Annotated in this window: 51 protein-coding genes and 1 tRNA gene (2 of these 52 cut by a window edge); 30 read left to right on the top strand and 22 right to left on the bottom strand. The window is 34.0% G+C overall.

Features of this window, described 5'->3' with window-relative positions:
* Together ACFS3A_RS09845 and ACFS3A_RS09850 are read right to left on the bottom strand one after the other, a co-directional pair.
* On the bottom strand, window positions 1–156 hold the beginning of the coding sequence (locus tag ACFS3A_RS09845; protein ID WP_379825229.1) for a LytR/AlgR family response regulator transcription factor. The gene continues 540 nt to the left of window position 1, outside the view; the window shows 156 of its 696 coding nt (coding positions 1–156); its start codon is at window positions 154–156; the stop codon falls past the left edge of the window.
* A gap of 46 nt (window positions 157–202) precedes the next feature.
* Window positions 203–676, bottom strand: coding sequence for a Dps family protein (locus tag ACFS3A_RS09850; RefSeq protein WP_035644102.1), 474 nt, complete (start codon window positions 674–676; stop codon window positions 203–205).
* Window positions 677–969: 293 nt separating this feature from the next.
* Between ACFS3A_RS09850 and rpiA the strand changes: the two genes are divergently transcribed.
* Window positions 970–1,641, top strand: coding sequence for a ribose-5-phosphate isomerase RpiA (rpiA, locus tag ACFS3A_RS09855; RefSeq protein ID WP_379825231.1), 672 nt, complete (start codon window positions 970–972; stop codon window positions 1,639–1,641).
* A gap of 100 nt (window positions 1,642–1,741) precedes the next feature.
* Here rpiA and ACFS3A_RS09860 read toward each other — a convergent pair whose 3' ends face one another.
* Entirely contained in the window at window positions 1,742–2,938 is a 1,197-nt protein-coding gene (locus ACFS3A_RS09860; RefSeq protein ID WP_379825233.1) for an alginate export family protein, read from the bottom strand.
* Window positions 2,939–3,666: 728 nt separating this feature from the next.
* Here ACFS3A_RS09860 and ACFS3A_RS09865 point away from each other — a divergent pair.
* The 3 genes from ACFS3A_RS09865 (at window position 3,667) to ACFS3A_RS09875 (ending at window position 5,942) form a co-directional block, all read left to right on the top strand.
* The gene (locus ACFS3A_RS09865; RefSeq protein WP_379825235.1) at window positions 3,667–4,431 is read left to right on the top strand and encodes an SDR family NAD(P)-dependent oxidoreductase; all 765 of its coding nucleotides are present in this window, start codon (window positions 3,667–3,669) and stop codon (window positions 4,429–4,431) included.
* A 67-nt stretch (window positions 4,432–4,498) separates the two neighbouring features.
* Window positions 4,499–4,933 carry an ester cyclase gene (locus tag ACFS3A_RS09870; RefSeq protein ID WP_379825236.1) on the top strand — a complete coding sequence of 145 codons (435 nt, stop codon included), beginning with the start codon at window positions 4,499–4,501 and terminating at the stop codon, window positions 4,931–4,933.
* A 97-nt stretch (window positions 4,934–5,030) separates the two neighbouring features.
* The gene (locus tag ACFS3A_RS09875) at window positions 5,031–5,942 is read left to right on the top strand and encodes a helix-turn-helix domain-containing protein (RefSeq protein ID WP_289660374.1); all 912 of its coding nucleotides are present in this window, start codon (window positions 5,031–5,033) and stop codon (window positions 5,940–5,942) included.
* A gap of 577 nt (window positions 5,943–6,519) precedes the next feature.
* Here ACFS3A_RS09875 and ACFS3A_RS09880 read toward each other — a convergent pair.
* Window positions 6,520–7,086: a TetR/AcrR family transcriptional regulator gene (locus ACFS3A_RS09880; protein ID WP_379825238.1), complete on the bottom strand. Its 567-nt coding sequence runs from the start codon at window positions 7,084–7,086 to the stop codon at window positions 6,520–6,522.
* Window positions 7,087–7,194: 108 nt separating this feature from the next.
* Here ACFS3A_RS09880 and ACFS3A_RS09885 point away from each other — a divergent pair, with 108 nt between their 5' ends.
* Window positions 7,195–8,199, top strand: coding sequence for a hypothetical protein (locus tag ACFS3A_RS09885; RefSeq protein WP_379825239.1), 1,005 nt, complete (start codon window positions 7,195–7,197; stop codon window positions 8,197–8,199).
* A gap of 29 nt (window positions 8,200–8,228) precedes the next feature.
* Window positions 8,229–8,669 carry a nuclear transport factor 2 family protein gene (locus ACFS3A_RS09890; RefSeq protein WP_289660368.1) on the top strand — a complete coding sequence of 147 codons (441 nt, stop codon included), beginning with the start codon at window positions 8,229–8,231 and terminating at the stop codon, window positions 8,667–8,669.
* 319 nt (window positions 8,670–8,988) lie between these two features.
* On the opposite strand, the gene ACFS3A_RS09895 is transcribed toward ACFS3A_RS09890, so the two are convergent.
* Complete coding sequence (locus ACFS3A_RS09895; protein WP_289660365.1) at window positions 8,989–9,810, bottom strand: helix-turn-helix domain-containing protein; 822 nt, start codon at window positions 9,808–9,810, stop codon at window positions 8,989–8,991.
* Window positions 9,811–9,840: 30 nt separating this feature from the next.
* Entirely contained in the window at window positions 9,841–10,836 is a 996-nt protein-coding gene (locus ACFS3A_RS09900) for an SDR family NAD(P)-dependent oxidoreductase (RefSeq protein ID WP_281233750.1), read from the bottom strand.
* Between the two features lie 865 nt (window positions 10,837–11,701).
* On the opposite strand from ACFS3A_RS09900, the gene ACFS3A_RS09905 reads away from it, so the two are divergent.
* From ACFS3A_RS09905 to ACFS3A_RS09915, 3 genes are all read left to right on the top strand, one after another.
* Window positions 11,702–12,205 (top strand): response regulator, encoded by a 504-nt coding sequence (locus ACFS3A_RS09905; protein ID WP_281233749.1) that lies wholly within the window; start codon window positions 11,702–11,704, stop codon window positions 12,203–12,205.
* A gap of 592 nt (window positions 12,206–12,797) precedes the next feature.
* Entirely contained in the window at window positions 12,798–13,250 is a 453-nt protein-coding gene (locus ACFS3A_RS09910; RefSeq protein WP_281233748.1) for an Hsp20/alpha crystallin family protein, read from the top strand.
* A 67-nt stretch (window positions 13,251–13,317) separates the two neighbouring features.
* A complete protein-coding gene (locus ACFS3A_RS09915) occupies window positions 13,318–14,472 on the top strand; it encodes a cation:proton antiporter (protein ID WP_289660360.1) in 1,155 nt (384 codons plus the stop codon).
* A 609-nt stretch (window positions 14,473–15,081) separates the two neighbouring features.
* On the opposite strand, the gene ACFS3A_RS09920 is transcribed toward ACFS3A_RS09915, so the two are convergent.
* Window positions 15,082–15,495 carry a winged helix-turn-helix transcriptional regulator gene (locus ACFS3A_RS09920; RefSeq protein WP_281233746.1) on the bottom strand — a complete coding sequence of 138 codons (414 nt, stop codon included), beginning with the start codon at window positions 15,493–15,495 and terminating at the stop codon, window positions 15,082–15,084.
* 102 nt (window positions 15,496–15,597) lie between these two features.
* Between ACFS3A_RS09920 and ACFS3A_RS09925 the strand changes: the two genes are divergently transcribed.
* From ACFS3A_RS09925 to ACFS3A_RS09955, 7 genes are all read left to right on the top strand, one after another.
* Window positions 15,598–16,365, top strand: a complete 768-nt coding sequence (locus tag ACFS3A_RS09925) for an SDR family oxidoreductase (protein ID WP_281233745.1) — start codon at window positions 15,598–15,600, stop codon at window positions 16,363–16,365.
* 83 nt (window positions 16,366–16,448) lie between these two features.
* Window positions 16,449–17,066, top strand: coding sequence for a TetR/AcrR family transcriptional regulator (locus ACFS3A_RS09930; protein WP_053471272.1), 618 nt, complete (start codon window positions 16,449–16,451; stop codon window positions 17,064–17,066).
* A gap of 56 nt (window positions 17,067–17,122) precedes the next feature.
* A complete protein-coding gene (locus ACFS3A_RS09935; RefSeq protein ID WP_289660351.1) occupies window positions 17,123–18,454 on the top strand; it encodes a TolC family protein in 1,332 nt (443 codons plus the stop codon).
* Between the two features lie 11 nt (window positions 18,455–18,465).
* Entirely contained in the window at window positions 18,466–19,551 is a 1,086-nt protein-coding gene (locus ACFS3A_RS09940; RefSeq protein WP_289660348.1) for an efflux RND transporter periplasmic adaptor subunit, read from the top strand.
* An 8-nt stretch (window positions 19,552–19,559) separates the two neighbouring features.
* Window positions 19,560–22,610 (top strand): efflux RND transporter permease subunit, encoded by a 3,051-nt coding sequence (locus ACFS3A_RS09945; RefSeq protein ID WP_281233742.1) that lies wholly within the window; start codon window positions 19,560–19,562, stop codon window positions 22,608–22,610.
* An 806-nt stretch (window positions 22,611–23,416) separates the two neighbouring features.
* Window positions 23,417–23,935: an MATE family efflux transporter gene (locus ACFS3A_RS09950; protein ID WP_379825240.1), complete on the top strand. Its 519-nt coding sequence runs from the start codon at window positions 23,417–23,419 to the stop codon at window positions 23,933–23,935.
* Between the two features lie 15 nt (window positions 23,936–23,950).
* Window positions 23,951–24,628, top strand: coding sequence for an MATE family efflux transporter (locus ACFS3A_RS09955; protein WP_379825341.1), 678 nt, complete (start codon window positions 23,951–23,953; stop codon window positions 24,626–24,628).
* Window positions 24,629–24,725: 97 nt separating this feature from the next.
* On the opposite strand, the gene ACFS3A_RS09960 is transcribed toward ACFS3A_RS09955, so the two are convergent.
* Window positions 24,726–25,622: an SDR family oxidoreductase gene (locus tag ACFS3A_RS09960; RefSeq protein ID WP_379825241.1), complete on the bottom strand. Its 897-nt coding sequence runs from the start codon at window positions 25,620–25,622 to the stop codon at window positions 24,726–24,728.
* Between the two features lie 117 nt (window positions 25,623–25,739).
* Here ACFS3A_RS09960 and ACFS3A_RS09965 point away from each other — a divergent pair, with 117 nt between their 5' ends.
* The gene (locus tag ACFS3A_RS09965; RefSeq protein ID WP_095955068.1) at window positions 25,740–26,072 is read left to right on the top strand and encodes a winged helix-turn-helix transcriptional regulator; all 333 of its coding nucleotides are present in this window, start codon (window positions 25,740–25,742) and stop codon (window positions 26,070–26,072) included.
* Between the two features lie 603 nt (window positions 26,073–26,675).
* On the opposite strand, the gene ACFS3A_RS09970 is transcribed toward ACFS3A_RS09965, so the two are convergent.
* The 3 genes from ACFS3A_RS09970 to ACFS3A_RS09980 all read right to left on the bottom strand — a co-directional run bounded on the left by ACFS3A_RS09970 (window position 26,676) and on the right by ACFS3A_RS09980 (window position 28,238).
* The gene (locus tag ACFS3A_RS09970) at window positions 26,676–27,128 is read right to left on the bottom strand and encodes a carboxymuconolactone decarboxylase family protein (protein ID WP_066034741.1); all 453 of its coding nucleotides are present in this window, start codon (window positions 27,126–27,128) and stop codon (window positions 26,676–26,678) included.
* Window positions 27,129–27,196: 68 nt separating this feature from the next.
* Complete coding sequence (locus ACFS3A_RS09975) at window positions 27,197–27,772, bottom strand: Crp/Fnr family transcriptional regulator (protein WP_026729722.1); 576 nt, start codon at window positions 27,770–27,772, stop codon at window positions 27,197–27,199.
* 392 nt (window positions 27,773–28,164) lie between these two features.
* A tRNA-Arg gene (locus ACFS3A_RS09980) sits at window positions 28,165–28,238 on the bottom strand.
* Between the two features lie 114 nt (window positions 28,239–28,352).
* Between ACFS3A_RS09980 and ACFS3A_RS09985 the strand changes: the two genes are divergently transcribed.
* Window positions 28,353–28,865 (top strand): adenine phosphoribosyltransferase, encoded by a 513-nt coding sequence (locus tag ACFS3A_RS09985; RefSeq protein WP_379825242.1) that lies wholly within the window; start codon window positions 28,353–28,355, stop codon window positions 28,863–28,865.
* 1 nt (window position 28,866) lies between these two features.
* Here the strand turns inward: ACFS3A_RS09985 and ACFS3A_RS09990 are convergent, their stop codons facing one another.
* From ACFS3A_RS09990 to ACFS3A_RS10005, 4 genes are read right to left on the bottom strand one after another with little or no spacing between them, the layout of a single operon-like run.
* Window positions 28,867–29,517 carry a response regulator gene (locus tag ACFS3A_RS09990; protein WP_379825244.1) on the bottom strand — a complete coding sequence of 217 codons (651 nt, stop codon included), beginning with the start codon at window positions 29,515–29,517 and terminating at the stop codon, window positions 28,867–28,869.
* Window positions 29,507–30,289, bottom strand: a complete 783-nt coding sequence (locus ACFS3A_RS09995) for a sensor histidine kinase (protein WP_379825245.1) — start codon at window positions 30,287–30,289, stop codon at window positions 29,507–29,509. Before ACFS3A_RS09995 ends, ACFS3A_RS09990 begins: the two co-directional genes overlap by 11 nt.
* Window positions 30,262–30,909, bottom strand: a complete 648-nt coding sequence (locus tag ACFS3A_RS10000; RefSeq protein WP_379825246.1) for a hypothetical protein — start codon at window positions 30,907–30,909, stop codon at window positions 30,262–30,264. The genes ACFS3A_RS09995 and ACFS3A_RS10000 overlap by 28 nt, the downstream gene beginning before the upstream one ends.
* A gap of 7 nt (window positions 30,910–30,916) precedes the next feature.
* Window positions 30,917–31,348: a hypothetical protein gene (locus ACFS3A_RS10005; protein WP_379825248.1), complete on the bottom strand. Its 432-nt coding sequence runs from the start codon at window positions 31,346–31,348 to the stop codon at window positions 30,917–30,919.
* A gap of 260 nt (window positions 31,349–31,608) precedes the next feature.
* On the opposite strand from ACFS3A_RS10005, the gene ACFS3A_RS10010 reads away from it, so the two are divergent.
* The 3 genes from ACFS3A_RS10010 (at window position 31,609) to ACFS3A_RS10020 (ending at window position 36,679) form a co-directional block, all read left to right on the top strand.
* Entirely contained in the window at window positions 31,609–33,624 is a 2,016-nt protein-coding gene (locus tag ACFS3A_RS10010) for a hypothetical protein (RefSeq protein ID WP_379825249.1), read from the top strand.
* 77 nt (window positions 33,625–33,701) lie between these two features.
* Window positions 33,702–35,855 (top strand): hypothetical protein, encoded by a 2,154-nt coding sequence (locus tag ACFS3A_RS10015; RefSeq protein ID WP_379825250.1) that lies wholly within the window; start codon window positions 33,702–33,704, stop codon window positions 35,853–35,855.
* Window positions 35,855–36,679 (top strand): N-acetylmuramidase domain-containing protein, encoded by an 825-nt coding sequence (locus ACFS3A_RS10020; protein ID WP_379825251.1) that lies wholly within the window; start codon window positions 35,855–35,857, stop codon window positions 36,677–36,679. The genes ACFS3A_RS10015 and ACFS3A_RS10020 overlap by 1 nt, the downstream gene beginning before the upstream one ends.
* Before the next feature lie 327 nt (window positions 36,680–37,006).
* Here ACFS3A_RS10020 and pheT read toward each other — a convergent pair whose 3' ends face one another.
* Entirely contained in the window at window positions 37,007–39,427 is a 2,421-nt protein-coding gene (pheT, locus tag ACFS3A_RS10025) for a phenylalanine--tRNA ligase subunit beta (protein ID WP_379825252.1), read from the bottom strand.
* A gap of 274 nt (window positions 39,428–39,701) precedes the next feature.
* Here pheT and ACFS3A_RS10030 point away from each other — a divergent pair, with 274 nt between their 5' ends.
* The 3 genes from ACFS3A_RS10030 to ACFS3A_RS10040 all read left to right on the top strand — a co-directional run bounded on the left by ACFS3A_RS10030 (window position 39,702) and on the right by ACFS3A_RS10040 (window position 42,745).
* Window positions 39,702–41,207 carry an aldehyde dehydrogenase family protein gene (locus ACFS3A_RS10030; RefSeq protein WP_379825254.1) on the top strand — a complete coding sequence of 502 codons (1,506 nt, stop codon included), beginning with the start codon at window positions 39,702–39,704 and terminating at the stop codon, window positions 41,205–41,207.
* Between the two features lie 63 nt (window positions 41,208–41,270).
* Window positions 41,271–42,305, top strand: coding sequence for an alcohol dehydrogenase AdhP (gene adhP / locus ACFS3A_RS10035; protein ID WP_379825255.1), 1,035 nt, complete (start codon window positions 41,271–41,273; stop codon window positions 42,303–42,305).
* Window positions 42,306–42,370: 65 nt separating this feature from the next.
* On the top strand, window positions 42,371–42,745 hold the full coding sequence (locus ACFS3A_RS10040) for a DUF779 domain-containing protein (RefSeq protein WP_379825257.1): 375 nt from the start codon (window positions 42,371–42,373) through the stop codon (window positions 42,743–42,745).
* Between the two features lie 74 nt (window positions 42,746–42,819).
* On the opposite strand, the gene ACFS3A_RS10045 is transcribed toward ACFS3A_RS10040, so the two are convergent.
* The 5 genes from ACFS3A_RS10045 to ACFS3A_RS10065 form a co-directional block, all read right to left on the bottom strand.
* Window positions 42,820–43,743 carry an AraC family transcriptional regulator gene (locus ACFS3A_RS10045; protein WP_379825259.1) on the bottom strand — a complete coding sequence of 308 codons (924 nt, stop codon included), beginning with the start codon at window positions 43,741–43,743 and terminating at the stop codon, window positions 42,820–42,822.
* Window positions 43,744–43,816: 73 nt separating this feature from the next.
* The gene (locus tag ACFS3A_RS10050) at window positions 43,817–44,680 is read right to left on the bottom strand and encodes a bestrophin family protein (protein ID WP_379825260.1); all 864 of its coding nucleotides are present in this window, start codon (window positions 44,678–44,680) and stop codon (window positions 43,817–43,819) included.
* Window positions 44,681–44,900: 220 nt separating this feature from the next.
* Window positions 44,901–46,211, bottom strand: a complete 1,311-nt coding sequence (locus ACFS3A_RS10055) for a TolC family protein (RefSeq protein WP_379825262.1) — start codon at window positions 46,209–46,211, stop codon at window positions 44,901–44,903.
* Window positions 46,212–46,274: 63 nt separating this feature from the next.
* A complete protein-coding gene (locus tag ACFS3A_RS10060; RefSeq protein ID WP_379825263.1) occupies window positions 46,275–49,373 on the bottom strand; it encodes an efflux RND transporter permease subunit in 3,099 nt (1,032 codons plus the stop codon).
* Window positions 49,374–49,461: 88 nt separating this feature from the next.
* On the bottom strand, window positions 49,462–50,520 hold the full coding sequence (locus tag ACFS3A_RS10065) for an efflux RND transporter periplasmic adaptor subunit (RefSeq protein ID WP_379825264.1): 1,059 nt from the start codon (window positions 50,518–50,520) through the stop codon (window positions 49,462–49,464).
* 489 nt (window positions 50,521–51,009) lie between these two features.
* Here ACFS3A_RS10065 and ACFS3A_RS10070 point away from each other — a divergent pair, with 489 nt between their 5' ends.
* The 4 genes from ACFS3A_RS10070 to ACFS3A_RS10085 all read left to right on the top strand — a co-directional run bounded on the left by ACFS3A_RS10070 (window position 51,010) and on the right by ACFS3A_RS10085 (window position 53,553).
* Window positions 51,010–51,609, top strand: a complete 600-nt coding sequence (locus ACFS3A_RS10070) for a TlpA family protein disulfide reductase (RefSeq protein WP_379825265.1) — start codon at window positions 51,010–51,012, stop codon at window positions 51,607–51,609.
* Between the two features lie 32 nt (window positions 51,610–51,641).
* Window positions 51,642–52,496 (top strand): hypothetical protein, encoded by an 855-nt coding sequence (locus ACFS3A_RS10075; RefSeq protein ID WP_379825266.1) that lies wholly within the window; start codon window positions 51,642–51,644, stop codon window positions 52,494–52,496.
* 48 nt (window positions 52,497–52,544) lie between these two features.
* The gene (locus tag ACFS3A_RS10080) at window positions 52,545–52,889 is read left to right on the top strand and encodes a hypothetical protein (protein WP_379825268.1); all 345 of its coding nucleotides are present in this window, start codon (window positions 52,545–52,547) and stop codon (window positions 52,887–52,889) included.
* Window positions 52,890–52,953: 64 nt separating this feature from the next.
* Entirely contained in the window at window positions 52,954–53,553 is a 600-nt protein-coding gene (locus ACFS3A_RS10085; protein ID WP_379825269.1) for a PAS domain-containing protein, read from the top strand.
* 217 nt (window positions 53,554–53,770) lie between these two features.
* Here ACFS3A_RS10085 and recG read toward each other — a convergent pair whose 3' ends face one another.
* Window positions 53,771–55,879, bottom strand: a complete 2,109-nt coding sequence (gene recG / locus ACFS3A_RS10090) for an ATP-dependent DNA helicase RecG (protein WP_379825271.1) — start codon at window positions 55,877–55,879, stop codon at window positions 53,771–53,773.
* Window positions 55,880–56,152: 273 nt separating this feature from the next.
* Here recG and ACFS3A_RS10095 point away from each other — a divergent pair, with 273 nt between their 5' ends.
* Window positions 56,153–56,566, top strand: a complete 414-nt coding sequence (locus ACFS3A_RS10095) for a hypothetical protein (RefSeq protein WP_379825273.1) — start codon at window positions 56,153–56,155, stop codon at window positions 56,564–56,566.
* A gap of 131 nt (window positions 56,567–56,697) precedes the next feature.
* Window positions 56,698–57,671, top strand: partial view of a hypothetical protein gene (locus tag ACFS3A_RS10100; protein WP_379825275.1) — the 5' portion only. Its footprint extends 793 nt past the window's final position; the window shows 974 of its 1,767 coding nt (coding positions 1–974); it begins with the start codon at window positions 56,698–56,700; its stop codon lies off the right edge, out of view.

Below are 57,671 nucleotides of genomic sequence, written 5' to 3' on the forward strand. Positions count from 1 at the left end.
CAAAAAAATTAAATCTACCTGATTTTCCTGTAAATGATGATACGCTTCAATGGCGTTAGAATATTCATTTACAACAGTAAGATTCGGAATTTGTTTTGCCAAATGAGATAAAGTAGTTCTTGCAATATCATTGTCATCAACAATTAACGCTTTCATGGTATTTGGTTTTTGGTTTAGACAAATATACTTATTCCTTGTTATTTTATCTAAAGTAAGAGCGTATCATCCATGCCATTTCTTCATGAATTTCTATTAAGCCGGTAATAAAATCGCTTGATCCGTAATCTTTGTAATCATCAGCAAAAGGAGTGATGTTGCCACGGATAAATTCAATAATACTTTCATGGTCTTTTAATAGATCTTTCATAAAACCTAAACCATCGTTTGTTCTTTCGCTATATTCTGTAAGATGCGTAAGTTCAAGATATGATTTTAAGGTTGCAGGTGCATAGTGGCCAATTTTACGCATACGTTCTGCAACGCTGTCAATGATTTCATCCAACTGTTTGTATTGATTTTCGAAGAAAATGTGATTGGCATGAAAATTATCGCCTGTAACATTCCAGTGTGCATTTCTGGTTTTAGTATAAAGTACAAATTCGTCTGCGAGCAGTTTTGCTAATTCATTAGAAACAGCATCAGTATTTTTTTCTGTAAGGCCAATGGTTGCTTTCATAATTTCAAGTTTTTAAGTTATAAGCAGTAATGCTTTGTTTTCTTATGTAAAGGTCTTTAGAAAACTTCTTTAAAAGGTATGATTTTAGGTAAACAGGCAAAATGAATCGTTGAAATGGAGAAGGTGTCCTTTTAAGTAGTTTTTAGCTTAAAAAACTACAGTGTTTTTTAATGACAAATAAAAAGCATAAATTAATATTAGTGTATTGGATAAGAACAGCATTTATTAAAAAAATAAATTTGTAATAGAATTTACTACTACTTTTAATTGAAGATTAACAAATTTAATAAACCATGAATTTAGAACAAGAAAAAGAGCTAGCGGCAAAAGAAGCGGTTAAATTACTAAGAGATAATATGATTGTGGGATTAGGTACAGGTTCAAGCTCTGTTTATGCAATAAGAGAAATTGCAAAACTTGTCAGCAATGGCCTAAAAATAAAAGCGGTACCAACTTCTAATAAAACTAAAGAACTTGCTGAGGCTTTAAATATTCCTTTGATTGATATTAATTTGATAAATTCAATAGATATCACAATTGATGGAGCAGATGAATTTACCTCTGACTTAATTTTAATCAAAGGCGGTGGGGGTGCATTGCTTAGAGAAAAAATTGTAGCCTCATTAACAAAACAAGAAATTATAATTGCGGATTCATCAAAAGAAGTCAAACAAATAGGGAAATTCAAAGTCCCAATTGAAGTAATTCCATTTGCTTCAAATTATATTTTAAGTCAAATTAAAATATTAAATGGTATTGGAAAAATTAGAATGACAGGAGATAAATCATTTAAAACAGATCAAGACAACCATATTATAGATGCTGATTTTGGCCTCATTTCCAATCCTGTTTCTTTATCTAAAAAGTTAAATGATATTAATGGAATTGTTGGACATGGAATATTTATCGGTCTGACAAGTAAAGTTATAATGGGAAAAGGAGATTCAACCGTAATTTTTGATTAAAGCAGAATTATTCAATTTAATAGTTTTTTTTGTGTGAGCTTCTTTTTTACAAAACTGCCTTAGATTTCTGTAGCACTTTTGGAGGGAACTCCAGTTCTATTTAATTTTTATAATGCTTTAAATTGACAGCGTTAAAAGAATATGAAATCATCAAGTAACTCCAAAAAGCAAGTTTATTTTCATCTTGAATTTTTGGCAGATATTCCATGGCGTCTGTTGATTTATAAAAAGAAAAGGCATAATTAATTTCCAATTCTTTGACTGGCAAGTATTTCAAAGAAAGATCAGTTTCATATCCAAGAAATTTTGTCGTTTTCTGGCCAAAATTATTTAGAACAGGATATTGAGTATAAAAAAGGTGAAAATCAGAACGAAGTGATATTTTATTATTTAAGGGAATTACGGTGAATAGATAAGGATTTATTAAACCTTTTCCGTCAACATCAGTTGGAAAACGGGTAAAGACATTCATATTTCCATTGAACTTCCATGTTACACCGTATAAAACATCAAAATCGCCGGAACTGCCATCTGATATATTAGGTCTGCTGCCACTTATTATTTCAGCGCCTAATCGCCAAGTAGATTTTAATAAGGACAATTTAACTTCAGGTTGAAAATAGTAAGCAAATAATTTTTGACCTTTTGAATTACGTCCAAACTGCAAATATGAATTTAAAGTATAATACCATTCTTTCGTTTTAAATTCTATTCTTCCGCCTGCTGTTGCACGAGTGTACAATTTCCCTGAATTTGTAGTTTCTAAAAAATCAATAGCATTCAATGAATTAAATAAAAATCCATTATTGTTATTGAAGCTGAGATTATTTACCAACAGATATTTATATTTATTCGATGCAACGGGCGAGTAGGTCGGCTCAAATTCAGAATTGTAATTTCTGGTAAATAGAAAGAAAAAATCATTAGAGAAATATTTTGAAGATTTCATTAGCCTTATTCCTTCATGAGCTCTTCCTTGTTGTGCCCAGGGAGCATCAGAGAATAATCTGCCATTATCTAATAAAACACTTTGTCTTCCCAAACGTATATTTATTGATTTAAACTTAGTCTCAAAATACAATTGATAAAAATTAATGCTTCCAACTTTAGAAGCTTTGTTGTTTTTATCCCAAAGATGAATTTCCTGTAAATCGGATTTCATAAGCCATTTTTCTCTAGCATACTTCATAGAAATTCTGTTTCTCTGGGTGATATAAAAGTAAGGATCTATTGAATCGTTAGGAGGAAGGATATAATTTGAAGTAAATTCCCCTCTAGGTCTTATTTCAATATTCATTAGGAACTGCTTGGATAAACTATCTTTTTGCTGTGCACATAATTGAAATACAGATAAAATAATAAAAAGTAATAAGATTTTTTTATTTGCAAGTGTTTTAATTATCATACTTCTTATATCCTATAGAATTAGTATGTAAAAGTAACAATTGTATACATATTTACAATAGTGTAATTAAGTTTGATAAAACTCGTTTACAATCCGTTTTGTTAAATAAATAATAAAAAAAATACAACTTTTTGAGTTGTCTTTTAAGTAAATAGCTATTGTGTATCTGGCATCCTTTAGGTAATCGGTATCATTTGTAAACCATTTACATCGTAATTTCACAAAAAATTAAATTATACAATTATGAGCGATAAATCTTTAATAGTGGTAGCTGGTGCAGGAGGTATCTAGCCTCTGCCTTTCATTGGCTATGAAAATATGGTTTAGATGTCCTGTTGGGGATTGCTTTAAAAATCTATTTTGATTTAAAACTAGTTTAAGCAGCAATCACCTTAGCTTTTTGTGTCACTTTTGAAGACAACTCCATTTGCTAAGGTATTTTTTTAGCAGCATTATGAAAGGGATAAGCTCAACATTATTATTTTGAATGTCGTTTTTAATCACTAAAGCTGCTGACCATTCCATTTTACCACTTTTGGCTACTTAAATTATGGTTTTGGCTAAATTATCTTTCCTGTATCTGGTGAAATTTGCAGCATAATAACACTAAAATAATCATTATGTCATCGCAAAGTAAAATTGCAGTAGTAACAGGAGGGAGCCGCGGTCTTGGAAAAGATATGGCTATAAATCTTGCTAAATACGGATTGGATATAGTTTTAACCTATAACAGTCAAAAAGAAGCAGCAGAAAATGTTGTAAAACAGATTCATGATATCGGACAAAAGGCTGTCGCTATAAAATTAGACGTCTCAGATTTTTCCAGTTTTAATTTGTTTGAAAAAAATCTTAAAGACCAATTAACTAATTATTTCAACTCAGATGGTATTGATTATCTGATCAATAATGCAGGTTTTATTCACTATGCAAATTTTGATGCTATCACTGAAACTCAATTTACAGAAATGGAAAATGTACATCTTAAAGGTCCATTTTTCCTTACTCAAAAATTATTGCCATTATTAAGATCTTACGGAGGAATTGTAAATGTTTCTTCAGGATTAACTCGTTTTGTCACGCCGGGATTTGCAGCTTATGCAGCACTAAAAGGAGCAATGGAGACATTGACAAAATATCAGGCAAAAGAACTTGGTGCAAGAAATATAAGAGTAAATGTTATTGCTCCAGGTGCTGTCGAAACAGATATTATGGGCGGTGCGGTACGTGACAATGCAGAAATGAACCAATACCTGGCTTCGCAGACTGCTCTTGGAAGAGTTGGACTGCCCGAGGATATTGGGGGAGTGGTGGCATTTTTATGCAGTGATGCCGGCGGCTGGATTAATGCGCAGCGAATAGAAATTTCAGGAGGTTCAAATCTATAATTAGACTTAAAAATAGTTAGATCATAGTTGATAAGCTGAATGTTATATACAATTAGAAGAATATAAAATGGAAAAAGAAGATAAAGGAGTAGTCAAAGCTCTTTCGAAACAGGAAATAGATACTATTGAAAGGTTTTATGCAGCATGGAAACTTAAAAAACCAGAAGTATTAGACGAAATCTGCATGCCCGACTGGAAAGATATTCCGCTGGCACCGCAGCAGGAAGATAATCCTAAAGGACTGCAGGCAATTATGAAATTTTTGTTTGAATTGTTTCCTGATATAGAAATTGTAATTCATGAGATATTTGGCAGCCATGAGCGTGCAGCTGTAAGAGCTTCAATGCAATTTACGCATATAAATGAAATTATGGGAATTGCTCCAACCAATAAGAAAGTAACAATAGCGCTGCATGAATTTCATCATTTGAAAAATGGCAAACTTACCCATACCTGGCATTTAGAAGACTGGTTTGGTCTTTTAATGCAGAGCAAACAATAAAAAATCGAATAGCATATTTGTACAATAATTTTTTAAATATACTTTTAAAAGAAATTCATGAGAATTGAGAGTGTCAAAAAACTGTAAATTTGTATCTATGGAAGTAATTAGAATAAAAAGCATCACAGAGTATCATCGCTTTAGAGGGCTTCCTAAGCCGGAACATCCTTTAATAAGTCTGGTCGATTATGCACAGGTAAAATTCCCTAGTGATGAAAAAACGACAAAAATTGTGATGGATTTTTATTCTATTGCTTTAAAACGTGATATTGGAGCCAAACTCTATTATGGCCAGCAGGTTTACGATTTTGACGAAGGTATAATGTCATTTATAGCACCGGGGCAGGTTTTGCGACTCGAGCAAGATCCTGATTCATTACATAAAGGCACGGGCTATTTATTGCAAATTCACCCAGACTTTTTATGGAATTCACCATTAGCAAAAAATGTTAAGAGCTACACGTTTTTTGATTATTCAATTAATGAAGCACTATTTCTTTCTGAAAAAGAGGAAAATATCATTGTAAATATTTTTGAAAATATAAGAGAAGAATACCACATCAACATTGATAGATTTACGCAGGATTTAATAATTGCGCAGATAGAATTATTGCTCAAATATTGCGACAGATATTACAATCGTCAATTTCTTACAAGAAAAATCAGCAGTCATCAAATACTATCAAAAGTTGAAGAATTTTTGAATAATTATTTTGATGATAAAAACCGTGACGAAAGAAGTCTTCTTTCTGTCCAGACCGTTGCTGATAATATGAATGTTTCTTCAGACTATTTAAGCAATTTACTGAAGCTTCATACTGGTCAGAATACACAGCAGCATATTCACAATAAACTCATAGAAAAAGCGAAAGAAAAACTTTCTACTACCAGTTTGTCAATTAGTGAAATTGCGTATGAGCTGGGATTCGAACACCTTCAGAGCTTTAGTAAATTGTTCAAAAACAAAACAAATGAAACACCTTTAAAGTTCAGAACTAAGTTTAATTAATCCTTTTATTTTTAAGTGTTTTTAAAATTCTTTATTTAAATTGAAAAAAAACAAAGCAGTCTTGAAGAATCGGAAAATAAAAAACAAAATAAAAGAAAAAATGATTCAAAATTACCTTGTTAATAGGTCTAAATAAAAAATGGCGCCAATTGTCTTCAATTGGCGCCATTTGGCTTTTGTGACCCAAGCGGGAACGTTGAATGAGAAAGCTTATTAGCGCAACTAGCAAAAACTTTGATAGCCATCCAATAAACTAGAAACGATTTATTTTAAAGTCTTCTAAAATTCTTTTACGATGTAGAAGTCCCTAATCGGCAATGTTATCTGTCAAAGTTTTAGCGATGTGCCATATTCGGACTTCCTGCTCAGGGATATGGTAAGATTTATCAATCACCAAATCAAATAATGCTTTCACGTCTTCGATAAGCAAAGTAATTCATTGATAGACCAAAGTGTAAAGGAGGCAGTTTATTAAATTTCGTGTAAAAAAAATAATAGGAACCGAAATAAAAAGCAATGTCTATTAAAAAATTCTCTATAATTAATTGATAATAGAATTATAAATAATCTTTACAATTTACTTTTCCAAAATTGTGATCAGTTTTACCATCATCTCGATTACTTTTTCCTTAGTCAGAGGAATGACATTATTAACAATGGTGTATCCTTCTACAAAAGGAATAAGAAAACTTACTATTTCTTCAGGCTTACTGCAAAATGCAGAGACCAAATCGATCATCCATAAGCAATAGGTTTTATAGTAGGTTTCCACAGCGTTTTGTAATTCCTTGTTCCTTGATGCTAAAGTCCATATTTCCTGAAACATTAAGGTTTGATGACTGGATATTCCATCAATTAATAACATACTCAAAACCTTTTCTAGAAAAACCTTTTTATCAGGTGTGCTGTCAGCTGCCAAAAGTTTGATAGCCTGAGTCAGTTCTTTCTTGCAGCTTTCAAAGTAAAAGTCCACTGTGGCAATCAAGAGAAGATCTTTATCTTTATAATAGTATTGCAGATTACTTAAAGACAAATTCGCATTTTTCGCTATTTTTCTCATAGAGAGATTTTCTGCACCTTCCTTTATTAGCAGCTCTATTGTTGTCGATAAGATCTGATTTAATCGCTCTTCTTTTTTGTCCATGCTGTAAAATTAAATAAAAAATATTAAAAACATTTTTTTACATAGGTCACTTGACCTATATTTGCATTAGGTCAATCGACCTAAATTTAATTTATAAAATGTTATGATATGGAATTACAAGAAAAAAGAATTCTGATTGTTGGCGGTTACGGGCAGGTAGGAACCAACATCGCACGTTTGATAAGAGACGCTGACGAGACTGTCAAACTTATTCTTGCAGGGAGAAATCCCCAAAAAGGAGAACTACTAGCTAAAGAATTAACCCACGCTGAAACAGCCTATATCGATTTGGAAGAAGGTTTCAATTTAGCTAAATTTCGAGAAATTGACCTTATAATATCAGCTTTGGATGACCATAGCAATATTTTAAGAGAAACGGCTATTTTAAATGGTATTGCCTGTATTACGGTAAGCGAATTGGCTGATCAGATTTCTACTACAGTATTTCTCAGCCTTCATAAAACAATTTCTGCTCCTATAGTTTTCGCAGGGCATTGGCAGGCCGGACTCTTGACATTAGTTGTAAAGCAGTTGGCTTCTGGGTTCAGCAGTATCTCGCATATCACAACTGCCGGACTATACGATGAAAAAGATCCGGTAGGACCATTGGTTGCAGAAGAAGTTAGTGGTTTTGTAGGTAAGGCACTGATCCGTCAGGATGGAAATTGGCAGTATGTGGATTCAAAAAATAATGCAAGACCGATTAACCTGTATGGTGGATCATCGGCTATTGGCCATCCAATGAGTACCCTTGACGTTCCGAGTATCGCAGCTTTTACGAGTGCCCGCAATATTCGGTTTGATTTCATTATTGGGGAATCAATAGGCAGCAGTAATGGTTTGACAGCATCACACGATTTGTATATTGAGATAGAAGGGATCTCATCATCCGGAGAACCGAAGAAAATCAGAACCATTGTTTCCGGTCCTAAAGGGAATTCTCATCTAACTGCGGTAGGCGTCTATATGATCGCAGAGAGGGTTCTTGGCCTGAATGGACAGACTGCGCATAAAACAGGAGGTCTATACCTTCCTGAAACCATAGTTTCATCGGATAATATTATAAGACGTCTGGCAGAATTTGGAATTCAAACTATTGAAGAGAATATCTAATGTTCCTTAACGTTTTACTACAATTTAAAATGAAAAAATCATTAATCATTATCACACTATTTATTGTCAAATCCAATGTTAGTGCCCAAACAAAAAATAATCATTTAAAAAAACAGACAAAAATGACAAATACAACAATCTTACACAAAGCCAATGAATTTGTGAAAAATGGCGATTACGAAAGTTTTTTAGCTTACTGTACCGCAAATACCAAATGGGTTTTCATTGGTGAGCGTATTCTTAATGGAAAAGAAGAAGTGCGTGCTTATATGAAAGAATTCTACTTGGAGCCACCGGTGTTCAGTGTGGAAAAGGCAATCGAAGAAGACAATTTTGTTATGGTGACGGGGGAAATCCGATTAAAAAATAAGGCCGGAAAATATGAACATTTTGATTATTGTGATATCTGGCGGTTCGAATATGGGAAGATAGCAGAGCTCAAAGCATTTGTCATCGAAAAAAAGCCTTAATTAGAAGATACTTTGAGTAAAAAACCTTATCAGTTGTAAAACAAAAATGGCACCATTTGAAGACAATTGGTGCCATTCGGCTTTTATGACCTCGAATGGACAAATTTCAACATTGTTTTTGGATGATTTGAAGAAAATGGCTTATTAATATGTAATTATCTGTATTTCATTGGATTTATGAATTTGATTTGGATGACCCGGTGGGGATTGATGAATTACGTAATAATTTATTTAAAGTAGATAAACTTGCATAGCTTATTACAGCAAATTTGAAAGAAACAGCACTCGTTTTTAGAGAGGCCATTAACCAAACAATCCTTTAAAAATTTTTATTCATTCTTTGCAATTCAGTTGGCGAATAACCAAACTGTTTTTTGAATGCAAATGAAAAATGCGATAAATTTTCAAAACCTGTTTCATAATAAATGTCAACAGGTTTTTTGTTTTTTTCACTAAGCTGATAATGGGCTAGTTCTAATCTTTTTTTGGTTAGCCAGCGTTGCGGTGTAATGTTGAAAGCCTTATGAAAATCACGCTTAAAAGTGGTCAGACTCCGGCCTGTTAAATAGCCAAACTTTTCCAATGGCATATTAAACATAAAGTTCTTCTCCATAAAAGCAATTAAATCAATCTTGTAAGGTTCATCAAAGTTTGCCAGTACAGCATCTATATGCGGGTCAATAGTTCTAAGTATCGAAATTGCCTCAGTAATTTTTAAGGAAGCGATATTTTCGGGAAAATTTTCCTGCATTTCAAAATAAGGAATCAGCGAAGCCAAGCAGCTTTCCAATAAAGGATGTTTATGGAAACTGAAAATTTTTGGTGTCGCCGTTTTTTTTAGCTTTGCATTTTCGTGATCATAAAATTCCCGAAGTCTTTTTGCCGATAAATGCATGGCAACTGCTTTGTGCGGCAAACCATCTTTTGGAATATTAATGATGGCAGCCAATTGATTTCGGGGAATTAAAAAAGTATTTCCAGCACCAAATACAAAAGTTTCATCTGCCTGAATAATTTTCGTTTCCCCCGAAATTAACCACACAAGCAAATGATCATTAAACGCGGCTTCCGTTTTAAACAGCTTGCCGGTATAACTAGAAAGTTTAATCTCTGGGTTTATGTAATTTACCTGATAATCCATAATTGCTTGTGTGGTATAAAGATACAAATATTAATGAAGATCGAATTTTATTCCAGTCATCTCCTCGCTTAATTTCCACAAACGTTTTGCATTTTTTTGATCTAATGAATACGATTTAATACCGCCAATAATTGCATCATTTGAACTCAATGCTGCTATATCTGTATTTTCACAATAAACCCCGCCAATATCATTCAGCAATTTGCTCGTGGCTGCCCAAAGGGTTGTAGATGCACCTTGCGGAATTGTTTTTAATGACGCTGCAACTTCCGGCAGTATATTTCCTTCAGCATCACTGTAACCCAGTTTTTGAAACAAATCAACTGGTGCTTCCCTTGCTAATTCTGTTTCTCCAACAGCGCCCGGACATAAAGAATAACTGCGCACATTATAGGCTTTTGCAAGTGTATCTAATTCAACCGAAAAAAGATTAACTGCTGTTTTTGACTGTCCATATCCCTGTAAAGTTTCATACTCCCGATTTAGAAAATTAGGATCTTCAAAATCAAAATCTGAAAATTGGTGTCCTCCTGAAGAAACATTAACCACCCTTGCGCCATCTGCTTTTTTTAATGCAGGCCATAATCTTGCTGTGATCTGAAACAGCGCCAGATAATTGGTTGCCAGCTGCGATTCATATCCTCGCTTATCCCTGCGGAGCGGCACCCACATAATTCCTGCATTGTTAATGAGCAGATGAAGCGGTTGTCCTGAAAGCAAAAACTTTTCAGCAAAAGCATCTATAGAATCGGGATTCATTAAATCCATTTTTTCTATTTGCACATTTGCAATTCCTTCCAGATTTCTTTTGGCTTTTTCGACATCTCTGGCAGGTACGATCACTGTTGCGCCGGCTCTGGCAAGTGTTTTCACCGTTTCCAGACCAATACCTGTATTTCCGCCCGTAACAATGGCAATTTTTCCCTTAAGATCAATTCCTTTTATAACCTTGTTTGAGGTGGATTTGGCATCAAATCCGGAACCTGTAGCTTTCTGCAATTTTCCCTGATAATTATTCTGTTCCATTTTTTTAATTTAAGTTATTTAACAGGACAAAATTAGAGGATACACGAACACATGACTTTGTTTAAACGTCTCAATATACATTGTTTAAACGTCCGAATTAAAAATCGGCGAGTCATATTAAACTTAAAATAATAATTCTAAAGCCAATCAAACCAGGGGTTTATTTCCAGTAATGTTTTTAATAGTACTACATTTATAGCATTACTATTCAAGCTGATGCTATATCAGTTTAATGATGTTTACAGACAATGAGAAAAGCAAAATCAACCCAATATACAAGTGCTGGAGGAACCAACCATATTTTGCCTCAGTCGAGCAACAACTAGTAATCAAGTTATAAGAGATGAAAATTCAAGAGATGATGATATAGTAAACCATTTTTAAAGGAGGTTTCACTATTTGTCTTTAGTATTTAACACTACCTATAATTATTGGTACGATTTGAACCAATGATATGGATTTATTCTTAACTGCCCGGAATTTGGTATAATCCTTTGTTCCTTAAACGTAATTCAGTGATTAACTAGGGCGCTAAAAAACGGTTAAATGCTAATTCAGTTAATTGCAAAAGAACTTTATTCTGTAATTTAATAAGGCCCTTTTTTATAGTAATGTAACTTCTGTCAGTAATGAGTAATGAGTTTAAAAAATATATTCCTTATCATCCAAATATATTAACGTATCTAGTATTTTTTGCCTGCCTGTCATTTTCAGTTTCAATATCAGTAGTAAAAACTGCCAGCATCTATAGATGACCAAAGATCATTTCAGACAGAATCCCTTAAACTCGATGTTTTAAATTTTGCAGGTTATCATTTCATTTATGTATTTTCCGTACTTTTGAGAATTGTAAAACTGCCTAAAGATGACAAGCTCTGAAACCCCCTCTGGTGAAAACTTAAATGAAAAGGAGCCGGTAAAAATTATACTGGCCGAGGATGATAAGGACGATCAGGAATTATTCATTGATGCCCTTGATGAAGCTGATATTCCCTCTGAGGTAACTGCGGTTGAAAACGGGCAGCAGCTCGTGAATACACTCAGGGATAAATCCCAGCCCGATCCCGATATTATTTTTATAGATGTCAATATGCCTGTTAAAGGGGGCAAACAGGCGCTGAAAGAAATAAAGGGCGATAAAGAGCTTCGCGACATTCCTGCGGTCATGCTCTCCACCTGGAACCATCCTTCGGATATTGAAGATACCTTTGAAAAGGGGGCGGACCTTTATGTCCAGAAGCCAAATTCTTTTGCCGGCTTTGTGCTGCTGCTAAAGAAAGTCTTTCTTCTGCACTGGGCCAAAGCTTTATTGAGACCCGTTATAAGTTTATTTTTTGTTTCTGAAAAGAATATATCGCAGCGGGACTAATAAGGAATTCATACCCGAAGTTGGCTTTTTTTCTACAATTATGCCCTTTATTCTATTTAATTGTCTTTTTAGGAGCTTTTCCGCGCTATACGTTCCACCCGAGCGCAAGCGAACTGTCGAAGCAATCTTTGCGTCAAGTTCCGCCGCAAAGGATTTCACTTTTATCGGGGCTAAGGAAAGCTGCGTATTAGAACCTCTTTATTGAATTAGAAACCACGAGTAGATTTGAAGAGATTGTTAAGCGTACCGTTTCATCGATAATGCAGCGCAGTCCGATATTGAAAGAAATGATTGAAAATGGAGAAATTGGAATTGTTGGAGGATCACACGACATTTCTACAGGTGAAGTGACATTTTTTCCTGAAACTTCTAAATTTGGATCGTAAAAAGTAAGGACGGCAGATTCTCTCAATACTGAAAATAAGCAGTGCGAAAAAAGGTCTTCATCGTAGATTAAAATGACATTTTTTCATTTTTCTACTATGAAAAAATGTCAGAATTAATCCCTGGCATATTTTTTGTTTTTTTTCCTTGTGCACACCTTTGTGCAAGTTCAAAAATTTATTGTATAACAATTTTAAAAATTACTGTTATGAATCTTATTAAAAGAAACGGAAGCCATGTGCCGGCTTTCCAACGCTTGTTTTTTGATGATGTTTTTGGCCGCGATCTTTTCAATTGGGAAAACAACAATTTTTCAACCACAAGCACCACACTGCCATCAGTGAATATTAAGGAAACTGACGAGAATTATGAAGTAGAGGTTGCAGCTCCCGGCATGAGCAGGGATGACTTTAAGGTTACCCTTGATAATGGACAGCTGCTTATTTCTTCCTTTAAGCAGGAACACGTTAATAAAGAGCAAGAAAATTACACCCGCAGAGAGTTCAGCTACCAATCTTTCCAGAGAAGTTTTGTGCTTCCCAAAAATGTAGTGGACGAAGATAGAATTCGTGCCCGATACGAAAATGGAATTTTACTGCTGTCTATTCCAAAACTGGAACAGGCCAGACAAAAGTCTCCAAGGATGATAGAGATTTCTTAAAAACTTTTATGAATTTTTTATTGAAAGCTGCCCCATAAAGGCAGCTTTCTTGATAATAATTTAAAATATGCTCTCACAATTATTCTCGGGGATTGCTGTGCTTTCCCTTATTGTTTTATTGTTGATTTTATTGCTTCGGCGGTTAAAGCAGCCTTATTTTATCGCCTACATAGCGGCCGGTGTGCTTTTAGGTCCTCAGGTATTTAATATTATCCACAAACCTGATGTGATATCAGAGCTTGGTGAGATAGGGATCATTATTATGATGTTTTCCATAGGAAGCGAGATTGACCTTCAATATCTCACGCGTAATTTTTACAAGCCGCTGTTGATTTCAGTTGTTCAGATTGTGCTTAGTTTTATCTGCATGTATTTTGTTGGATCATATGCAGGATGGGAAATGACAATAATTGTACTGACTGCCTTTACAATCAGCATCAGCAGTTCGGCCATTGTATTTCAGTATCTGGCCAGAACAGGCCAAATTAAAAGTCAGCTCGGCATGATTACCTGCGGTGTATTATTAATGCAGGATATATTGGTTATACCTATGATGCTGGCTTTGAATTTTATGTCAGGTACCGCTGTATCAGCAGTTCAATTGATAAAAGTATGCGCAGGAGGCGTATTGATGATTCTTTTTTTGAAAGGGGCTCTGACTAAAAAACTTTTTAAAATTCCGATGCGCAAAGAGATTACTGTTGACCATGAACTGCAGGTTTTTATCGGCTTTAGTATCTGTTTCACAATGGCTTGGATCAGCGGATGGTTTGGCTTGTCTACTGCCTTTGGTGCTTTTGCTTCAGGAATATTAATCGGGCATGATAAGGCAACCCGCTGGCTGGGTAGTTCCCTTATTCCTTTTAGGGTATTTTTTATGGCTTTCTTTTTCTTAGCTGTAGGACTGCAGTTAGATATTAATTTTTTTATTCAAAATACAGGTACAATTATATTGATTTCATTTTCAGTACTCTTTATAAACAGCCTGATTAATACCATTCTTTTTAAACTGACTAAGAACTCCTGGCGAGACAGTTTATATGCAGGGGCACTCTTATCGCAGATAGGGGAATTCAGTTTTATTTTAATGACCATGGCAGCTTCTTTAAAATTAGTAGAAAATTATACGTATCAAATAACATTGGCTGTAATTACTTCAACGATGATGCTGACTGCAATCTGGCTTATGATTATTCAGCGGCTGATTTTCAGGCTGAAATAGAAGCGAAAGATTATTTTTTCTTTTGACCTGCAGGTCCGTAATTTTTTTTTCTTAGAATAGGTTTTTTAAAACATCCTAAGAAAAAATATGCCAGTGATGAATTGATTGCAAGCGGCCTGTCTAAGATAATATGAATTGCTATTAGCATGATAAAATATACTGTGATTGACAGTGTTTTTTTAGGAGCTCTTCTCGCTATCCGTTCCAATCTTTTACGCCGAACCCCGGCGCAAAAGGATTTTAACTGCTATCGGGGCTAGGGCTGCTGAGGAGCCCGGCACTTTTGACTAATAAAAATAAGTAAGGTTATAAAAAAATGGCACCAATTGTCTTCAATTGGTGACATTTGGCTTGTTTGTGACCCCGACGGGACAAATTTCAACATTTTTTTTGGATGATTTGAAGAAATTGGCTTATTATATGTAGTTGTTTGTCTTCCAGTGGCTTTGGTAATTTGGTTTGAACAAATCGCTAACCTCTTTTATTAAAACCGCCTTAGCTTGTGTGACAAAATTGGAGGCAGTTCTGCACCTGCGGGGGCGTGTTTTGTCATGCACATTCCAGTCCAAATTTATCGTGGCAAAAAAAGTAGTAGCTATGTAATCTATACTATAGATTTAATTCAAGTTCTTTTAAAGCATTTTTAATAAATCCTTCCTTATCAGCATTCATTTGTGCCAGCAATTCCTTTCTTTCTTCAGGAATGTTGGTATACTTTTCTGCCCAAAGATTAATTTCAACAATTATTGGAATTAAATCCATTCCTTTCTGTGTCAATTGATACAATACTTTGGCTTTACTGTCGGGATGCTCCATTTTCTGAATAATTCCGTTTTCTTCTAACGAGAGCAGTCGAGCGGCTAAAATGTTAGTTGCGATCTTCTCATCGGATTTTGCCAATTCGCCATAGGTACATTTTTTTTTAAGCATTAAATCTCTAACAATCAACAGCGACCACTTGTCACCAAAGGCTTCAAGTGAAAAACTTACCGGGCAGTCTGATCTCTTTTTTTGAGTTTTCATAAAATAAAATTAAAATCACTTGCTTTTTGCAAGTAAATGTATTTATATTTGCACTTGCATTTCGCAAGCAAATATAGAAATAATAAACTAAATAGAAAAATTATGGAATTAAAAGGTAAGATAATTTTGATTACAGGTGGATCTGCCGGAATCGGATTAGAGGCTGCAAAACAGTTCATTACAGAAGGTGCTAAAGTAATTATTACAGGAAGAGATCAGAAAAAATTGGATCTTGCCAAAAAAATGTATCCATCCATTACGACCATTAAAAGTGATGCGTCCAGCCAGGAAGCCGCGGTTGCTTTGTACAACCAAATTAATGAAATGGGTGGTATCGATATACTTTATAACAATGCCGGAATTATGAATGGTCAGGATAATTTAGGTTTCAGTAATTCAAAACATTTTGAAAAAGCTGCCATGGAAATTAATACTAACTACTTAGGAGTTATTCTCTTAAATGATCTTTTTCTGGATATGCTTAAAAGCAGAAAAGAAGCAGCTATTATCAATACATCATCGATATTGAGTTACACGCCGTCTAATCTTGTACCAACTTATTCAGCATCAAAAGCTGCGGTACGTTTTTATACAGAAGCATTACGAGATCATTTACAGATAATTGGAAGCAGAATAAAAATATTTGAATTATTGCCGCCGTTGGTAAAAACAAATATGTCTGAGGGAATGGAAGGTAAATCGATAACACCAGATGTGCTAATTGATGCTTTGATAAAAGGATTAAAAAACAATACGTACACTATTCGTGTTGGCGATACAAAAGCGATTTATCTGTTAAATAGATTTTTACCAAAGTTAGCTTACAAGTTATTGAATCATAAAGGTATTACAGCCAGATTGCAATCTTAATTTGTATAAAAATATTTAACTGAATAAAAAATGAACAGCGTTCATTTTATTTTATATCTTTGTCTGCAGTAATAAAAATAAGTATGAGTACAATTGATAGAAAAGCAAAAGAAAAAGAAGCTTTAAAAGCCCTGATATTAAAAGGTGCTAAAAAGCTTTTTGTTGAAAAAGGAATTGAACATACCACCATAAGAAACATTGCTGAAGAAATTAACTACAGTGTAGGCACTGTTTATGTTTATTTTAAAGATAAAAATGATATTCTCCATGATCTTCATACAATAGGTTTTCAGGAATTAGATAGTTATTTTATGGAGTTATATACTATAGAAGATCCGAAGGAAAGATTAAAGAAAATGGGATTTGCCTATATCAAATTTGCCATCGAAAATTCTGAAATGTACGATTTGATGTTTAATCTAAAAGCTCCAATAGAATTCCTGAAAGACTCCGAGAATGAAGATTGGGATGAAGGATGCACAGCATTTGGATTAGTTAAAAAAACTATTGAAGAATGTATTAACAAAGGTTATTTTAAAGGCCATAGTGTAGAGCCGCTGGCATTTATGGTTTGGAGTTTGGTACATGGTATGTGCTGTCTGGAAATTCACCAGAGAATTAAAAATGTAAATTTTACGAATCCGGATACCATTTTGTATGACGGATACAATGAATATCTAAAAATGATAGAAAAGCTTTAAAAATTTTTTTGCCCAAAAAAATGAACAATGTTCAAATAATAAGCAATGTACAATAAATGAAAATTAAACTAACTTTTGCAATACTCTGTCTAGGATATTTAGGGTATGCACAGAACAAGCTGGAAACTTATATAAAGACCGGCTTAAAAAATAACGAAGTAATCAGGCAGCATAATTTTGATATTAATAAAAGCATGTATGCCTTAAAAGAAGCACGAGCTTTATTTTATCCAACAGTTTCCCTAAATGGAAGTTACACCAAAGCAGAAGGCGGAAGGACAATCGATATTCCAATTGGAGATATGCTGAATCCGGTGTATAATACTTTAAATCAAATTACCAATTCTAACGCTTTTCCGATGTTAGAAAATCAGTCGGTCTTGATAAATCCGGATAATTTTTATGATGCTAAAATTCATACCACTATGCCATTGCTGAATTTTGAAATTATTTATAATAAAAGAATAAAAGCCCAGCAGACGACGCTTCAAAAAATAGAACTCGAAATCTATCAAAGAGAGTTAGTAAAGGAAATTAAAATTGCTTATTACAAATACCTGCAATCGGTTGAAGGTATTAAGATTTATGAAGATGCCCTGGCTTTGGTAAAAGAAAACCAAAGGGTAAATCAGGCTTTATTTAAAAATGAAAAAATAAACCGGACTGCCGTTTTACGAAGCGATAATGAGGTAATCCGCATTCAGGCCAATTTAGAAACCGCCCGACAAACCAGTAATAATGCCAGATCCTATTTTAATTTTTTATTGAATCAAAAACTTGATGCCGCAATAGAAACTGATCAGAGTGAAGCACTGCCAATAGAAGTACTTTCAGAAAATACCCAAAATAGAGAAGAGCTGCAAAAGCTCACTCAGGCAAAAGAAATAAACGAAAATGTAAGCAGACTGACCAAATCGTACTGGCTGCCAAAAGTAAACGGCTTTGCCGATTTCGGAATTCAGGATTTTGATTTTCAGGCGGATAAAAACTCACGCTACTATTTTGCCGGAGTGGGGCTGGAGTGGAATATCTTTTCGGGAAACAAAAACAAATGGAAGCTGAAGCAAGTTGAAGAAGACAGTAAAAAAATCATCTCGCAAACTGATAATGTAAAACAGCAGCTGCTGCTTCAGCTTCAGGTTTCACAGAACAATCTAAAATCGGCCTTAGAGCAGTTCAATGCTGATAAAAATCAAAAGCAGTCGGCCAAAAAGTACAATGATGACATTACCAAATTGTACAAGGAAGGCCAGGCAATATATATAGAACTGCTTGATGCACAGAACCAATGGGTGAATGCGCAGCTTAACACTAATATTTCGCTTTATAACTCCTGGATTGCTTTTGCAGAATTAGAAAGAGCCAACGCCACTTTTACTTTTAACTAAAAATAAAAAACATGAAATTAACGATTCACAATTATCTAAAAAAACATATCGCAGCCTCCAAAAAAGGGTTGATTATATTGCTTGCTTTAACGCTTTTTTACGCCTGTAAAGAAGAAAAAAAGGAAAATTCGCCCTTTGAAAGCGCGGATGTCATCCCGATTAAAACAGCTCCGGTCGAATCTTTTGCTCTTAACAATACCATAAGCGCATCAGGTTTAGTAACAACAGAAAATCAGGCCAATTATGGATTTAAAATAGGAGGGGTCATCAGTCGTATTTATGTTGAAGAAGGCCAGTTTTTTAAGAAAGGCCAGCTTCTGGCATCATTAGACGAAACAGAGATTAATGCAGGATTGAACCAAACCGATTTGAATCTCAAAAAGTACGAGCGTGATTATAAACGAGCAAGCAATTTGTACAAAGACAGTGTTTATACATTAGAACAGCTTCAGAATACCAAAACGGGCCTTGACATTGCTAAAAAACAGAAAGATGCGGTTGCTTTTAATGCGCGTTATTCTAAAATTTATGCTGCTGCGAATGGTTTTGTTTCGAAAAAAATAGCCAGCGAAGGAGAAGTAGTTGGCGCAGGATCGCCAATTCTGGCTATAAATGAAACCACCCAAAACAATAATTATCTGCTAAAAGTAGGATTGACAGACAAAGAATGGGCCGCGGTAAAAGTAGGGCAGAAAGCCACTGTGACGCTTGACGGTTATCCTGATGAAAAATTCGATGCCTTTATTTTTAGAAAATCGCAGGCGGCAGATGCAGCACTAGGTTCTTTTCAGGTCGAATTAAAACTGAGCCTTAAAAAAAGCAAACCAGCGGTGGGGATGTTTGGAAAAGCCGAAATAAAGGCAGAGCACTCAGAAGATTTCATCATCATTCCGTACAATTCGCTTATTGAAGCTGACGGAAACAAAGCGTTTGTTTTTATTGTGGAAAACAACAAAGTAAAACGACAGCCGGTGACCATTAATAAATTTGAGAACAATAAAGTATTCATAAAAGAAGGTCTTCAGAAAACAGATCAGATTGTGATCTCAAACAGTGCTTATCTCAACGAACAATCAACTATCAAGATCATTAAATAATCAGTATTATGAAAATAACAAACTTTGCTGTTAAAAATTATCAGTTTACACTGATTATATTTCTGCTGGTTGCTGTGGTAGGGTATCTTACGTTGTTTACCATGCCCAGGGCGGAAGATCCTTCAACACATCCGCCGCAATATTTAATTACGGTAATCTATCCCGGGACAAGTCCAAAGGATATGGAGGAGCAGGTTGTAAAACCAATCGAGAATAAAATTTACGGACTCGAAAACATCGAAAAAATATTAACCACAGTAGAAGACGGTGTTGCAGCTTTTCAGGTAAAATTTAAATACGGAGTAGATGTTGATAATAAATATCAGGAGATTTCTACGGAAATGAATGCTCTTAAAAACAGCGAACTTCCAAAAGATATTTATCAGATAAAAACCGAAAAAATTGCTTCTTCTGATGTGAAAATCCTTCAGATAGCGTTGGTTTCAGAAAATGCATCAGACAAAAAACTTCGCGATGAAGCGGATAAACTTAAATCTAAAATTGAGAAAATTACCAATCTGAAAGATGTAAAATATGCTGGATTTCCCGAGCAGGAAATTCGTATTGATTTACAGCTTGAAAAGTTGGCCCAATTAAAAATTCCGTTAAATGTAGTCATGGCAAGCCTGCAGAGCGAAGCGGCCGATATTCCAGGAGGAAGCATTGATTTAGGCAGTAAAGTATTTAATGTAAAAACCAGCGGTAAATTTAAAAATGCGGACGATGTATCCAATACAGTAATTTACAATGCTAACGGTAAAATAATCTATATGAAAGATGTAGCCGAAGTAGGCTACAAGTCACAGGTCGTCGATCATATTACCCGCATCAACGGACACCGTTGTGTGCTAGTGACAGCCGGAATGAAAGACAATGTAAACATTACAGATGTGCAGAAAGAATTCCTGCCAATTGTAGATGAATTTTCTAAAGAATTACCCTCAAACATCAAATTAGTAAAAAACTTCGATCAGGCGAATATGGTATCGCAGCGTTTGGGACATTTAGGTTTTGATTTTACGCTGGCAATTGTTTTGGTAATTGTGACATTACTTCCATTAGGTTTAAGAGCTTCGGGAATTGTGATGATTTCCATTCCGTTATCCCTCGCATTGGGATTAATTGCAATGAATGCTTTTGGCTTTTCTTTAAATCAGTTAAGTATTGTTGGTCTTGTGGTAGCTTTAGGATTGTTGGTGGATGACAGTATTGTGGTAGTAGAAAACATAGAGCGATGGCTGCGGGAAGGACATTCTAAAATGGATGCAGTCCTTAAAGGTACCAAACAAATCGGAATTGCCGTTGTAGGCTGTACTGCAACACTTATAATTGCATTTTTACCGCTGGCTTTCCTGCCGGATGTTTCGGGAGAATTTATCAGAAGTCTTCCAATGGCAGTTATTACCAGTGTACTGGCATCGATGATTGTAGCTTTAACATTGGTGCCGTTTTTAGGAAGCCGATTTTTAAAAACGCACGATCATGCGGGAGGAAATATTTTTCTTCAGTATCTGCAAAAATTCCTGACCAGAGCGTATCGTGATATTATGCCCAAAGCATTAAAATATCCTAGAACAACTATTGCTATTTCTATAGTTTTAAGCATCACTGCTTTTGGATTGTTTAAAGTAACGGGTTTTAAATTATTTCCAACTTCAGAAAAACCGATGTTTCTTATCAATATAAAAATGCCCCTTCAGGCCAATATTTCAGAAAGTGACCGTGTGACCAAAATTGTAGAAGCAGAGCTTAAAAATCATAAGGAAATTGTGTATTACACTTCGAACGTTGGTAAAGGAAATCCGCAGATTTATTACAATGTGCATCCCCAGGACAGAAAACCCGATTTTGCGCAGATTTTTGTCCAGCTCGAAGATGAAGCTAAACCATCAGAGAAAACAGCTTTGATTGAAGAACTTCGAAATAAATTTAAAACGATGCCTTACGCAAAAGTGGAGGTAAAAGATTTTGAACAGGGAACACCATTAGAAGCTAATATTGTCGTAAGATTATTTGGTGAAGATCAGGAAGTGTTACGCAAGCTTTCTTCACAGGTAGAGACTATTCTTAGAAATCAGGAAGGAACCGTGTATATCAACAATGAACTGAATACGTATAAAACTGATGTTAAAGTTAAAATCAATAAAGAAAAAGCCAGAACATTGGGCGTATTGACCAGCGATGTAGATAAGGTAATCCGTCTTTCGGTAGCAGGATTAACAGTCGGTGATTATATAGATGATAGGGGAGATGCCAGAAATGTTACGCTGACATTGCCCCGAGATAAATTTTCGAACCTTGACGCTTTGAAAAACTTGTACGTAAATAACCTTCAGGGAACTCCGATTGCCCTAAACCAGATTGCTGAAATTTCGTTTGAAACTTCTCCAACGGCGATTAACCATTTTAATAAATCACGCTTTTCAAAAGTAACCGCTTTATCGGCAAAAGGGTATTATGCCAATGATTTATTGACGCACATTGTTCCAAAACTGGATCAATTGAAAATGCCAAAAGGATATTACTATAAATTATCAGGTGAAAAAGAATCCGAAGGCGATGCGCTGGGCGGTAATTTTTTGGCCGTAATTATTTTGAGTACCTTTTTGTTTGTGGCGGTTTTACTGCTGCAGTTTAAAACTTTTAAAGGAATTATTATTGTATTATCTATTATTCCGCTGGGGATTTTAGGTGGCGTGCTATTATTGCTTCTCAATGGAAGTCCGATGTCTTTGGTTGCTATAATCGGTTTTATAGGTCTCTCGGGAATTCAGGTAAAGAACTCTTTGCTGCTGGTAGATTTCACCAATCAGTTAAGGCAGGAAGGACATTCGATCGATGAAGCTATTTCAATTGCAGGAGAAACACGTTTTCTGCCTGTAGTGCTGACTTCAATTACTGCAATTTGCGGTTTGATTCCGATTGCATTAAACTCAAATCCTTTGATCGCACCATTGGCAATTGTGTTAATTGGCGGTTTAATCAGTTCTACAATATTATCACGGATTGTAACGCCCGTGATGTATAAATTGATCCCTCCTAGTATTGAAAAGATGTAAGAAGAGAGAAAAGATTTTTTTGAAATTAAGATAATTTTTAAAGCCGGCAGTCTAGTTTTTAGACTGCTGGCTTTTTTTCTTAAAAAAGATTGATAAGGGAAGACAGGAAATTATCAAATTTTGAAAATGTAAAACTTAATTTCAGCTCTGTTCTTGGTGTTCGAATCCTGTTAAGTTATCGAACGCTAAAATTTAAATTTATCTTGTTTTTCATATAAATAATGTTTTTCTGAAGTTTGTTTCTTTATGAAGAAAATAAAGCAAAAACGAGTCAAACTCATTTATTGATAAGGGTTAAATAAAAGAATGGCGCCAATTGAAGACAATTGGCGCCATTTGGCTTTGTGACCTCAACGGGACAAATTACAACATCATTTTTGGATGATTTGAAGAAATTGGCTTTCTATATGTAGTATCTGTCTTCCATTGGCTATGTAAATTTGGTTTAGATGTCTTGTTGGGGATTGTTGTAAAAATTATAAAAACTCAATTTGTTTGCGGTATTAATCTGGGAGACAATTCTACAATTATTATCAAGTATTTGAAAATATTGTTATACTTAAGGCAGAATTGTCTTTCATTGGCTCTATGAATTACTGTCTGGGATTTTAAAATAAATTTATTTGATTTTCGAAATCTTTTTGAACAAAATGATTATTTATTTGGTTAAATAAGTCTTCCTTAAATTTTGTAGTAAAAATTTCATAATTAAATAGCAAAAAATTTTCCACATTCGTCTAAGCTTTTTGGGAGAGAAAAAGTATGAAGTCCATACTTATTGATTGTTGTTTGACCGGAGTTAAAAATTGGTTTATTTCTCACTGGTTCATTCTGTTTTTATGGTCGTTTTAGTCATAGGATTAGGTGTGGCCTACGGATTAACACCATTGATTGCGCAAGAAAATGGAAAATCAAATTTTAAGGAATGTGCTGAGCTTCTTTCAAACAGCTTATGGCTAAATGTCGCAGCTGCAGTATTTCTTTTTTTAATAGTTTATTATGGTTCTATGTTTGCCATACAGCATGCAGATCAGGATCCTCAGGTGGTTGCAACGGCAAAACCTTACTTACTTATTTTGAGTTTATCTATTTTGCCTTTAATGGTATTTCAAACCTTTAAACAATTTGCAGAAGGGCTGGGTTTTACAAAACAAGCAATGTCGATCACAATATGGGGAAATGTGCTCAATGTAATTATAGCAGTGATTTTGGTAAAGGGCATGTTTGGGATTGAGCCAATGGGTGTTCAAGGGGTAGGAATTGCAACATTGATAGATCGGGTTTTAATGATGTTGGTTATGATGTGGTATGTACTTGGATCATAGAATTTCAGGGTTTATATAAAGCATTTCGCTGTTAAGTTTGTTGATTTTTCAAAAATTATAAAAGTGGTAAAAATAGGATTACCTGTAGCGATGCAGTATGTTTTTGAAATTGGAGTATTTGCAGTTGCTGCTCTAATGGCTGGAAATATTGGTGCGACGGAACAAGCTGCTCATCAAACAGCAATAACCCTTGCGGCAATGACCTACATGATGGCAGGGGGAATTGCATCGGCGGCAACTATTAAAGTTGGAAATAGTTTTGGAAATCAGAACTACAAAAGACTTCAGAAATTTGCTTATGCGTCTTATCATCTAGTTATCATTTTTATGATGTTCTTTGCTGTAATTTTCACACTCTTTAATCAATATTTACCTTATTTGATAACAAATGATACAAGTGTTGTAGCGCTGGCTGCACAATTATTGATAATTGCCGCGCTATTTCAACTCTTTGATGGTACTCAGGTTGTTGGACTAGGAACACTAAGAGGAATGGGAGATGTAAATATTCCTACTTTGATAACCTTTGTTGCTTATTGGCTTATTGGTATTCCTGCGGCCTACATTTTAGGCATTTATTTCAATGCAGGAGTAAAGGGAATCTGGTACGGTTTGACTCTGGGGTTGTTAACATCATCTGCCTTACTGTATTTAAGATTTCGATATGTAATAAATAAAGTTTTGGAAAAATAATTTATAAATTCTATCATTAAAGTACAAAGTCCTTTTAGAATTTAAGGCATAAAAAAGCAGCAAAAAGATTCTATTCTTGCTGCTTTTTTTTTACAATTTAGTTAATAAAAAAATGTTTATGAATTTTAACCCATTCTTCTATTGGAGTCATTCTTACAGGCAGTTTTTCTAAAACCTCCTGCAAGTTAGGATTGAATTTTGTGGGATATACTGGCAGACTTGCCAACATTTCATAATATCCTTGCACACCTCTGGCGCTTTCTTCTCCAACAAGAATACTTAATTTATCCCCGAATTCTTGCGGAGGCATTGCGTAGAAATCAATTTTATCGCCCAAACCAAGAGAGAATTTTTCGGCAAGACCATTTCCTTTTAGGTTATCCAAACCGCTCACAAGAAAGGATTGTCCAGATAGTTCTGGTTTGTATAAAGCTTCTGCCACAAAAGCGCTGACATCTCTTGATGCAATATAACCAATAGGCATATCTTCCGGAGTTGGGTAAGCTACTTTTCTTTCACTTTTTACATAACCGGTTGTATAAGGAGCCAATAAATTTTCAGCATAAATAGATGGCTCAATAATAACATAGGGTACTCCGCAATTTTGAAGATATTCCTTGGTATCCAGCTTTACATCTTCCATAGGAATTCCTAATTTTTGCGGTGCCAGAAATCCGCTGGTATTCCAAACTATCATTTTTACGCCATTTTCCTTAGCTGCATCAATTACATTTTTGGCAAGTTGAAATCCATCTGCCGGATTAGGCAAGGAAACAGGAATCAGCAAAGCAACAGCATCAATTTCCTTAGTGATTTCTTTCATTTTTAATGCATCAGACATATCGCCTAATACAGGGATTGCACCAGCGTCTTCTAGTTTTGAAAAGTTTTTTTCTGAACTTGTAGCAGCATAAACAATTGCGCCTTTATTTTTTGCTTCTCCAATTACATGAAATTGCTGTGAGCCTGTGGCTCCAAATACTAATACTTTCATTTTATTTTTTATTTAATTGTTTTAATTTTTTGGTAAAACTAATTAATAACTTACTTTTGTACAAGTACTTACGTTTTAGTTGGGTACTTACCAAATAGTTAGAAATATTGAAAATCAATGGAAAAAAATCTGAAAATAATTAATGCATGTGACGAAAATTGCCCGGTAAAAAAAGCTCTAGGCTTATTGGGAGGAAAATGGACAATGATGATTTTGTATCAGCTTAATAGCAGAACCATTAGATATGGAGAACTTAAAAGAGCTGTAGTAGGTATTAGTGAAAAAATGCTGATTCAGGAATTGAATTCTCTGGTAGAAAACAAACTGGTCAGTAAAAAGGCCTATCCTGAAATCCCTCCAAGAGTAGAATATACATTAACAGAACTGGGTTTGAAGACTTTACCAATTATAGATCAAATAGCTGCTTTTGGATTGGAAAATTTGGTTTAATTTGCTTGCTCAAATCTAACATTTAGCATTTCTTTTTTAAGCATTGTTTTCGCCTTTATTGGTAAAATTTTCCTTTAAGGTCTTCATTGACGTTTTAAAAAACAAATTAGTAAAAACGAGTAAAACTTATATTTAGAGGATATATGAAAAAAAATGGCGCCAATTGTCTTCAATTGGCGCCATTTGGCTTTGTGACGGGGACAGGACAAATTACAACATCATTTTTGGATGATTTGAAGAGATTGGCTTTCTATATGTAATGTCTGTCTTTCATTGGCGTTAAAAAATTGGTTCGGATGTCCTGAGTAGGATTGATGCAAAAATTGTAAAAACTCAATTGATCCATCGCATTAAACTGATATATAAATTTACAAAATTTATGCAGGATTTTAAAAGATTGTTTAAGTTAAGGCAGGATTGTCTTTCTTTGGCTGTATGAATTATTTGATTGTTGTTCCACTGGAGCATTTCTATCCTAATTGGTGATTCTAAATGAGTTTTTGTAAAAGCAATAAGCCCGAAACAAATCGGGCCTATAATCATTAAATTTAATTATAATTCTAAACTTTTGGATGCATCGTAATTAAATTAGTTTTTTGCAAGTTATGCAAGACTTTCTCCTATTCGGAGATGGGTACTGAGAACAACCCTGTTCCAAAGATTGATTGTTATGACGGCCGTTATTATATCTGCTATCTGGCTTTCACTGAAATACTGTAAGGCCTTTGTATAGGTTTCATCCGTTAATCCGTTCTCATGAATTAATGTTATCTCTTCAGTTACCGCGAGCACCACTTTTTCCTCTTCTGTAAAAATGTCCCCAGCTTCTCTCCAAGCACTCAAGAGAAAAATGCGCTGGTTTGACTCGCCGTTTTTAACGGCGTCCTGAGTGTGGATGTTGATGCAGTAGGCACAGCCGTTGATCTGCGAGGCACGTATCTTTATGAGTTCTTTGGCTGTCTTGGATATGGAAATTTTTGAAAGGTAGCTTTCAAGTCCTATCATCGCTTTTAGTGCATCCGGAGCGGCCTGCTTAATGTTAAGTCGTTTTTGCATTGTATTATTCTTTTAAAATTGTTCAATGCAAAATTCAATAATAGGGAAGGGAAAAAACTTAAACTGGTTTAAGAAAGAAGCCTTTTGCGTATTTCGCTCAAGTATTCGGGCGTGAATCCTAGATAGGAAGCGATGAGGTATTGGGGAACACGCTGGATGAATTCGGGGTGGTTTCTGACTGCCTGGAAATAAAACTCTTCCTTAGAGAACGAGAAAAGAAATTTGATGCGTTTCTGTGCGGCTGCATAAGCCCTCTGGTAGACAAAACGGAAATAGCGCTCCATTACCGGAAACTCTTCCAGCAGCTTCTGCTGCTTCTCCAAAGTGATGTAAAGCAATGTTGATTTCTCTACTGCCTGAATATAAAATTCTGTCGCGAGCTGGTTCTCGTAGGCAAAGTTATCGGTAAGCCACCATGTTTCTATGGCAAATTCCGTGGTTTGTTCGGTACCTTTCTCGTTAATATAAAACTTTCTAAGCAGGCCGTCCAAAACAAAATAATGATGACGGCAGATCTGTCCCTCCTTTAGCAGGTTCTCTTTTTTACACGTTTGTTTTATGTCGAAGAATTTTTTGATTTGCTCAAAGTCATTGTCTGATACCTGTGCAAATTTGGCTATATGGTTTTTGAGTATATTGGACATCTGGAGTAAATGACATATTGGTTTTGACTGTTCGGCCAGCTTTTTTAATCGGAATGGCATCGCTGGCAGGCTCTTAAGCAAATATAGCAATAATATACTTAAATACGTTTTGAAATCAGATTTCATTATTTGTCATTAAATAGTAATTGAAAGCAATTTGGAGATTATATAGAGTCAATTTCTATAATATTCTGGGGGTTCGAATCCTGTTAAGTTATCGAATGATAAATTAACTATTTGTATTATTTTTCATCTAAATATACACGCTGAAGCAATTTTTCTATTATTTTAGAGAAAGAAAATAAAAGCAAAAATGACTCAAAGCCACCGTATTTATTAGTGTAAATGAAAAAATGGCGCCAATTGTCTTCAATTGACGCCATCTGGCTGAGTGACCTCGACTGGATTCAAACCAGTAACCTTCTGAGCCGTAATCAGATGCGCTATTCAGTTGCGCCACGAGGCCTTTTTGTTATCAATTAGCTATTTTTTTGTAGCTTTGTTGATTGCTTATTGCGGGTGCAAAGATAGACATAAATGTGAGATAAACAAGGAAAAAATAACAGAAAATTAAAAAAAAATGATGATTGAAAAGTATATACGTGATATTCAGGGTTTTCCTAAAGAAGGAATTTTATTTAAAGATATCACTCCGCTACTAATTAACCCCGAAGCACGAACAAATTGCCTTAAAATTTTGGTTGATTCCTTAGAAGGAAAGAAAATCGATAAAGTTGTAGGAGCTGAATCTCGTGGTTTTTTCTTCGGAATGTTATTAGCCCAGGAATTAAATGCCGGATTTGTTCCTGTGAGAAAACCTAAAAAGCTTCCGTATGATACGATTTCTGCTTCTTACGAATTAGAATACGGTTCTGATAGTCTTGAAATGCATACGGATGCAATTAAAAAAGGGGATCGTGTATTGATTCACGACGATGTTCTCGCAACAGGTGGAACAGCAAAAGCGGTTTGCGAATTGGTAGAAAGATTAGGAGGCGAAATTGTTCAATGTAATTTTTTAATGGAACTGACTTTCCTTAACGGAAGAGAAAAAATAAAAGAATATCCTGTCTTTGCCGCATTGACTTATTGATTCAGACTAAAACAATTTTATGCTTAATGGCATAAAGCACCAGTCCGATTCGGGTTTTTATTTCCAGTTTGTCAAAAAGTATTTCGCGATAACCGTCAATAGTTTTAGGGCTTAAACACATTTCTGATGCAATTTCTTTATAAGTCATTTCAGTGCAGGCGTGTTTGATAAAGACAATTTCTTTTTCCTTCAAACTGATTTTTTTATTGTCGCTGTTGACTTTATTAATAAGCATTCCGGAAACCAATTCGGTGAAATAAAAACCCTTTTCCATCACGCATTCGATGGCTTCCCTAAAGATTTCAGGCGAAGTATCTTTTAGTAAATAACCCTTGGCACCGTTTGTAATCATTTTTATAATAATTTCATCGTCATCGTTAACAGATAACGCAATTACTTTAAGGTCTGGTCGATTATCTTTCAGCCATTTCATAGTGCTTAATCCGTCCAGAACGGGCATGTTGACATCAAGAAGAATAAGATCAATTGCTGTTGAATAATTTTCTTGCAGATAATCAATAAATACTTTTCCGTTTTCAAAACGTTGTATCACTTCATAATCCCCAAAGCTTTTGATTAAAAGCTCTAAAGACTGAGAAAATAGCAGATGGTCATCTACAATTATGATTTTGTTTTTTGGGTTAGTTTTCATGGCCTTGAGTTAAGGGATATTCGATAGTTACACTTGTTCCTGTTTCATCAGAATTCAGAATTAGCCTGGCGCCAATTAATTTTGCTCTTAGTTTCATATTATTCAAACCTAAACCGGAATTTGATTTTTTAAGATCATATCCAATCCCAAAGTCTTTTAGTTTTAGTCTAAAGACAGAAGTAGTGGTTTCAATAAAAACATCAAATAAATCACTCCTGGAATGTTTTAAACTATTATGAAGCGCTTCCTGAAAAATTCTGTAAATAATTAATTCATGTTCTTCGTTTATAGCTGGAACAGTTCCAATCTGATTTAGGTTGTATTTAATTTTTTTTAGTTTCTTAATCCTTTCCAAATCCTGCTGAATGGCTTCCAGAAAATTGTTCTGCAGTAAATTATCTTTATTGATAATTCGGGAAAGGATTCGTAATTCGTCGAGAGATTTGGCTAAAACGGCTTTTAAATCTTTAAGTTCTTCAATATTTACATTTTTATTACTGATTGAAATATTAAGTTGCATAATCGCGACCGAAATAATCTGTCCGATATTATCGTGCAGTTCTTTACTGATTTCGGATAAGGTCTGATCTTTTATCTCAATTCTGGTTTTTACCAATTCGGACTGGAAATACAGATCAGCTTCCATTTTCTCTACTACAAAGTTGTTTTTCTTCTTTAGGAAATAGAAGAAAATGATAACTAAAACGACAATGAGGGTAAAGAAAACAATACCCAGAGAAATGACTAATAATTGTATTTCTTTTCGCTCCATATAAATCCGATTATAAAACAGCTGTGTGCCAGAAAGTTTAAAATAAACAGCACAAGGCTAAAAATAGATTCGTCTTGTTTGATTAAAAACCAATTTATTGCCAGCATAAAAGGCGTAAAAGGAACATGAAAAACCAATATTCCTAAAACATACCAGAAAAAGACTGACTTTTTAAAGTTTAATATTTTTTCAGAATTAAAAATCTCAATCAGATATAAGCAGGATAATATCAATACTAATAGTACACCAATTGCGAAGCTGTAAGTAAAAGAACGGTTCATGTCATTCTTAAAATATAGCAGGTTTAAACAATAAGTAATGATAAATAAAGTCAAAAAGACGATAGAGGCAATTCTGTTATTCTGTTTGGTTAATAAGGCTCTTAGAAGTAAAATATAGGCAGAAAAACTGGCAAACATGTAGAAATTGTAGACATAATAGTTCAGTAAACCTGTCCATTGGGTAAAATAGTAACCTACAATTTCGGTTATGATTGAAAACCAGATTAAAAGTACTAAAAATTTAGCTTTATTACCGGGAAGTTTTGGCAGCGAAAATAAACCAACAATTCCGGATAATAAAGCCAGATAAATAATATAAGATCTTAAAAATTCAAACATAGATATATTAGTATAATAAGCTTGGAGGTCTTCCAATGTTTCCGTAATTCATTGGTTCAAGACTTTGGATGTCAGATGAAGCGGCTTCTTGTTTTAAAGCAAAATTTTGAACCTTAGTTGTGCTGTTATCTATCTTTTTTCCCGTCGGAACTAAGAATAAAGTAGTTAATCCTGCTTTTTCGCCATGTTTTTCATCGTCAGGATAAACTCCAAAATAAAAACGGATTCCATCCACATTATAGCCCTCTTTTGCTCCGTTGGTTCTGATATAATGAATATAATTTTCTAATTCTTCCAGAGAATACCAAATAGCATTTGCGTCTTCTTTATCTGCTTTTTTAGCTGTAAGCGAAGCTCTTTTGTTGTTGTAATTCACATTTAACTGTCGAGCAAATTCTTTTGTAATTAACTGACTCGGTTTTGCGGGAGGATTTTTCATGATTAAATTATTATTTATTGGTTAAGGATTTAGTTAACAGTATTTTGACTACTGTTGACGACAAAATTATCGGAATGTTAAAATTCGGACAAGGGGAAATATACCCTTTTTTTAATAGGTAAATTTATTTAAAATTTTGGGTTAAAGTGCTGTTACATAATGTTTTGTAATAACAGAATTTTACATCGTCAGTTTTAAACTAAAAACAGACGGTAAAAAATGCAAAACCTTATTAAGTATTTAACTAAAAATTTAAAATTATGTCACAACCAACACCCCTGGGTTATCCTCATGCAGGAGCCGGAACAGTAGAAATTCTATTAGAGAAAGAAGATGGAGCAGATTATGCAGTGCTTTTCTCGCCAGATCCTAACAATATGTTATTGAGAGATGCCGGTCTGCCAATGCAGTTTTATTATTATCCAAAAGCACCACGTCTGGCAAAACATCCTGATGGCAGATTTAAGTTTGCAATGCAGGTTTTTAAATCAGAAGGAGATTCTTCGACAGTAATTGGCGCAGAAGGATTGGAAGAAGAAGCAGGAGCTTATACTACTTTGACAAGTACAATTGATTTACCTGAAGCTTTATTGAAAAAAGCAATCGATAAATTAAAAACAAGATTAAGCACTGATTATAAAAATCATAGAAAGTCAAGTCTTTTTGGGCTGTTTTCTTTTATAATAGGAGTTGATAAAGATTTTAATTCGACGAATGTTAGACCGATTCAGTTGACAGAAAATACAATTTCAATGCATGTTGTGGGCGAAAAATCACCAAATAATCCTTTTGGAGGTGCAAATCCATGGACATTTAATATTCAGGGAGAAGGTGCGGGAACTACTTTTGGATTAGGAGATAATGCGCTTTCTGTTTTAATGGGAAGAAACAGTGCTTCATTGGTAAAAAATGCATTAGAATCAGGGTCTAATAATTTGGTGATCGAAAACAAAATTAAGTATAAAGGCTATATGCCGACCACAACGATTAAAACCACCGTAGATGTTAAAAAAGTACATTCTTATTTTTCGGCAAAAGCCAATGTCAGCTGGTCATTTGTAGATGTGAATTGGGAAAGTGAATACGAAAAGATCTTAACTCAGGGCGGAATTGTTAGTGAAATTATTACTGATAATCAGTTTTCTAATGAAGAAAGAAAAAAAGTAGAAGAAGCACTTTTTCAAAAACAAAGAGATTTTGCTTTTCAATTGGTTCAGAAGCAAATTTTTGATGCACCTGAAAAACAATTTACTCCTGCTTCGACTCCGGAAAAACCGGGAGGATTTTTTAGGATTCTTTTTGGTGGCGGAAGTGTTGGAGTAAGTTTAAAACACGGAACGCAAATTAGAGAAGTGAAATTTACAGATGAAATTAAATTCTCTGCTATTGAAGTTTTAGATTCAAAAATCAGTGGAAATCTTACGCCTTTGACTTTGAAATCGGGTGCAGAAGCAAAAACGGAGTTGAAAAAATACATCACTGAAATTCAGTTAGACGAAGATTTTTCTAAAGTTCAGGTGATTGCTTCTTTAAACGGAGGTTTAATTAAGCTGGACAAAGATAATGATATTGTGAATGATAGTCCGGTAAGCCAGGTTTCTATTGAAGTGGGATATCCGGATTCTAAAGGAAAATTAATATGGAAAAGTTCTGGTAGAATGATTGCTCCTGAAGGAACTCCGTATGTAAAAAATACCAGTAAATCCGGAAAAGAAATCGATGCTATTTTCCCTGCAACATGGAATGATAAGTCGAAAGAAAAAAATGCTTTTGTATTTGATTTTGTAAAAAACAATGGTTCTACAAAAGTTAAAGTTCGTCAGGAAGTAATGTATGAGAAAGACAAGAGAATCAAGCTTAAAGATACAACTCGTGAATTTGAATTTGAAGGTACAAAAATCTTTGTTCCTCTTCCAATTCAGAACATGATTAATTACAACTTATCTACAGAAGAGCTTTACGACTGTGATACACTTGAAGTAACTTTAAAAGTGGATAAGATGTCGTCTAAAAAATTCAAATTCACCGTTGATAATTTTGAAGATGCGATTCCATACAGAGCCTGGTACGAATTGGATTACACAATTAAACCAACAGAGTACAAGGTAAAATATACTTGTAATGGAAAAATCGGTAAGAAATCTAAAAAGGTTTCTATTTCCACAGATTACATCAAAATCGATTATCAGGAAGGAGACGTGTTATTTGAAATCCCAACAGGAACGGATGCACAAAATGCTGATATCGAGAAAATAAGAGCTCCATTTATGGAATAATTTTTTTGAGACAATTTGCAAAAGGGACGTAATGTCCCTTTTGTTTCATAAGTCGCTAATTATTAAACCTAAACGTTATGCCAGATTTAAATACATTTAAGCTCGAAGGAACTAAATTGGTTCCCATAAACAGATTTAATCTTGAGCCTGCCAAACCGAGCACTGCTTTTTCAACAGCCACTGTCAAAAAAGAAACAGAGTTTAAGGTGATAGAACATCCTATAATTCATTCTATTGATATTAAACCTATAATTGTAACGTTTCCTTTTATTGAAAATTATTTTCCTCTTATAGAAGGAGATAAAGCAATTACAGAGAATGATTCCTTTAAGGATTATTTTAAAAATGATATTACGCTTTTTTTTCCACACGTTGAAATTGAACCCAACAACGGAGCAGTTTTTTACTATGAAAATGTACCCGACAAATCAGGAAATAAAAGTGGGCTTCTTGGAAAAGTTATGTTGAAGTATAGTTTGAAAGACAAATTATTACGGGTTAATCAAAGAAGTATTACTTTAAATCTAAAAGAAGCGGTTTTAAACCTTAAAGTAAATCATGATTTTATTAGAATAAACGGAATTGTCAACACGACAACACAGGAAATTCAGTTTGATTTGATCGATGAAGCGGTAAAAATTGCGTTTCTGAATTTGGTTTCCAATCTAAATGATTTAAAATGCAATATTGACCTTTTCTTTGATTTTAAAGGTTATTCTAAAATTAAAAGAAATTTTCTGTTTGCCAGAGATATTTCAATTTTAAAAAGCGGAACCATTCTTAAGAAAGATCCAACTTCTCCTAAGACAATAATACAGCCCAAAACAACACTTATTAATAGTCCGTTGATGGTAAAGGCTAATTTGGCTACTACAATAGCGCCAAAGACAGCTATTTCGGAGATACAGCGTGAGAATAGCATAAAAGCAGATATTCAGGAAGAATATGTAAAAAGTACTTTTCTGCTTAGAGTAAATAAAACTTTAAGTTATCCAATTGAGACAGATTCAACAACGAGTTTGTACAAAACAATTGGAGGCGGATTTGTCAATATTCCTTTTAATCTTAACGAGGATTTTTCGCAGTTCAAACAAATTTTTGTGACAGGTTTTAATTTTAGTAAGCTTTCTATTTATAAATCGATGGTTCAGCCGAACACTTTTTTACTGATTTCCAAAGTTTATAGCCTGTCAAAAGATCTAAATACCATGAAACCTTGTATTTCGACTATTTTTCATGCGTATGAAGAAGGAGCAGGGACTTCAGAAGAAATTTCAAAAATCAGTTTTCAATTTGCAATTGGCCCTAATCTTTCTGATTTTGATTTGGCAAAATTAAAAATCGCTTTATTGCAGAATAACTTTATTGACGGAGATTCTACAGATTATTTTGATAAAGTGCAGTTCTTGTTTCCAAACGATATTTCAGCAGAATACGAAGTCAGTGGGAATTACTTTTTGCAACAATCCGATATTACGACTGACGGTAAACACTTTCTGTTTAATCTTTCGACCGAAAATTTATCGGAAGCGAGTATTATGATTAATGCTTTAAATAATACAATTACACAGTATGCTAACATCAATTTTAAACACAAGGAAATAAAAGATTCCAGCATTATAGAATTGAATATAGAACAGACGATAGGCGAAATTCTGGAAACTCTGATTGATAATGCGGCCAGGAAAATCCAGATTAACAACCAGTCCATTTCAAACTGCAGGCTTAATTCTATACTATTGGTTTATAATCAGAATGTAACTTATTTAAATAGTATCTTTTTTAAAAATTATCCTCAGCTTATAAGCAATGATACCAAACTTCTGGATTTTTCAGCGGTTAATCCAACTGCGTCTGGCGAACTAAAAGATGTTTTTTTTGATTTTGAGAATATTGAAAACATCAGTTCAGAATTCAGTCAGGTCGTTTCACAGTCAACGGCTTATAACCGATATATTCAGGTTCAGATTAAAAGTCAGACTGCAGCAACAAACAGAATTACGATTGAATTAACGGTTCAGGAAACAGGAAGTAAATTTGCAGTAGAACGCCTAAAATCTGAGTTTTCGACCCCTATATTGTTCAATTTTATTGTTAAGAATACAGCGAACAATACTACTTTGATTTCATACAAAGTCAATTATTTTGACAAAAACGACAATCTCATCGGTACAAAAAATGAAGTTTTTGATTTCTCAAAAGCATCAATCATAACCATAAATAAAAAATAATGAGAACAATAAAAGCAGGAGCAAAGTCTCCGGAAGTTTATTATTTGAATGAACTTTTAGCTAAATTAAAATACAATGTTATCGTTTCCGATTATTTCGGAATACCAACAGATAAAGCAATCAGGGATTTCCAGTCTAAAAACCATTTAGTGGTAGATGGCGTGGTCGGGCTAAAAACATGGTCTTCGCTTTTGGAGAAAAGTAAAAACGGTTTTTCTTCTAATTCAAAATTGCTTTCTGAGCAAGACTTAATCAATTTCTCAAATCAGTTTAATTTGGAGCTCGCAGTGGTAAAAGCAGTAAACGAGGTAGAAAGCAACGGAAAAGGTTTTCTGATCGATGGCCGGCCAAAAATTTTGTTTGAAGGACATATTTTCTGGAAAGAACTCGAAAAAAGAGGAATTAATCCAAGATCTTATATGAATTCAAGTAATCAGGATATTTTATTCGAAAATTACACCAAGAAGTATTATGTAGGCGGAACAGCAGAGTATACACGTCTAGAAAAAGCTAAAAACCTCGCGCAGGACAAAAAAATCATTGATTCGGCAAATAGTTCCGCTTCCTGGGGATTGTTTCAAATTATGGGTTTTAATGCAGTTTCTATCGGTTATAAAAGTATAGATGAATTTGTAGAAAAAATGAATCAAAATGAAGGCGAACATTTAAAAGCTTTTGGATTATTCCTGGAGAAAAATAATTTAATCACACTTCTCAGAAATAAAAACTGGGCATCATTCGCTTTAAAATACAATGGACCGGCTTATAAAACCAATAAATATGATGAGAAATTGATGAAAGCCTATCAGAAATATTCAAAGTAAAAGAAAAGTTTTAAGTTTTGATATGTGTTTATTTTTTACCGCAAAGAGCGCAAGGTTTTTTTGTACAAACATTAAAAAACGTAGAAAGGTCCGCAAAGCTTTGTGAATAAAAACTTTGAGTCTTAGCGACTTTGCGAGCTAAATTTTAAGCTTAAATAAACTTGACGTTCTCTGCAAACTTTTAATAGAATGTAAAAAAAAGGTTCGCAAAGCTTTATAAATAAAAACTTTGCGAACCTTTGCATAAATCTTAGCGCTCTTTGCTTTAAACTAAGTTCAAAGTTTAGCCAACTTGAAACTTAAAACCTGAAACCTGAAACAAAAAAATTATCTCAAACTAGCCCCAAGCTCCGTTTCGAAAGTCTGTTGTAATTTAGACATAATCTTATCGATTTGAGTATCGGTTAGAGTTTTACTATTGTCCTGAATTGTAAAGCTTAAAGCATAAGATTTCTTTCCTTCCGGTAATTTATTACCTTGGTAAACATCAAATAAATTAACGTCTTTTAAAAGCGTTTTTTCTGTTTGTTTTGCCAGGTTGAAAATGCTTTCGTAAGTTGTGCTTTCATCAATTAATAAAGCCAAATCTCTACGAACTTCAGGATATTTAGGAATTTCAGTGTATTTAATTTTTCCTGTAATGATTTTTAAAACCAAATCCCAATTAAAATCAGCATAATAAACATCTTGTTTAATGCCGAAATGCTTTAAAATAGGTTTTTTAATAACCCCCATTTCAACTAAAATATCATTATTATAGGTAATTGCAGTTCCTTCTGAGTAAATATCAGACTGAACCGGAGCATTTGAGATCTTTTCAATTCCTAAACGAGATAAGATTGCTTTTACATAACCTTTCAACAAGAAGAAATCTGTTGTTTTCTGTGGACTTGTCCAGGTCTCTTTGTTTCTGTTTCCGGAAATTAGTAAAGAAAGATGTTTATGCTCTTCAAATCCGTTTAGGTATTTGTGATATGTTTTTCCGAATTCAAATAATTTTAAATCCGAGTTTTTTCTATTAATATTATAAGAAACCGCTTCTAGTCCAGAAAACAGTAAAGACTGACGTAAAGTTGCTAAATCACTACTTAAAGGATTCAACATTGAAACATTATGCTCTTCCTTTAATGAAGTTGATAATTTAGCGTAAGCAGCCGTCGTCAATGAGTTCGCCATCATTTCATGGAAACCTTGAGAATTCAATTGAGAAGCAATAGTATTCTGAACTTTATAATCTTCCGTTCTTGGAGAATTTGCTACAGTTGCATTGAATTTCTTAGAGAAATTAATGTTGTTATAACCATAAACTCTTAAGATTTCTTCTATTACGTCAATTTCACGCTGAACGTCAACACGATAAGCAGGAATTGTTAAACCTAAACCAGAATCAGAAACGCTGTTTACTTTAATATCTAAAGAAACCAAGATCTTTTTAATAGTATCTTTTGAAATTTCCTGACCAATAATTTTAGATACATGGCTGAAATTCAATAAAACAGAGAAATCTTCTACTTTTTTAGGATAAACTTCTACAACATCAGATGTGATTTTTCCGCCGGCCACTTCCTGAATTAAAAGTGCTGCACGTTTTAAGGCATATTCTGTAATAGTTGGATCAATACCTCTTTCAAATCTAAAAGAAGCATCTGTACTTAATTGATGTCTTTTAGCTGTTTTACGAATACTAACGGGATCAAAATAAGCACTTTCTAAGAAAATAGAAGTAGTTCCTTCAGAAACACCAGATTTTTTTCCTCCAAAAACACCTGCAATACAAAGAGGTCCTTTTTCGTCGCAGATCATTAAATCTTCTTTGTGAAGTGTTCTTTCTACATCGTCAAGAGTTACAAATTTAGTTCCTTCAATAGCAGTTTTTACAATAATTTTTCCATTGATTTTCGCAGCGTCAAAAGCATGTAAAGGTTGTCCTAATTCATGTAATACATAATTAGTAACGTCAACAATATTGTTTTTTGGAGTTAAACCGATAGCTTTCAAACGGTCTTGTAACCAGCTTGGGGATTCGTGAACCGAAATTCCGGAAATGGTTACACCACAATATCTTGGAGCTAAATGATTATCTTCAACATTAACATCAATTTTAAGCGTACGCATGTCCACTCTGAAATTGCTTACAGAAGGCGTAATCAATTCTATGTTTACACCACGCTGTAGCATTCCGGCTCTTAGATCACGTGCCGTTCCATAATGACTCATCGCATCGGCACGGTTAGGCGTTAATCCGATTTCGAAAACTTCATCATTGGCAATTTTGAATACTTCAGAAGCAGGAGTTCCGGGAACTAAATCCTCAGCCAAAACCATGATTCCGTCATGGTTGGTTCCTAAGCCTAATTCATCTTCAGCACAGATCATTCCGTGACTTTCCTGTCCACGGATTTTACCTTTTTTAATGGTAAATTCTGCACTGTCTTTATCATATAATATTGTTCCGATGGTGGCAACTGGTACTTTTTGTCCTGCAGCAACGTTTGCAGCACCACACACAATCTGTATAGGCGCTTCTAAACCAACATTAACTGTAGTAACTTTCAATCTATCAGCATCAGGATGTTTTTCGCATGTAAGAACGTGTCCGACAACAACTCCTTCTAAGCCTCCTTTTATAGATTGGTATTTTTCGACAACTTCAACTTCCAAACCAAGATCTGTAAGTAATTCTGAAGTCTGTTCAGATGTCCAATCTGTTTTAATAAATTGTTTTAACCAGTTGTAAGATATTTTCATTGTAACTTTTTTATTCTTGAATAAGGTTACAAATATAAGGATTGCGCCGTGGAGTAAGAAAAAATTATTTGGTTTTTTCTTGCTGTTTTTTTGTGATTGAAAAATGCTGTCAACTAAGTATTTGATAATTTATCTATTAAAATTTTATTAAATAAATATTATAAAAGGCTGAAAAAATTGAATGTGTAATTTTTGTGCTATAAGATGAATGATTAGTGCTATTCTGTTTCTTTTTATGAGACTAAATTTGGAATAAATCAAAAAAGAATATCTTATGAGTACCACAGCAAAAAGACCTGAATTTAAGGCAAAATACGATAATTATATTGGCGGAAAATTTGTAGCGCCAATTAAAGGAGAATATTTCGATGTATTTTCTCCAATTGATGGAAAAGTATTTACAAAAGCAGCACATTCCGGAAAAGAAGACTTAGAACTGGCTGTTGATACAGCTTATGAAGCATTTAAAACCTGGGGAAAAACTTCTGTAACCGAAAGAAGCATTTTATTAAATAAGATTGCTCAAAAAATTGAAGACAATTTAGAGTACATAGCAACGGTTGAAACTATTGATAACGGAAAACCTATTCGTGAAACTTTAGCTGCAGATATTCCATTGGCAATTGATCACTTTAGATATTTTGCAGGTGTAATCCGTGCTGAAGAAAGTTCGATTGCAGAATTAGATTCGCAGACTGTTTCTATCGCATTAAGTGAACCTCTTGGTGTTGTAGCACAGATTATTCCGTGGAATTTTCCAATCTTAATGGCAGTTTGGAAAATCGCTCCGGCACTTGCGGCAGGAAATACCATTGTTTTAAAACCAGCCGAAAGCACGCCAATTTCTATTATGGTTTTAATGGAATTAATTGGAGATCTTCTTCCTCCGGGAGTACTGAATATTGTGAATGGTTTTGGAGCAGAATTAGGACGTCCGTTAGTCACAAACAAAAAAGTAGCTAAAGCAGCATTTACAGGTTCAACTACTACAGGACGTTTGGTAATGCAGTATGCGACTGAAAACATTATTCCTGTAACTTTAGAATTAGGTGGAAAATCTCCAAATATTTTCTTCCCTTCTGTGGCAGATCACGACGATGATTTCTTTGATAAAGCGGTTGAAGGCGCAGTTCTATTCGCATTAAACCAAGGGGAAATCTGTACTTGTCCTTCCAGATTATTAATTCACGAAGATATTTACGACAAGTTTATTGCAAAAGTAATTGAAAGAACAGAAGCGATTGTGGCTGGAAATCCGTTGGATAAATCGACTATGATTGGCGCTCAGACTTCGATTGTTCAGAAAGAAAAAATCATGTCTTACATCAAATTAGGTAAAGAAGAAGGAGCAGAGGTTCTGACTGGAGGAGATGAAAATAAATTAGGAGGAGAATTAGAAGGTGGTTATTATATCAAGCCAACTTTATTTAAAGGACATAATAAAATGAGAATCTTTCAGGAAGAGATTTTCGGGCCTGTTTTAGCGGTTACGACTTTTAAAACTACAGAAGAAGCCATCGAAATTGCAAACGATACCATGTACGGTTTAGGAGCGGGAGTCTGGACAAGAGATGCGCATGAAATTTATCAGGTTCCAAGAGCGATTCAATCTGGTCGTGTATGGATTAATCAATACCATTCTTATCCTGCCGGCGCTCCATTTGGAGGTTACAAACAATCCGGAATTGGTCGCGAGAACCACAAAATGATGTTGAGCCAATACCGTCAAACCAAAAACATGCTGATTTCTTATGACAAAAAGAAATTAGGATTCTTTTAAAAAGAATATAAACCTGAGAGTAGAAAATCGATAGTTTTTCTATTCTCTTAAAACCATAGAATTATGCTTCCAAAAACAATGAAAGCCGCGGTCGTCAGAGAATTTGGATCTCTTTTAAAAATTGAAGAGGTCGAAGTGAAACGTCCAGGCAGAAATGAAATTCTTGTAAAAGTAATTGCAAGCGGTGTATGCCATACCGATTTACATGCCGTTGACGGAGACTGGCCGGTTAAACCTAAAATGCCTTTAATTCCGGGACACGAAGCTGTTGGTTATGTTGCCGCAGTGGGACAGGATGTTAAAAATGTAAAAGAAGGCGATGCCGTTGGTGTGCCTTGGTTGTACAGTGCTTGCGGTGGATGCGACCATTGCATTACAGGCTGGGAAACATTATGTGAAAGCCAGCAGAATGGAGGTTACAGTGTAGATGGCGGATTTGCAGAATTTGTTATTGCAGATGCCAGATATGTTGGGATTTTACCTTCAAATGTGAACTTTATCGAAATGGCTCCGATTTTGTGTGCCGGGGTTACTGTTTACAAAGGATTGAAAGAAACTGAGGTTAAACCTGGCGAATGGGTGGCGATTTCTGGAATTGGAGGTTTAGGTCACGTTGCAGTTCAATATGCGAAAGCAATGGGAATGAATGTGGCTGCAATTGATATTGGTGATGATAAATTGGAACTGGCAAAAAAATTAGGTGCAGATTTGGTTGTAAATGCCAAAAATCAAAATCCTGGAGAATTCTTAAAGAAAGAAGTTGGTGGAATGCATGGGGCATTGGTTACCGCAGTTTCTCCAATAGCTTTCAAACAAGGGCTTGAAACTTTGAGAAGAAAAGGTACAATGGCATTAAACGGACTTCCTCCAGGCAATTTTGATTTGTCTATTTTCGATACGGTTTTAAACAGAATTACAATCAGAGGTTCGATTGTGGGAACTCGAAAAGATATGAAAGAAGCAATCGAATTTGCTGTTGATGGAAAGGTTAAAGCAACAGTTACCACTTCAAAATTAGAAGATGTAAATACTGTTTTTGACAAAATGAAAAAAGGTGAAATAGAAGGAAGAATCGTGCTGGATATAGCACAGTCCTAAATAGTTGGTTATGTTAAAGCAGTAAACCCTAAAAAAGTTTACTGCTTTTTTTAATTCTGAAAGTTATGATTAAACGTATTGATGCCACAGAAAAAGCAGTTGAGTTAATTAACATTCTAAAGGAAAAACATGGAGATTTGATGTTTTACCAAGCAGGAGGATGTTGTGAAGGAACGCAACCGCAATGTTTTGAAAAAGGAGGCTATTATCAGCGTACCGGGGATGTATGTATTGGTACAGTCGAAGACACCGAATTTTGGGTAGACAAAGATTTATTTGAATACTGGAAACATGCTCATTTTACTTTAACCGTAATTGATGCCTTTGGTGTAGGAGGCTTTTCTCTAGAAACGCCATTAAAGAAAACATTTCAAATAGAATATAGAATTTTTACTTCAGAAGAAGAAAAAGATTTAGAGCCAGTTTTTAGGATTGAGTAGCTTTTTTTTGTTTCAAGTTTTAGGTTTCAAGTTTGAAAAACTTAGCATCTTAGTATCTCAGAACCTTAGCATCTTCAATTAATATAAAGTAACTGATACTGTTTCGGTGTAATTCCTTCGTGTTTTTTGAATAATCTGATGAAGTAATTAGCATCTTCAAATCCTGCTAAATAACAGACTTCGTTAATTTGAAGCGTTGGATTTTTCAACAAATTTTTAGCGCATTTTATTTTTTCACTCAAAATATATTCGATCGGACTCATTCCGAGTTCGCGTTTGAAGAAACGATAGAAAGAAGTGGTGCTCATGCAGGCCTTTTCACTCAACGTTTTCAAATTCATGTTTTCCTTTAAATTCTGCTTGATGTATTCTGTAACTTCTGTGATTGGATTATTGGCTTCATGAAATTTTCCTTCATCCAAAGATTTTACAGTTTGCGTCTGAATAATTCGAATCAGTAATTCTTTTAGTGTCAGATCTGCCAAAATATCTTTAGTGATTGAAGTGCTCATGCATTCTTTAATCAGTTTATTGATGGTTGATGCCATTTCAACATTATTGTAGAAGAAATAATTCTGATAGTTTAACTGCCAGAACATATTATGGCCTTCCTTAGGATATTGCTCGTTTAGGAAATTTAAAATTTCAGCAATTTTTGCCTGATCTATCGCTAAGGCTAAACACTGAGTAGGATTATTTTTGGAGGCTTCCGGAAAATCAATTTTCATTTCTACGTTGGACGGAACTATCACCGTTTCACCAGGCAGATATTCAAATTCAGGATCATCAAAAAGATGCATGACTTTTTTACCGCGAAGCATGCTGGTCACGACCAAATCATTGAATTTTAACGGAACCATTTTAGTCGATTCGTAGGTTTCAAACAAATTCAATTCACAATGGTTAAGATTATAAATAGTTCTATTTTCAACAAGAGTCTTTAACGATTTCTCTTGTGATAATTGAAGTGGATTGACTAGAAATCGTTGGTTATTCATTGAAATTTAATTTTTGGTGAAGACTTTAAATTTAATGAAAATAAGTATATAAACAGGAAGAATTAACGTTTTATTAAATCAATTCTTCCACATGTTTTTTGATGTTTTCTGAAATCTTTTTAGTTGGAAGATCATTTTCGTCATCTCCAAACGGATCTTCAATTTCTTCGGCAATAAGTTCCAAACTGGCCAATACATAAAATATAAAAACGACAACAGGAGCAACCAGATAGCCTAAGCTAACAGAATATCCAAACGGAAGTGTCATCGTATAAAAGAAAATGAATTTCTTAATAAAAGCACTGTAAGAGTAGGGAATAGGAGTGTTTTTGATACGCTCGCAAGCCCCACAAATATCTGTAAAAGCAACCAATTCGTCATTTAAAGTAATTAGCTGATCACCGGAAATTTTTCCTGCATCGTACAAATCATTGATTTTGTGATACATGATTCTTTTTAACTGATTCGGTTTGTGTTTGTGTTGGTCAATTTCGAGTTCTACATCTTCAAAAAGCTGTTTGCTGGTGTCTTCATCTTTTAAATGTTTGTGCAAAATATCAGCATACATCGGAATGTATTTTCTAAAAAACTTACGATCATTCTCATCTTTAAGAATTGCAGAAAGTTTTATAGCAAAATTACGACTGTTGTTTACAAGTCCGCCCCAAAGTTTACGGCCTTCCCACCAACGGTCATAAGCAGTATTGGTTCTAAAAACAAGCAAAAGGGAAATTACAAAACCAAGCATTCCGTGCATAATTGGAATGTTGTGGATATAATCATTTTTTGTGACTTTAAAATATTCGACTTCGAGATAACCAACAATAGCAGCATAAATTCCAATTGCAATCATAATTGGAAACAGTTTACGAACAGTATCCGATTTATGAAAATGAAATATAAAAGTAAACCAGTCTTTGGTATTGTACGTTATCATTTAAGTTTGTTTTGAAACAAATTTAAATTAAAAATTGCCTAATTTGATGTAGGATAAAAAAAAATATTTAAACACATAGAGACATAGTTTTTGTAGACGCTAAAAAAGGCGTTTCACTAATGCAGTTACACATAGCTATGCGTGTTTATGCAGGTGAAACGCCTTTTTCTAAGCTTTAAATCTATGTTTCTATGTGTATGGAATTATTGAGTATAAAAGACTAAAAAGTAATATTTCCAGCTAATTCTTTTAAGGCAATTTCAGATAATTTAGCCTCATATTGCGCATTGCTGTAACGCACTTTTGCATTGACATAGTTTAATTGAGCTGTTCTAAAATCGATAGTTGTTATAGTTCCGATTTTAAATTTATCTAATGTAATTTCTAAATTTTGCCTCGCAATCGCTTCATTATCTTCTTCTAAATCAATAAGCTCCAGATTGGTTAAGTAGGTTTGAAATGCAGTGCTTAACTGCGTATTTAAAATCATGCCTTGTTGTTCGATTGCAATCTTTGAATTTTCGATCTGCATTTTGGCTACTTTTTCATTTCTATGCTGATTAAAACCGTCAAAAATGTTCATTGAAGCATTGAATCCGTAGTTTAAACCTCTTGATGAAGTTTCGCTGGTAAAACCTAAACTCGATTGGCTTTCAGAAAAATTGTAACCTGTAGTCAATCTTAGAGTAGGGTAACGATCCGCTTTTACCTGTTTTAATTGTAATTCCGCAATACGCTTGTTGATTATCTGCGATTCAAGTGCCGGATTTTGTTTTTGGGCCAATTCCATTAAATCAGCCAAAACTAATTTATTATCAACATTTACTTCATCAGTAACTTTGAAATCAATTTTCGGATCGCGGGCTAGATATTGGTTTAATAATATTTTCGCATTAGCATAAGATTCTTTTTGTCTTAACAATGCCACCTGATCAGAATTTAAATCAACCTGTGCATTTAAAACTTCTAATTTTGAAGCTTTTCCGATAGTAAATCTGTTTTTAGCCAAAGTCAGTCTCTGATTAGAAATTACGATTGTAGTATCTAAAGCTGCTAATTGATGCTGTTGTTGTACTAAATCATAATAGGCCGAATTTACTTGTCCAATTTTGACTAGAATAGTTCTTTTAAGCTCAGAATCGCCTAACTTCTGAAGTTCTTTCAACTGATCTAATTTGGCAAACATTTTCATACCGTCAAAAACAGTCCATCCTAAACTAACTCCATAATTTAAGCTATTATTTTTGGCATTGTTCAATGTAGTTGATGTACCGTCCTGACGAACTTGTGTTGAATTTGTAAGGTTATTATTGTCAGTAATGTTTGCGGTCGCAGTTGGTAACATACCAGCATTACCAATAGTAACGTTTGTTTCGCTTATAAGGGAATTGTTTTTCGCGATTTTAATCTCAAAATTGTTCTCCAAAGCTATAGTCATAGCCTGCTCAATAGTGAGAACTTCCTGTGCGTTTGCCTGAAATGCATAGACAAACAGCATAATAAAAGTACAGTATATATTTTTGATATTCATTTCTAATTTCTTTTACCGGACAATCACGAATTTTAATACGTAAAATTCGTGATTTCCAGGTTTCTATTTTATACTTTCTCTTTCGTATTCTTCAATACGGTCAAACTCAGGATAGTGTTTTCTTGCTTTGGACCACATTAAATAAATTGCAGGAATTACAAAAAGCGTTAAAGCTAACGAAAAGATTGTTCCTCCCACAATTACAACCCCCATACCAATTCTACTGGTTGATGCAGCTCCAAGTGACATTGCAATTGGAAGTGCTCCCAATGCAATGGCTAAACTGGTCATCAAAATTGGACGTAAACGTGCTTCTGAAGCTTCTAAAATAGCTTCTAATTTCGGTTTTCCCTGTTCACGTAACTGATTGGCAAATTCAACAATCAAAATACCATTTTTAGTTACAAGACCAATCAACATTACAGTTCCAATCTGACTGAAGATATTCCAGGTTTGATTGAATAACCATAATGAGAATAAAGCTCCTGCAACGGCCATTGGAACAGTAAGAATAATAATAAAAGGATCTATGAAACTTTCAAACTGTGCTGCAAGAATTAAGAATATTAATAACAAAGCCAATCCGAAAGCGAAAGAAGTATTGGAACTACTTTCTACGAAATCTCGCGATTCTCCGGCTAAATCGGTTGTAAAACTTTCGTCCAGCACTTTAGCTTTAATTCGGTCCATTTCTTTAATTCCGTCTCCCATACTTTTCCCCGGTGCCAAACCAGCCGCAACTGTTGCTGACATGTAACGGTTGTTATGATACAATTGTGGTGGATTACTTTGCTCGTAAACTTTCACCACATTATCCATCTGAATCAATTCTCCATTTTTGTTTTTTACAAACATAGAAGTTAAATCCAAAGGTTTAGATCTGTCTTTCTGGTCAAATTGTCCAATTACCTGATATTGTTTCCCATTTTTAATGAAATAACCAAAACGCTGTCCACTTAACGAAAGTTGTAAAGTTTGAGCAATATCTAAAATAGAAATTCCTAAACTTTCTGCTTTGGCACGGTCAATTGTTACGTTGACCTCCGGTTTATTGAATTTTAAATTGACATCGGTAGTAGAAAAAACGTCACTTTTAGTTACTTCATTCATAAAAAGCGGAATTTTTTCTCTTAACTTATCAAAGTTTGGAGCCTGAATAATGTACTGAATCGGCAAACCTCCGCGTCTGTTTACAGCAATAGTAGGCTGCTGAATTACAGATATTTTAGCATCAGGATATTTTTTTGTCCATTTATTTAATTTATCGGCAATGTCTTTTTGAGATCTGTCTCTTTCTTCAGGTTCTGTGAGTGAAAGTCTAACGAAACCTGAGTTAGTTGCAGAACCTCCGGAACCTCCGGCGGTAATAACTAAGCTTACTTTTTTTTCTGGAATAGAATCATCAACCAATTGTGATATTTCCTGCATGAAGCGGTAGGTATAATCGTAGGAAGAACCTTCTGGTGTAGTCATACGCATTGTTACAGAGCTTCTGTCGTCATAAGGAGCAGTTTCTTTCGGAAGGATCGTAAAAAATAAATAAATGATTCCAAAACAAGCAATTAGAATAGGAAAGCTTATCCATTTTTTTGCCATAAATTTTGACAAAGCTTCAGCATAACTGCTATTCATTTTTTCAAAGAAAGGTTCCGTTTTAATGTAGAATTTCGATTTCTTTTGTTCTCCGCCCTTCATCAAATAGGCATTCAGCATAGGTGTTAATGTCAATGAAACAAAGGCCGAAATTAATACCGCTGCTCCAATGACGACTCCAAATTCCCTAAACAATCTTCCGACAAATCCTTCTAAGAAAATCACAGGTAAAAATACCGCTGCAAGAGTAACTGAAATCGAAATTACGGCATAAAAAATTTCGTTAGAACCTTTAATTGCAGCTTCAATAGGCGACATTCCCTCTTCTACTTTTTTGAAAATATTTTCAGTCACCACGATTCCGTCATCTACTACCAAACCTGTTGCAAGAACAATAGCTAAAAGTGTCAATACATTAATTGAAAATCCGAAAAGCCACATAATGAAAAATGTTGCAATTAATGATACAGGAATATCAATTAAAGGTCTGAAAGCAATGGCCCAGTCCCTAAAAAACAAATAAATAATAATAATTACCAGTATGATTGAAATTCCTAAAGTTTCGGCAACTTCTAAAACAGATTTTTTAACAAATCGTGTATTATCAAGGGCAATGTTAAGTTTGATATCCTTTGGTAAATCTTTTTTTAAAGCGTCGAATTTTTTGTAAAATTCTGTTGAAATATCTAAGTAATTAGCTCCAGGCATTGGCACAATTGCCATACCAATCATTGGAAGCCCAGAAGACATTAAGGAAGTCTCTATGTTTTCTGGCCCTAATTCGGCACCTCCAATATCACTTAAACGAACAATTTTATCACCATCTGTACGAATGATAATATTGTTGAATTCTTCTGGCTTAGAGAGATTTCCAACTGTTTTTACGGTAAGTTCGGTATTGTTTCCGGTTAATTTTCCTGAAGGCAATTCAACGTTCTGAGCATTCAATGCCGTGCGAACTTCTGCAACCGTACAGCCGTAAGCTGCTAATTTTGCAGGATCGATCCATAAGCGCATTGCATAACGTTTCTGTCCCCAAATTTGCACGGCACTTACGCCAGGAATGGTCTCTAATCGCTGTGAAATGACATTTTCAGTATAATCGCTAAGTTCTAAAGAACTTCTGCTGTCACTCTGAACGGTCATAGAAATAATAGATTCACTGTCTGCATCTGCTTTAGAAACTACAGGTGGAGCATCAATATCTTGCGGTAAACTTCTAATTGCTTGCGAAACTTTGTCACGAACATCATTTGCCGCTTCTTCTAAGTCTTTGTCAAGATTAAACTCAATAGTAATGTTACTGCTTCCCTGGTTACTGGAAGAAGTTATATTTCGAATTCCATCAATAGCATTTACGGCTTTTTCAAGAGGTTCGGTAATTTGTGATTCAATAATATCTGAATTCGCACCCGTATAATTGGTACGAATGGAAACCTGAGCGGGATCGATAGAAGGGAACTCTCTAACCCCTAAAAAAGTATAACCAATGAAACCGAATAATATGATTAATAAATTCAGTACAATGGTTAAAACAGGTCTCTTTATACTTGTAGTTGATAAACTCATGTTTGATTTTTAGATTTTAGAGTTCAGATTTTAGATTTAATGAGATTTTAAAACTCATAACCTATGACCTGTAACTCATAACTCGTAATTATTTTACTTTAACTTTAATTGGTGCTTCGTTTTTCAAAGACATCACACCACTTGTAATTAAAGTATCTCCTGCTTTTAATCCGGATAAAATTAAGATAGAAGAATCAGTTCTAGTCGTTGCATCAACCATAACTTCTTTGGCCTGTCCGTTATTAGCGATAAATACTTTTTTACCATCCTGAATAGGAATGATAGCCTGAGAAGGTACTACGATGGCATCTTTAATAATATTTAAAGGTAATTTAATATCAGCAAAAGTTCCAGGGAAAAGTTTACCGTCAGTATTATCTGCAATGGCACGAATTTGAAGTGTACGGGTTGCAACTGCAACTTCAGGCTCGATTGCATAAATTTTAGCATTGTATGTTTTGTTTGAACCAGAAACTATAAAATCGATTATTGATCCGGATTGTACTTGTGAGGCATATTTTTCCGGAATAGAAAAAGTAATTTTTAATTTACTTGTGTTAACTAATTTTGCTACTAAAACGGTTGGTGTGATATAAGTTCCAGGGGAAATATTACGTAATCCAATTTTTCCTGAGAAAGGAGCTCTTACAGATGTTTTAAAAATTTGAGCTTTGATTAATTGAGTTTGCGCCTGAGCAGAAGCGTGATCTGCTCTGGCAACATCGGCTTCTTCCTGACTTATAGCTTCTTTCTGAAGTAAAAGTTTAGCTCTTCTTTCATTTTCTGCTGCAAGACCTTCTTTGGTTACGGCTTGTCTTAACTGTGCTTTTAACTCAATGTCATTTACTTTAAAAAGGACCTGACCTTTGGTGACATTAGAACCTTCATTAAAAAATATTCCTTCTACAATTCCGGAAACCTCACTATGAATTTCGACTTGCTCATTGGCTTCAATTGAGCCTGAAAGTGATAAATTATTGCCAAAAGTGGCTGTTTTTATTACAATTCCGTTAACAGTTGTTGGAGAATTTTTATCATTAAATTTTTTAGAGTCGTCGTTTTTACTCTTGTTTGATATAATTCTGTAGGTAATAAAACCTCCAATTGTTATAATTAAAAGGGTGTAAATGAGGTGTTTTACTTTCATAAAATTGAGGTGAATATAGTATTTAAGGTTTCTGTTTTTAGTAAGCTTACAAATTTAACTTTTTGACATGAAATCAGAAGGTGTTAGCTTTTATTTAACATTTGTATGTACAAAGGTTTGCAATTAGACTTGAAAGAGTTCAAAAGGTTTAATAAATAATTAATTTTTTTTTAATGTGAAGTAAAATCAAATTTTATGATTTCCGGGAGTTTAAGAAGAATTTTACAAATTTGAAATTATGAAGATTTAACTTGAAAAATTAATTTATGTATTTTGTCTGATTTTTTTTGCACTTTATCGATTTTATTTGTAACATTGGTATGTTAAACAAAATTTCTTTTTTTATCGAAAATACTAGAGTGAAATAAAGTTGTTTTTGTTAAAAATTGGATTTAGAAGTTGTTTTTTGAGTTTTTTACAGAATATAGTTGATAATTGTATTAACAAGTGTTTATTTTTTTGTTGTTAAACTAATATAAAAAATGATTTATGAAGAAAAAATTACTTCTAACATTGTGGTTTTCATTATTGCTTATTTTAATTAGTTATTTATTCTGGCAAAACGAGTTTAAATATAGTCTTCCAACACCTGTACCAGAAAACTACAAGTCAATAGCAATGGGCTCTAAAATACAGCTAGGAGCATGTTGTCCGTTTGATCAAAAACCAATTTTTATTCACTTTTTTAATCCTGATTGCCCTTGTTCGAGATTCAATGTACCACATGTGAGGGAGTTAATTAAAACGTATGGAGATAAGATTAACTTTAAAATTGTGGTGTTAAACAAAAAGAAAAATTTTACAATCGCTGAAATTCAGGAAAAATTTGATGCTAAAATCCCTGTATATTTTGAAAGTTCAATTGCTGAAAAATGTGGTGTTTTTTCTACTCCACAGGCAGTTTTGTTAGATCCTTCTCATAATTTATATTATCGTGGTAATTATAATAAAACCAGATATTGCACAGATGCAAAGACAAACTATGCTCAAATGGCAATTGACTCTCTGCTAAGTAAAAATCAAAGCCCTTCTTTTAATGCTTTTGCTCTGAAAGCATACGGATGTTCGTTACCAAATTGTACTCAATAAATCTATTACCAAAAATCCAAAAACTAAAACCTATGAAAACAAAAGCTAGCTTAAATGAACAAGATTATCTGCACAGTTTTATGTCTACAATGACGCAAAAGTCGGATAGTATTATTAATTATGTGCTTGCCGTGTACTTTCTTCTCGGTATAGGACTATCTTTTAAATATGACACTTTCGAAATCGGTGTTGGAGTAGGTACACTCAATCTTTTAGCATATTATTCAGCCAAATTTTTCCTGAAGAATTCTAAATTTTACCAGTACGTTCTTTCTGTTGTTCTGGCTATTTTTATGGCACAGTATATTTATCAGATGCATGGTATGTTCGAAATGCATTTTACGGTATTTATTGCCAGTACTATATTGATTGTATATCAAAACTGGAAATTACAGATTCCCTTAACTCTTTTAGTGATTCTGCATCATGCCGGACTGGCGTATCTGCAGAATTATATTTATAATGATGCAAACGGACTTCAGGTTTATTTTTCCCAAGTAAACTTTGATTTAGAAACTCTCATTATTCATACTGTTTTGGCAGCAGTTGTATTTTTTATGAATGGTTATTGGGCTTATTATTTTAAAGAACACAGCGAAAATCATATTTCAAAAATTTCTGACGAATACGAGTTGGAAAATATGAAACTGGCATCGGCAAAATACAGTTCTATGTCAGCTACAAAAGACTATAATGATTTTATTCACAGAACAACTTTAGACCTAAAATTGCCGGTAAATTCGGTTCTGAAACTTATTGATGTATCAAAAGGGCATACAGATAATGATAAATTACTGACCTATCTGGAAATGATGAGAGAAAGTGCTAAAAAGATTGATGACTTAGTCAATGATATTCACGTAAAATCAACTAACAGCAGAAACTAGTTTCTTTTAATTAAACTACCCCCAAATATTAATTTTTATAACTGTTGTATGTTTAAGTATGATTTACCAACTGCCGTTCCAACACTGCATAATCTAAAAAAAACTATTGATCATTTTTTAAGTGACACAATAACATTAAATTCAATTGATAAAATTGGTGCCGAGTCAGAATTTGAAGCTGAAGTTGCCGAAATTCTTAAAGGCTTCAGAGATAATTCTCAGGTTCATAATCTCGATTTTCAGTATAAAAAGTTAATTCAGATTACAAATGATATTCACAATCTTAATCTGGCAGTAAATAATGAAATTCCGGAATGGCTTGAGTATGAATTAGGAATTGTTTTTCATAAAATCAGAAATATTCTGCTTGTTTTTGAAATTGAATTAAATTAAAAATTGTTTAAGGATGCATTTTAAATGCTTATTTGAATTGTAAATTAATTTAAATGTAAAATTTATGGATACCAGAATTAATCGTCCAACGCCTTCAGACAGAGAAGTAGATTGGAATAAGAATAAAGTGCTGCTGAGTAAAACTGACAAAAAAGGAACCATTTTATATGCCAATGAAGACTTTATAGATGTTTCTGGTTATGATGAATTTGAGCTTGTAGGCCAGCCACATAACATTGTTAGGCATCCTGATATGCCCAAAGTCATTTTTAAGTTCTTATGGGACAGCATTAAATCGAGTGAAAATATTCATGTAATCATAAAAAATATGGCCAAAACCGGCCGTTATTACTGGGTTGTTACCGATTTTAAAATTATTGCAGATACCGATGGTGAAATTGTAGGCTTTTTTGGAACCAGAAAATCAGTTCCGAATGAAATTATAGTCAAATTTATTGAGCCTTTGTACAAAAAATTGCTTCAGATTGAAGAAACCAGTGGCATTCATGCTTCTGAAGAATATCTGGTTGGTTTCTTAGAAGAAAGAAAAAAAACGTACATGGAGTATGTAGATCACTTAATTTCGACTGGAAAAGATGATAAAAACAAAATAAGTAAAGGCCTGTTCAGCGGATTATTTGACAAAAGTTCTCCAAAAAAATAACTATTCTAATCACGCTTCATTGTATTAATTCAAATATTCAATAATAAATTTGCCCCCAACAAATCTAAATCACCTGAATATTAAAAACTTATTTTAAGTGAAAATACAGTGAAGTGTGTTTTTTTAGGTTCAAAGTGACAAAGCGACAAAGATCCAAAGTTTTATAAATACTGAAGCTAAACACTTTGTACCTTTGTCACTCTGTATCTTTGCATCTTTATGAAATATAATTCCAAATATTTTTCTTCTTCGTCAATTCAATAAAAATGGCTCTTAAAATGGCATTTTCCGGTTTTTGAAGAGCAGAATCTTCTTTTAAGATTTTCATGGCATAATTTCTGGCCAGTGATAAAATTTCTCTATCTTTTACAATGTCCGCAATTTGAAGGTTTAGTACGCCGCTTTGCTGTGTTCCCATCAAGTCGCCGGGACCGCGAAGTTTTAAGTCAACTTCGGCAATTTCAAAACCATCATTAGTTTGAACCATCGTTTCCATTCTTGTTTTACTGTCAGAACTTAGTTTATGTCCGGTCATTAAGATACAATAACTTTGTTCGGCACCACGACCAACACGTCCGCGTAACTGGTGTAACTGCGAAAGACCAAATCGTTCAGCACTTTCGATGATCATTACACTGGCATTTGGAACATTTACACCAACCTCAATTACTGTTGTAGCCACCATAATGTTTGTTTTTCCTTCAGAAAAGCGTTTCATTTCTGCATCTTTATCAGCAGGCTTCATTTTTCCGTGCAATATAGAAATCGAATATTGAGGAAGTGGGAAATCACGCGAAATACTTTCGTAACCGTCCATTAAATCTTTATAATCCATTTTTTCAGATTCCTGAATTAAGGGATAAACGATATAAATTTGTCTGCCTTTTGCAATTTCGTCACGGAGAAATTTCCAGACTTTTAATCGATTGGAATCAAAACGATGTACAGTCTGAATTGGTTTTCTTCCCGGAGGCAATTCATCAATTACAGAAATATCTAAATCGCCATACAAACTCATCGCTAATGTTCTGGGAATAGGCGTTGCTGTCATGACTAAAACGTGAGGCGGAATCTCATTTTTCTTCCATAATTTAGAACGCTGTTCTACACCAAACCGATGCTGTTCATCAATTACAGCCAAACCTAAATTTTGGAATTTTACTTTGTCTTCAAGTAAAGCATGAGTTCCAATTAGAATTTTTAAAGTGCCATTTTCCAGCTCTTCGTGAATAATTTTTCTTTCAGAAGTTTTGGTTGAACCCGTTAATATTCGGATATTGATATTAAGTGTATTGGCGAATTCAGACAAACCAAGAAAATGCTGGTTTGCTAAAATCTCAGTAGGTGCCATCAAACAAGCCTGAAAGCCGTTATCCATAGCCAAAAGCATGCTCATAAAAGCCACAATCGTTTTTCCGGAACCTACATCACCCTGAAGCAGACGATTCATTTGAGCGTTGCTTCCCATATCGGTTCTAATTTCTTTGATTACTCTTTTTTGAGCATTTGTTAAATCAAAAGGAAGATGATTTTGATAAAATGCATTAAAAAGCTCACCTACTTTTGTAAACGGATGCCCTTTTATTTTATGTTTTCGAATGAGGTTTTTGGTGATTAACTGTAGCTGAATAAAGAACAATTCTTCAAATTTCAATCGGAATTGTGCTTTCGCTAAAATATCGGCACTTTTTGGAAAATGAATATTAAATAAAGCTGCCCTTTTCGGAATCAGCTTTAATTCTTCAATTAAAAAAGGAGGGAAAGTTTCTGTAAAAAGCGCCTGTGTTTCCAGAAAAAGTTGTTCCATCATTTTATTAATGGTTCGATTTGAAATGCCTTTGTTTGTTAAAGCTTCGGTTGATGGATAAACCGGTTGCATCGCAGAGCGCAGGCTTCTTTCATGTTCAGTCAGTAACTCGATTTCCGGATGTGCCATGCTGAATTGGCTTCCATACAATGAACATTTCCCAAAAATAACCAATGATTCGTTTAATTTTAAACTTTCTCTAATCCATTTGTGACCTTGAAACCAGTTGAGATCAATCTGTCCCGTTTCATCAACAAAACTTGCTACTAAACGTTTTTTGTTTTTAGCAAATTCCACCGTTTTAATATTAATTATCTTTCCAATAATCTGTACCTCAGAACCAGTATTCTGCAATTCATTAATCTTATAATAACGCGTTCTGTCAATATATCGATTGGGATAAAAATTGACTAAATCCCCATATTTATGAATACCCAATTCTTTACGAAGAAGCTGACCACGACTGGGACCAACACCTTTTAAGTATTCGATTGGAGTATCTAGAAGATTATTAGACATTAAACTATTTTAGATTTTTGATTTAGAATAAAGGGTACAGAGAAAAGAACATAGAAAATAGATTTTAAACTCTATACTCTTTATTCTATTTTATATGTTCTTTTCTCTATTTTCTTTAAAAAAGCGAAGATAGATTTTAATTAGGAATTTTGAAAATCAATTATAGTACTTAAGATTTTGAATGTTAAGTTATCGTTATCATGAAAAAATTAACGCAACCATTTTAAGGAAGTAAAATCTTAATAATAATTAATAATCATAAAACCTTAAAAAATGAAAAAAATTGGACTTTTAATCGTATTGTTTATTTCTTTAACTTCTTGTTCTAACGATTCAGATGGTGTTAGCTCTCCTAATTCAGTTTATTACGGAAAATGGATTGAGGTTCCAAATCCTGCTGCTAATAGTATTGCTGGTATGGAAGTTTATTATGAATTTAATAAAAATCAAACTTTCGTTAAAACGGTGCCGTATAGTGAAGGCAATAAATCTCTTTCGGGTAAATATGAGATCGTAAAAAATGATGCTGGAACTAGTTTTGTTTTAACTTATTCAAGTACTAACGAATTGATATCAAATTGCACAAGTGGTGCTTTAACGGAAACTTTTAAAATCAACCAAATGGATTATTTGGTTGATCAGGCATCATCATGTGGGAGATATGGAGTATTTAAGAAAGCAGAATAAATTTCTACTATTAAAAACTTGTAAAACTTCGTTAGAAAACTAACGGAGTTTTTTATTTAACGTCAGTATTGTTTTAATAAAAAAGATAATTCTTAGATTTGTTAAAGCATTTTAAAAGTATAAGCCCAAATATGAGTAAAGAAGAAAAAGTCCCTTTTGAAACTATAGTGTTTTCAGGTGTTACATTCAAAGTAATCAACAGACACGAAGCACACGAAATTATTGGAGATCTTACCGATTTTAAAGATCAAAAAATCTATAATGTTTTTGAAGATACCTGGCGTTTTCCTAATTATGAAGAAAATCCAATATTTCTTTTAGCAGAAGAAGATGTCGAAATGGATTCGTTTGAAATGGATTTCAGTACAGAAGAGCATTCTGATATTTTTATACTTGGCTTTATTTTTAAAGGAAACCTCAATGTTGCTAAACTAATTAGTTCTTATGACACAGACAATTCTCCTGCATTAATCGTTTTAGGAAAAACTACAACGGTTAATATTAACTTATTTGGTAGTGTTCATTATTTGGGAGGTGGTTTGCAATGTGATACATTAGCCGGAGAATATAATCATGGGGAACTTTTTGTAAAAGGAGATCTTACAGCTTGGTTAGTTTATAGCGATGATATGCTATTTCATTTTGAACGTTTTACAGATGTCCAGGCTATTATTAGTAACAATAGACCTGATATTTTGATTTGCAGTAATGTACAAGATACAGACGGATCTATTATTACTGTTGAGAATTATCTGCCTTCAACCCATAAGTTATCAGATATTGTGGAGGATTCCTTTTTTGAAAATTCAGATTACAATGAAGAAATATTAGGTAATAATTATCTGGAAATCTTTAAAGAAGGTCTTTCGATCTTGGATTACGATAAAAAAGATAAATATATGTACACTGATTTTCGTAGTCAGTTTATTTATATGGTTGAAGTTTTGTCTGAAAATGAAGAACTGAAAGAAAATGGAAAAATAGTAAGACATATCTCGGGAACAACTTATTTGTTTATTCCTTTTGATTATGAAGGAAAGAAATACAGCCAGATTTCAGAAGAAATTTCAAACGGATTCAATATCAGGATGCGTGCTTTATGGTG

Source organism: Flavobacterium notoginsengisoli (assembly GCF_042686225.1).
GTDB classification, from domain to species: Bacteria; Bacteroidota; Bacteroidia; order Flavobacteriales; family Flavobacteriaceae; genus Flavobacterium; species Flavobacterium notoginsengisoli.

Bases quoted from the DNA above. Each gene is read 5' to 3' on its own strand.
- ACFS3A_RS09995 (WP_379825245.1), bottom strand. From the start codon at position 30,289: ATGGAGCGAAAAGAAATACAATTATTAGTCATTTCTCTGGGTATTGTT.
- ACFS3A_RS10060 (WP_379825263.1), bottom strand. From the start codon at position 49,373: ATGAGTTTATCAACTACAAGTATAAAGAGACCTGTTTTAACCATTGTA.
- ACFS3A_RS09920 (WP_281233746.1), bottom strand. From the start codon at position 15,495: ATGAAAACTCAAAAAAAGAGATCAGACTGCCCGGTAAGTTTTTCACTT.
- ACFS3A_RS10085 (WP_379825269.1), top strand. From the start codon at position 52,954: ATGGATACCAGAATTAATCGTCCAACGCCTTCAGACAGAGAAGTAGAT.
- ACFS3A_RS10070 (WP_379825265.1), top strand. From the start codon at position 51,010: ATGAAGAAAAAATTACTTCTAACATTGTGGTTTTCATTATTGCTTATT.
- ACFS3A_RS09915 (WP_289660360.1), top strand. From the start codon at position 13,318: ATGCTCTCACAATTATTCTCGGGGATTGCTGTGCTTTCCCTTATTGTT.
- ACFS3A_RS09910 (WP_281233748.1), top strand. From the start codon at position 12,798: ATGAATCTTATTAAAAGAAACGGAAGCCATGTGCCGGCTTTCCAACGC.
- ACFS3A_RS10000 (WP_379825246.1), bottom strand. From the start codon at position 30,909: ATGTTTGAATTTTTAAGATCTTATATTATTTATCTGGCTTTATTATCC.
- ACFS3A_RS09880 (WP_379825238.1), bottom strand. From the start codon at position 7,086: ATGGACAAAAAAGAAGAGCGATTAAATCAGATCTTATCGACAACAATA.
- ACFS3A_RS09900 (WP_281233750.1), bottom strand. From the start codon at position 10,836: ATGGAACAGAATAATTATCAGGGAAAATTGCAGAAAGCTACAGGTTCC.
- ACFS3A_RS09945 (WP_281233742.1), top strand. From the start codon at position 19,560: ATGAAAATAACAAACTTTGCTGTTAAAAATTATCAGTTTACACTGATT.
- ACFS3A_RS10045 (WP_379825259.1), bottom strand. From the start codon at position 43,743: ATGAATAACCAACGATTTCTAGTCAATCCACTTCAATTATCACAAGAG.
- ACFS3A_RS09905 (WP_281233749.1), top strand. From the start codon at position 11,702: ATGACAAGCTCTGAAACCCCCTCTGGTGAAAACTTAAATGAAAAGGAG.
- ACFS3A_RS09970 (WP_066034741.1), bottom strand. From the start codon at position 27,128: ATGCAAAAACGACTTAACATTAAGCAGGCCGCTCCGGATGCACTAAAA.
- ACFS3A_RS09865 (WP_379825235.1), top strand. From the start codon at position 3,667: ATGTCATCGCAAAGTAAAATTGCAGTAGTAACAGGAGGGAGCCGCGGT.
- pheT (WP_379825252.1), bottom strand. From the start codon at position 39,427: ATGAAAATATCTTACAACTGGTTAAAACAATTTATTAAAACAGATTGG.
- rpiA (WP_379825231.1), top strand. From the start codon at position 970: ATGAATTTAGAACAAGAAAAAGAGCTAGCGGCAAAAGAAGCGGTTAAA.
- ACFS3A_RS10020 (WP_379825251.1), top strand. From the start codon at position 35,855: ATGAGAACAATAAAAGCAGGAGCAAAGTCTCCGGAAGTTTATTATTTG.
- ACFS3A_RS10055 (WP_379825262.1), bottom strand. From the start codon at position 46,211: ATGAATATCAAAAATATATACTGTACTTTTATTATGCTGTTTGTCTAT.
- ACFS3A_RS10015 (WP_379825250.1), top strand. From the start codon at position 33,702: ATGCCAGATTTAAATACATTTAAGCTCGAAGGAACTAAATTGGTTCCC.
- ACFS3A_RS09965 (WP_095955068.1), top strand. From the start codon at position 25,740: ATGGAAAAAAATCTGAAAATAATTAATGCATGTGACGAAAATTGCCCG.
- ACFS3A_RS09885 (WP_379825239.1), top strand. From the start codon at position 7,195: ATGGAATTACAAGAAAAAAGAATTCTGATTGTTGGCGGTTACGGGCAG.
- ACFS3A_RS10010 (WP_379825249.1), top strand. From the start codon at position 31,609: ATGTCACAACCAACACCCCTGGGTTATCCTCATGCAGGAGCCGGAACA.
- recG (WP_379825271.1), bottom strand. From the start codon at position 55,879: ATGTCTAATAATCTTCTAGATACTCCAATCGAATACTTAAAAGGTGTT.
- ACFS3A_RS10050 (WP_379825260.1), bottom strand. From the start codon at position 44,680: ATGATAACGTACAATACCAAAGACTGGTTTACTTTTATATTTCATTTT.
- ACFS3A_RS09870 (WP_379825236.1), top strand. From the start codon at position 4,499: ATGGAAAAAGAAGATAAAGGAGTAGTCAAAGCTCTTTCGAAACAGGAA.
- ACFS3A_RS10095 (WP_379825273.1), top strand. From the start codon at position 56,153: ATGAAAAAAATTGGACTTTTAATCGTATTGTTTATTTCTTTAACTTCT.
- ACFS3A_RS10030 (WP_379825254.1), top strand. From the start codon at position 39,702: ATGAGTACCACAGCAAAAAGACCTGAATTTAAGGCAAAATACGATAAT.
- ACFS3A_RS09960 (WP_379825241.1), bottom strand. From the start codon at position 25,622: ATGAAAGTATTAGTATTTGGAGCCACAGGCTCACAGCAATTTCATGTA.
- ACFS3A_RS09985 (WP_379825242.1), top strand. From the start codon at position 28,353: ATGATGATTGAAAAGTATATACGTGATATTCAGGGTTTTCCTAAAGAA.
- adhP (WP_379825255.1), top strand. From the start codon at position 41,271: ATGCTTCCAAAAACAATGAAAGCCGCGGTCGTCAGAGAATTTGGATCT.
- ACFS3A_RS09875 (WP_289660374.1), top strand. From the start codon at position 5,031: ATGGAAGTAATTAGAATAAAAAGCATCACAGAGTATCATCGCTTTAGA.
- ACFS3A_RS10065 (WP_379825264.1), bottom strand. From the start codon at position 50,520: ATGAAAGTAAAACACCTCATTTACACCCTTTTAATTATAACAATTGGA.
- ACFS3A_RS09975 (WP_026729722.1), bottom strand. From the start codon at position 27,772: ATGTCCAATATACTCAAAAACCATATAGCCAAATTTGCACAGGTATCA.
- ACFS3A_RS09860 (WP_379825233.1), bottom strand. From the start codon at position 2,938: ATGAATATTGAAATAAGACCTAGAGGGGAATTTACTTCAAATTATATC.
- ACFS3A_RS10005 (WP_379825248.1), bottom strand. From the start codon at position 31,348: ATGAAAAATCCTCCCGCAAAACCGAGTCAGTTAATTACAAAAGAATTT.
- ACFS3A_RS09940 (WP_289660348.1), top strand. From the start codon at position 18,466: ATGAAATTAACGATTCACAATTATCTAAAAAAACATATCGCAGCCTCC.
- ACFS3A_RS10075 (WP_379825266.1), top strand. From the start codon at position 51,642: ATGAAAACAAAAGCTAGCTTAAATGAACAAGATTATCTGCACAGTTTT.
- ACFS3A_RS09895 (WP_289660365.1), bottom strand. From the start codon at position 9,810: ATGGATTATCAGGTAAATTACATAAACCCAGAGATTAAACTTTCTAGT.
- ACFS3A_RS09930 (WP_053471272.1), top strand. From the start codon at position 16,449: ATGAGTACAATTGATAGAAAAGCAAAAGAAAAAGAAGCTTTAAAAGCC.
- ACFS3A_RS09850 (WP_035644102.1), bottom strand. From the start codon at position 676: ATGAAAGCAACCATTGGCCTTACAGAAAAAAATACTGATGCTGTTTCT.
- ACFS3A_RS09925 (WP_281233745.1), top strand. From the start codon at position 15,598: ATGGAATTAAAAGGTAAGATAATTTTGATTACAGGTGGATCTGCCGGA.
- ACFS3A_RS09990 (WP_379825244.1), bottom strand. From the start codon at position 29,517: ATGAAAACTAACCCAAAAAACAAAATCATAATTGTAGATGACCATCTG.
- ACFS3A_RS09890 (WP_289660368.1), top strand. From the start codon at position 8,229: ATGAAAAAATCATTAATCATTATCACACTATTTATTGTCAAATCCAAT.
- ACFS3A_RS10040 (WP_379825257.1), top strand. From the start codon at position 42,371: ATGATTAAACGTATTGATGCCACAGAAAAAGCAGTTGAGTTAATTAAC.
- ACFS3A_RS10080 (WP_379825268.1), top strand. From the start codon at position 52,545: ATGTTTAAGTATGATTTACCAACTGCCGTTCCAACACTGCATAATCTA.
- ACFS3A_RS09935 (WP_289660351.1), top strand. From the start codon at position 17,123: ATGAAAATTAAACTAACTTTTGCAATACTCTGTCTAGGATATTTAGGG.